Origin of the sequence: Paenibacillus sp. 7516 (assembly GCF_002272715.1) — a bacterium.
Taxonomy (GTDB): Bacteria; Bacillota; Bacilli; order Paenibacillales; family Paenibacillaceae; genus Paenibacillus; species Paenibacillus illinoisensis_A.
This window is the reverse complement of record NZ_NPBI01000012.1, coordinates 1-57,671: the sequence shown is the minus strand read 5'-3', so window position 1 is coordinate 57,671 and position 57,671 is coordinate 1. Positions and strand designations below refer to the sequence as shown.

Genomic DNA, 57,671 nt, shown 5'->3' with positions numbered 1-57,671 from the left:
AAACGAAGCTGACTTATGTCATGACTCCGGACAAATACGTGCGTGGCTATACCACGTTACCGGAAGGCCTTCCGTACAACTATAACAATGAGACTGCAGACGGCTTCCTAGCCAATCTGAAACAGGACGGCATTGATACCCTTGATCTGCGGGAGGGATTGCTGGAGAGCGGCATTCCGCCGGAGGATCTGTTCTTTACAACCGACCATCACTGGAAAATCAGGACGGCGTTCTGGGCCTTCATCCAGCTCGTGAATCATATGGACGGCATGTACTCGAAGTCGCTGGACCCGGATCATTATTTCACGGATATCCGTAACTACAATGTGATTCCATATGAAGACATCTTTATTGGATCGCAGGGCCGCAAGGCTGGTAAATACTTCGCGGGTGCAGATGACTTCGACCTGATCTATCCGAAGTTCAAAACGAACTATTCCTTCTATTTCAAGACAGGCGAGACCGAAGCTGCACTTAATGGACGCTTCGAGGATGCGCTGCTCACCACGTATCCACTTAATGTGCAGGGAGCCACGTACGATCTGACTGCGGACAAGTATTTCACGTATCTGTACGGCAATCAGGGGATCGTTCATGTGGTGAACAAGGACAACCCGAAAGGGCTAAAAGTCATGTTCATCAAGGACTCCCTCGCCGTGCCGATGATCTCCTTCCTGTCCACGGTCGTGTCCGAAATCTACGTCATCGATCCGAGGTATTATACTGAGGACATTATGGATTTTGCCAGCAAGACCGAGCTGGATCATGTCTTTGTATCCATCTCGCCACAGGATCTGGTGGAAGAATTTTTCCCTTACGGGGCGAACAATTAAGTCAGTGAACGATCGTACGATCAAATAAAAAAGGGTAACCCACAGCCAATCATGATTTGGCAGACCGGGTACCCTTTTCTTTTTGTGATCCAGTAGAATCAGTTTCGTTCACGCACCATCTTCTGTTCCTTGTAATAGTGCAACACGTCAGGCGGGAAGCCTTGAAATGCACGTTCCTTGCCGTACTCATAGGCCTGATGCAGATAAGAATACGCCTCTTCATGCTGTTCCAGTCTCATGCAAACGGTCCCCAGCTCAATGAGCGGACCCGTATTAACATCCGACTCTCGCGTTTGCAGCGATAATTCCGCCCAAGGCTTCGCCAGCGCATACTGTCCCAAGTCCATATGTGCATTCGCATGACAGGATGCAATCCAGCTCGCGATTTCCCATTCGGTCTTCGGCTCAGGCAGCATCCCCCAGGCCTGATCATAATAGATCAGTGCCTGTTCATGCTGCTGCGTGTCGTCCAGCACATTGCCTGCTTCAACGGTTTCCATAATCTGTTTCTCCAGTTCGGGATGTTCCGATGTCAATTCCTTCATAGTGCCTTCTCCTCCTCCAGTTCGAAGTACCACTCCAGAAATGTATTAAAATCAGGCCACTCGGGGCGGCTCTCCCCGCTCAAGAAAAGTTCAATCGACTCACCAAGCTCTACCAGCACCACTTCACCGGTTTGCCGATTATAGAAAAATCCCCCCTCCCCTTCAAAGCTATCCAGCGGTATGTAAGCTTCAGGCAATCCGAGGGTGAGCTGGGCCACCGTCATGTCTTCCAAATACACGGTATTCTCCATGACCCAGCAGATCTGATAGATCTCCTGATGCCTGCTATAGAAGGTGGGGCCATCATCTGCATGCAGATAAAACTGCGCAAAATCCGACTGAAGATCAATATTCAGCTTCTGCAGTGCTTCCTCATACTCCTTCGGTACTTCTTCATGCCACCAGCCCTTACCTTGGCAAAACTCAATAACTTTACTAGATAACATATTCATCCTCCTAATCAACTGATGGCGCAATTATGATCGATTTAGTGCAGAACGGTAAGGTGCACAAGTACTCATTACCCATTCGTGAAATAATTGATGAGCACTGCTGGCATCCGGGGCATGGAAGAGATAGGTTCCTTCCACCTCCCGGCGGCTCATTTTGGAATCTACCAAATCTCTGTCTTCTTCTTCATTTAACACAATTCGGTACGTTCCATCCTCCTCGCGGAAGCCGAGAGCATGCACATTGGTTTCTTGTTTATAATAGCCCAGCTGCAATATCGCTGGTTGTTCGTTCGCCACCAAACCGGCGAAGGCCGGGTTCGGAAAGTCCTCATCGAAACGGGATTCATCCGGGACAACTCCCTGATAAAAACCGTTAACCACTTCGCCAAGAAGGCTCACTACGTGATGAGCATAAACGTAAGGGAAATTTTCAATTTCGTAGACATCGGAGTCCGAGTGATGCCACTGCAGGTACTCCATGATTTTGGAATAGGTGAAGCTGACAGCCCCCGCTGCTTCCCGATTCAGCGGGTGGTCCGCAGTGAGAAGGGTCAGTTCTATTATGCTATTCACATATTTCCAGAATAACGACTGATCAAAACGTGCTTCCTCGTGAAGCATGTACAAAAAGGTATTCTCTTCCGCTCGCGCGTTGCGCATAAGCTCCTGGAGCGAATGTTACATATGTTTTATAACTCCGAAACGTATATAAATAATGTATCAAAATTGAAGAACGTTTGGAAATATCACATCCTGTTCCTCCATATAAAAGAAGCCCACATGTCTGCGGACCCCAATTAAATATTCATCTCCCCTAGAAGGCTTCAATCAGGAAAACACTTCGCGGGTACGGAATGTACGATACATTCCAAATACAACTCCAATCGTAACTACACCCATGATGATCATATACAAATTTAAATAGGACAGCTCCATTCCAAATACGGAGTAACTCGCCGGTGATTGAAACAACCTCGTTACCCGCATCATGGTACTGAATGAAAACTCCTCAATCCACTTGGCCCATCCCGGGTTGAAGTTGAGCACATCGAATGCCAGATAAGGCACACCTACAATCGCAACATTAATGACCATGGCAACAAACGATGTTGAACTAAGCGCAGAGACACATAAGACGATACATCCAAAGATCATGCTGCCTGCCAAGTGAGTGACCAACTGGACTCCATAATATTGAAGCGCCGATAGGTGATAGGGAGAGAACTCATAATAAAAGCCCTGAAAATACATTCCAACACTCTGGAGAGGTGTATCTGCACCAGCCAAATTTCCAAACCTTAACCAGTAGATCAACAGGTTGATACCTGTAAACAATATGACGCATAGCACGACATAAAGCATGGAAGCCATCAATTTAGCCGATACAACTTGGCTTCTCCCCCGTTTGCTGCTGCGTAGCAATGCTGCGGTTCCCCGTGCATATTCCTCTGCAAATACAGGCGCCAGTCCGAGCAGAATGATGATCATCATGAAGAGCACTCCAAATTGATCAATGTATTCGAGCAGATAGCCCCATGGTTTATTGTAGTGAATCTCGGAGACGGTTACCGTCCGCTCCATGACATTCCCGCTATCATCATATCTGGCGTAGTTTTTGATGGATTCCGGCGAAAATATGGAAATGTCATAAAATACACCATATCGATTCTGATTCTTTTCTTCACTGTAACCCTCGCTTTGCTTCTGATCCTGCGCAGCCTGAACCTTCTCCTCCGTAATCGCTCCTTCGTAAGGCTTATAATATGCTGTACCGTTCAACGGCCCGGGATGCCCGAAACAGGCATATAAAGCAAGAAGCACGAGCAGTCCGGCGAGTGCCAGATAAACGCTTTTACGCGTGATGATTTTAGCAAATTCATATTGGGTTAAACGAATCACGATGTCGCCTCCTCGTCAAAATAGTGCATGTATACGTCTTCGAGACGGGGAGTCTCCGGTACAGCTTGCGGTACGGGCTGTTCTTTGGCCAAGATTCTGGCTACGATGCCTTCCGACTGATAGGACAAGCCACTTACCTTGAAATGCGAGGTCAGCTCAGCAAGCTGCTGCTGTGTTAACGTTGCCTTCCACACACTGCCCTGCATCCTGTTCATGATCTCCTCAGGTGTGTTCCGAGTGATCAGTTGACCATCATTCATCAGAATCATTTCCTTACAAGAGAACTCCAGGTCAGAAATAATATGGGTCGATAACAGAACAATCCGGTCTCTTCCCAGCTCGCCGATAATGTTACGGAACCGAATACGCTCCTTGGGATCCAGGCCAGCCGTCGGTTCGTCGAGAACCAGAATGTGCGGATCATTCAGCAAGGCTTGAGCAATACCCAGTCTCTGCCTCATGCCCCCAGAGAACGTACGGATTTTATGCTGGGCCTGCTGTTCCAGATCCACCATCCGTAATGTCTCCTGCACGCGCACAGCGGCCTGAGGCACACTCAGCCCTTTGAGCGAACACATGTACATGAGAAATCGATGAGCAGTGAAACGGTTATAAAATCCGAATCGCTGCGGCATATAGCCCAGTAGACTTCGATAGCGATCTCCCATCCGCTCAATCGGTTGTCCATCCAGCAAAATCTGGCCGGATGTTGGCTTGGCGATATCGACAAGCATGCGAAGCAGCGTTGTTTTGCCCGCTCCATTCGGTCCGAGCAGACCGTAAACACCACCGCTGGACAGCTCCAGCGAGAATGATTTCACGGCCCACTTGTTCCTGTATTTCTTGGATACGTTATCCATGGTCAATATCAAAGGAATAACCTCTTTCTGTTTGTGATGTATATTTACGCGACATCTGGCGTATTTGGCTGATCAACAGCAGGATTCCGCATATGGCAAGCACTATAAGCACTGGCGTTTGAATCGACTGCATTAGACTGATGAATCGTGGATCGCTCAATATTAGCCAGATGAGTCCGAACCATATGACCAAAAAAAGGCTAACGGCTGTACCACCCCGGACACGCATGGCCAGCCACAAACTAGCTCCTGCAGCAGCCATCAGTTGGGCGTACCAGAGAGCCATGGCGCTCCATGAAATGGAACCACCAGTCCCCCCGGAAATGGCCAGCATAAGCAGCAGTACAAACACCATATTTGCTGAGAGTACAACGATCAAGCGGGTGAGCATTAGCTGCTGCGATGTTATTTTGCAGGTGAGTTCCATTTCCATTAGTCCCTGATCACGACCTTTAAATACTTCCAGCAGCCCCAGAATAAAGGGTACAGGTACCATAACAATCCCGCTCATGTAGGGATCGATCGTGCTGTGCCCCCCTAACCAGAAGCCAATGATCAGGAGCAATGCACATATTACCCAGTAGGATCTGTGAAAAATCGCGACCTCTCCTCGAACGATCTGGAACAATTCTGTAAACGACCTCCCAGGTGATGACTGTAGATGTTCGTTCATTTGGTCCGCCTGTCCAGGCATATATGCCTCCAGTGTCCGGATCGTCTGATCAATCTCCATCTCGGATGGAAATTCAACCGCATATTGATCCAGATAAGGGGCAATCTCGCTGAATTCTTCGATTTCGAATTCATTTTTTTGCTTCTTTTTATCTTGGTTTTCGGTACGTTTCATCCCGCTCACCTCCCACAATGATCTCCTTCAACTTCGCTATCCCCAAGCGTATGCGTGATTTCACCGTCGATTCGTTGGTCCCCGTCAGTTCGGCGACTTCCCTGATCTTCAGCCCGTTGTAATAATTCAGAATGACCGCGTCCCGCTGCTGCTCTGGCAAACGTAACACTGCCTGCCTAACTTGGTCATTCTGAAGCCGTTTGTAGAAGATATTCCACACGTTCTGATGCTCACTGGCAGGGAGCGCCTCTTCCGTTAACTCGCTTTCCCTGTTTTGCTGTTTGTATTCGCGTCCGCGAAAATAATCCATGCAATGATTCACTGCAATTTTCAGCAGCCAGTGACTGAATTTTCCGTTATCACGGTAACTGCCGAGTGACTTCATCATTTTTACGAATACCTCTTGGGTCAGATCATAAGCGGTATGATAGTCTCCCGTTTTCCGGTACACATAAGTAAATATCGAATGATAATGCCGCTTCACCAATACTTCCATTGCAGCCCGGCTGCCTTTGCGAATCTCATGAATCAACTCTTCATCATCCAACGCTCCCTCACCCCCTCAATTCAATTAACGATAACTTGGCCATAAAAGATCAAAAATGTTTAATTCATTTATTTGGAAATGGACAAGTTGCCTACACACAACTAAATGCTGCTCCGTGCAGCTACTGTGTTATCAAAATGGTACTCATGTCGATTTGCTTATTCTGGTGAAACTTTCTCTACAGCCTTTCGTCTAATTACTGAACAACAACAAAGGAGATGACTATGCGAATAACCTGCAGCCCTGCATATGCTGGGAAAATGATTGGTTCTATTAATCTACAGCCATCAAAGTATATCAAAGGGATTTCAAGCAACAGCCAAATTACCGATCATGTTGATCCTGAGCGCATTGCAATCCCCTACATAGAAGACCCTGATTTTGGATCGCATTTGGATGCTATGAAAATCATGAAGGGAACCTATAAGGAAGAATTTCACGTAAGCTACGATGTAGAATTCACAATTGATGTGGATGAAAAAGGGTACATCACACAATTTGAACACACGTTTTCCTTGGAACGATATATTGATCTTGTGGCAACACAATCCTATAAAGTCATCAAAACCAATTGGCGTGGACAAGCTCATCACGTGATGACTTACAGCTACATGGAGGAGGTATGTAACCCGAATAACGTCATTTTCAAATGTAACGCTGCGGAAGACGTGTTCGTCGTTGCTGAACTTGCTCCCTATCGAATTGATGGTGTGGTCATACAGCCCAACCATGTTTATCTTCACCTTCGTGCATTAATTTCAGCCCGAGATGATCTCTATCCGATCGATTACATGTGTGAGCCTGATTTTGACCTGAGTCTGGATTAGATCTGACCATATATAAAGAGAAAGAGCACAACCATCTCTATTATAGGGAGTGGCTGTGCTTTTTGAGTTGTTTCTGTGCTGATTCTCCCATTCTCTCTAGTCCATCTAACCAAATTCGTACACTATGTCGATGATATACAAGAGTGTATTTTACTTCCTATTTGATATCAGAAGGAGTTTTAGAACATGGTTCACCGAAAAAAATGGATGCACACCTTATTTACCCTACCTTTAACGTGTCTGTTGTTTCTCATGTGGAATGCCCACGCGGCACATGCAGAACAGATCGACAGCTTGCTCCCGGAACGAAGTGAACAAGAGATCATTCAGAAGTGGAACGAGTGGATGAAGAATGATCCTAATTCAACGCTGTTCACGAAGGCCCCCTCGGTAAATGCACCCTACTCTGCCGGTGCGGTTAGTGATACGTATCTCGCACAAGGTCTGAATGCGGCCAACTTCTATCGCTTTATTGCGGGCATGCAGGGCGATCTAGTTCTCGATCCAGCCTTGAATCGCCAGGCCCAGCACGGTGCTGTCGTGGTTTCCACTGGAGGATCCCTGACACACTATCCCAAACAACCGGCAGATATGCCAACCGATTTTTATAAAATGGGTTATACCTCTGCCAGCAGTTCCAATCTGTATATGACCAGCAGTGCCGAAGGCAATATAATTACAAAGAGTATCCAGGCCTATATGAACGATTCCGATGTCTCCAATATCGATCGACTGGGTCACCGGCGCTGGATTTTGAGTCCACAACTACAGCGGGTCGGCTTCGGTATCGCCGCCAATCGCCAGGAAGAAAGTACATATGAGAAATACTTTAGTGCCATGCAGGTATTTGATCAGAGCAGAACCGGTGGGACCTCTTTCAATTACAGTCTGTTTCCGAATCAGGGTGCATTTCCAATTGAGGCTTTTGGCAGCACACAAGCCTGGTCGGTCCAGTTGAATCGGGATGTGTTCGCCAAACCCTCGCAGTCTGAAGTTCAGGTTGAGATGACCCGATTATCCGACCAGCGAACATGGACCTTTAATGAACAGAACCAAAATACCGGCTTCCCTTCCGGGTATTACAACGTCGATCCCACGAATAAGACCTGGTTTAACCAGGCTTACTTCAATGTAGAAACAAGCGGGTATGGCTATGGTTACGCCATCATTTTCCGGCCGGATGACGTACAGCTGTTAAAGGACGGCGATACCTTCAACATTCGGATTACCGGACTGAAAAAGCAAGATGGAACCACAGCTGAGATTTCATATCAAACGCGTTTTTTCCATATCGAAGCTGGACAGGAAGCTCAGCTCGTCCAAATTACATCGGAGCAAAAGGATCTTCATATCCGTACCGGGGAATGGATGGATCTCCCCTCCATCACCGCCATTTATGATAATGGAACATCCTTCGTTCCACAGTCGAACATTACATATTCGACCAATTCAGGCCATGTGGCCATAAAGGACGGGAAGATCCAGGGTGTTCAGGCAGGGAAAGACGAGATTCGCATCCGGTTTGAAGGCAAGGAAATCGTCGTTCCGATCACCGTGACCGGTATCCCCGAACTTAAGGATATCAGCTCACATTGGGCAAAGGATGCAATTCTATGGGCCGTTCAGCAGGACATGGTCAGCGGATATGATGATGGTACGTTTAAACCCAATCATCAGGTCACTGAAGCTGAATTCCTGTCCATGCTCTTCAAGCTGTATTCAGGCTCCAATATCATCAAGCAAATCGACGCAGCGAGAGGACAAGCTATCAAGGGAAGCCTCTGGAGTGATCGTTACTATGCCTATGCAGCTTCTTTTAACCTGGGTCTGGATGCAAGCCAGAACAATCCGAAGCTGCGAAATCATGTCCTGACCCGGTCTGAAGTTGCACAGATCGTAGCTGGTCTTGGCGGAAAGAACTATGCCAGCGACGATGAAGCCATTCAATATCTACTCAACATGGGCTACTCGTCCGGCAAAACAGCTCCTACCGTGGAAGGTTACGAAGGGGAAACATCTTTGACTCGTGCAGAAGCCGTTGTTTTCCTGCAAAATCTGAAAAATAAGGGCTTGGAGTTATGGTCCAGACCTCAGAAAATCACGGAAGCATCCGAGAATGAAAAGAACGGAGGTTTGCCTGATCGAACCATTCAGGCGGATTACTCCACGAATCAAACTCTGATACTCCGTGGGACATTTAAGGCCTATGCCAACCAAACCATCCCTATTCAGATTCACGGACCTTCGCCATCCGTCAATTTTATACAGACCGCTCAGGTCACGACAGATCGTAACGGCAATTTCACTCTGACTGTAAGTCAACTTGAAGCCAAGGCATTGAATCTGTACGTCGATGTGCGAGAGGACTATTCGTATTGGATCAGTGTCGAGTCTGGGCGTACTTCCGTTAGCAATTATAGTGAATAAGAACAAAAACAAAACCAGACGGGGTCCATATGTGAATCCCGGCTGGTTTTTTTAGCAATATAAGTAATCGTTATTCAGACTGGACAACACTCATCCGTTCCACTGTCTCTGTGTTCTCCTTATACCATGCCATGACGACATCTCCCTCTTTCAGATCAGATACCTGAATTGCCCCGTTGGCGTCTGAACTGGTGTTACCGCGTCCTCCCATCTCCATACCTTCAGTGATGCTAACATCCGCATTCAGCTTTAATTTCATTTCAACGCCAGTTTCATTCATCCCCCTGCTTCCGCTGCCAGGAGCACCGTCCTGCTGACCTTGGTTAGTGGAGTTCTGTGAAGAGAAGCCCTGAAACTCAAGTAATGCTAGAGTAACGGTATCTCCGTCTATGGAGACAATCCTGCCTGTAAGATCGGCATTCATTGCACCACGCATATCATCCGTTCCACCTGTTCGGTCATTCATGCCTCCGCCTCTCTGCATTCCTCCGTTCATACCTGGGCCACCATTCATCATTCCCCCACCATTCATGCCTTGCGCAGTACCGGTATTCGTAATGTTTTGGGCTGTAATGACATCACAGGCGGCAAGCAGAACAGCACAGCCTGCCAGTAGAATCAGAACGGATATGAAAACCATATTTTTTCGCATAAGATCACCTTTTTCCCAGGGATGTCCGTCCCCAGCCGAGTTTACTTTGAAACATCAATTCATACGTATCTTTGAATCCCATATAGGACAACACGATAAGCAGTGGATATACCGGATAGATATAGCGCGATTTGATCTCCCACAGGATATAGAATCCGATAAATCCGAGAACCACCAGAATCAGGGAGACTTCATCATATCGCTTAAGACGAATCCCCAGGACTAACCGAACGAAAATAAAACAGTACATCAGGAAGTTCATTACATATACGACCCAAAGCACACCCGTTCGATAGAGAGAGTCCCCCTGGAACAAGTCCGTTACCCCATTGGTGTAACTATAGGAGCCCGCAATTCCGCCAGCTCTTCCTCTTCCCATGCCTGAGGCACTTTCATTGCCGATTCCATATCGATCCATCTGGTACGTGCCTTCAGTCCAGGTCCATATGATCTTTTTGTAATACATCTGAATCAGTTCGCTGGCACTCGCTTCCGACAGCTTCGATTCAATCTCCTGTTTAAATAATGTAGTGCTTTCGGCCTTATTGTAATTGGCCTGTCTCTGATAGATTTGGTAGCTCTCCATATTGTCCCAGAATCCGAATCGTTCGAGGTTAATCCCCATGTTCAGCCACATATAGACGGGGGCCGAATTCTCGCCGACCGGTTCTTTTACCGTACCTGTGGACTTCAGCACGGCATTCTGGGCCCAACCTGGGACATTAAACAGAATAGCCAGTACGGCGATGGAGCCCAGCACCTTCTTGAACCCGATACTCCGCATGTTCAACAGGATGTACAAGATAGCGGCAATCAGCACAATGGCGCCGATACTGCGGAAGTAGTTTCCGATGGCGAGAAGAATCGCAGCACAGAGAATAGCCTTCCATGATTTTTCGCGTACAAACCGAAGCAAATAGTATAAACAGGATGTCAGAAATGCCGTCGCAATAACATCGTTATAAATCAGGTTGTTCAAGAATAAGGAAGGCAGGTACGTCGCTGCAAAAATCAAAACGCCGTAATCCCGTTCCGTAGATTTGGGGTTCAGCTGCTTATAAATGAGATAAATCATGAACGTGGTCAACGTTGAAAACAGAATATTAAACAGCTTGATCACCAGATAGTTATCCGGAAAGAGGTACAGCAGTGTTTTTAAATAGAGCACGATGGAAAAGTTAAACGGGAACATGTGAAGATATCCACCCGTTTCAAACGAGGAATAATCCTGATCGTAGAGCATGCTCATCGCGAGAGAAACGACCGTCTGGGAGTCATCCGTCGGTACTCTTGGAAACACAAAGATAATCGCGATCTGAATCGCCATGGAACATAGCAAAACCACGGGAATGACGACCTTTGGACTGTACTTGTTCAATCTCAGGCAGAGACGGTATAGCCCGATACCCGTTAACAGAAGCAGGATAATGACCGGAAAGAAAATGCTCCATTGCTGGGCTCCCAGGATCGGATTGTCTCCATAAAGGCCATAATTATACTGCGCCCGAACGAAGAGCGACGAAACAATAAACAAACCAACAAAGAAAATAAAAATGAGATAAAGCGTCTTATGGATCACTTTAGACATGCCAAAACTCCTTTTCGAGTACAGGATTCGAAAACAGTATAATGGCTCTAACTGAAAAATCGCTGAATTCGAACACAGTCGGCCATCGCTGATCCCACGAACATGATTTTAAACACAAAAAAGACCGCCCTCTTCACCAAAGATAGCGGTCTATCTATTTCTCTAATACAAGCTACTTCTTTCGTTTCTTCTCCGCGGCCTTCTCCACATTTTCCTTCACCCGAAATTTCACAATACGGCGGATAAGCTCTTCCGGCAAGGGTTGATTCAGGGGAAACTGCACCGAACCTTTAGCGCCTTTGTAGACGGAGAGTTCATCCCGGAATGCCTCGATTCCGCTGGGTGCAGGATAGAATCCGATATGGTTCTTATATGCGGCAAAATGGACCAGATTCCCATGCAGCGCATACGTTGGCATCTGGTAGCTGATCTTCTCCTCCGCATTCGGAGCCGCTTCGCGAATAATCTGTCTCAATGCCTGCAGTCTAACCTGTACATCCGGGGCGAACCCCGAAATATATTCATCGACCAATACAGAATAATGCTTACCCTCAGCCATTCTGACTCCTTCCACAACGATTCGTGGACTCGTGATATGGATTTATTTTTTCACAGCGTCATGGCCCGGCCATTGCGCATCAAATAATCTTCCTTCGTCTTATAGTCCGGCATGATACTGCCAACACGGCGCCAGAAGGAGCGATCATGGTTCATATGATGAATATGGCACAGCTCATGGATAATGACATAATCAATGACTTCCGGTGGTGCCATGGCCAGACGATAGTTAAATGTGAGTTTTTTGTCCCAGCTGCAGCTGCCCCACTTGGTCGGGGATTCCACAATGTCTATGGACTTTGGCTTGACCTTCAGCTGCTGTTGGTATGGACCAATGCGTTCACCAATGACTCTCTTACACTCGGCAAAATAAAATTTCTTCAGATTCGCCCGCAGCTCATCCTCGGACAACCCTTCAACCTTAATTAACTCATGCAGTGCATATTCCTTGCCCAGAAGCAAAAACTTCCCATTGCCTTCTTCCTCATAGGCTTTGGCTTGCGGTCCTTCCAGAGCCTGCTGCATTAGCACTGATTTCTTCAATATGATTTCACCACGCTGCTCTACAAGCTGCTGAATGATCTCATCGCTCGTGCCATTAGGTGCCTTAATCGTTACCATATAGGGCAGGTCCATCGTAATGGAAACCTTCTTGCCTTTGCCATATACCACATGGCATTGAATGACGTGTTCGTTTAATTTAATCGTTAGCATGCTGTGCTCCGCTTCTTTTTTTGTTATCCATTCATTACGATTGTATACCATCCCAAGGTGATCTGCACAAACAACAGATCGATATTTGTTAAATAACTCTGTATTATTATTCAATATTATGTATTATTATTTAAAACATACTAAATTCAGGCTCATATAAACGGAGGACACCGCATGAAGCAGATCACTGAGATGGACCACAAAATCATTGAGGAATTATCCCTCAACCACTGGCAGACCTTGTCTACCTTGTTCTATGATGGATGGATTTTACGTTTTGCCAACGGATACACGAAGCGCGCCAACTCCATACAACCCATCTATGATTCTACCCACGATGTGTTTGCCAAGATCGATGAGTGCGAGCGAATCTACGCTTCCAACCAGCTGAGTACCATTTTCAAAATCACACCGTTTAGCCGCCCGGATCACTTGGATCAGCTTCTGCAGGACAGAGGATATAGCCTTGTGGATCACACCAACATGCAGGTGCGCAGTCTGGAAGAGCTGAAGGAACCGGAGTACCCTTTTGTACAAATTGATGAGCAGTTGACCCAGGAGTGGCTGGATCACTTTTGCCGATTGAATCAGGTACAGGAAGGGAAGCGGGAAACAATGACACAGATGCTGTCCAACATCCGTTCAAGCACGGGTTTTATTTCCCTCTCGGTCGATGGACAAGTCGTTGCCTGTGGCCTGGGTGTTGTGGAGCGCGGCTATATCGGCTTGTACGATATCATTACGGATGCCGCATACCGGAATCGCGGGTTCGCTGAACAGATGATACTACATCTCTTGCATTGGGGGAGAAAACAAGGCGCCACATCCAGTTATCTGCTGGTTGTAGCCAATAACGCTCCCGCCTTAAAGCTCTACGCCAAACTGGGCTATTCGAAAATCTACTCGTATTGGTATAGAGTTAAGGCATTCCGCGAATCTTGACCCTCAATTCCAATGTTGATTTTTGAGCTAAGACAACCGCCTTGGTGAGTAAGGTGGTTGTCTTGGGAGGCGATACTTTGGTTATATTGTAATTTTAGACAAAGTGCAGAACTTTCGTATGTATAGAGGGTGATTTTATACATTTGCCATTCTCGTATATAGCTTTGATTACTGATATTTCAACGATAGTAGCACGTAGTCTCTCGATTCTTTTAGTACAGTAAGACATCGCTTCTTTTAAATTTTCATCGTTTAATCTGTTTGCTATTGTACAGTGAGGTATCCAACTATTGGGGAGATATTGAGACTCAGCATTTATTCGGTATTTCTCAAAGAAATGGTGATGATTAGCATGAAACGTTAAAAATTCTTGGGAAGGAACAGGGGCAAGGTAAACTATTCCTGTGTTCAAAAAAGTCCCTATTGAGTTCAGAGTGATCGAAAGTTGTTTTTTAGATTCATAAAAGCAGTCAAAATCGCTTATGAATTTGTCGATATCTACGTCAGAGTCATAACCTGCTATGGTAATATGAGGTCGTCTATCCTGTACTTCTTCTGCATACCTGGAAACTGCGTTATCACTCAATTCTTTCCAAACCTTCTTTATATAGAGCTCTGTATCCTGGTCAAAATGAGCCACTACTCCGTACAACTCCATAACCCCCTCCATAACTATAAACCCTTGCAATGGAGAGTATTCAACGGCACCATTGAGCAATCCTGCCCGCAAATCATCTCCGAATGGAATTGCCACCTTCGTTATAGAACATGGGTTCACAATTATCGAATATCGACATAAGGTTTAACCTAGCCTTTGAAATATTTTACTAAAAAAATGCCTTTCTTAAAGAACAAGAAAGGCATTTCATATTTTCTATTCCTTATGACATAGGAAGCTTGACCAGTACCTCATATGACTTGCCAGCCTGGATATCCTTAATCATGTCTCCCTCGATCAATTGACCGTTAACATAGACTTCGGGCTTTCGAACAGCCGCATCCCGTTTCATCTCCACCTGCAGCTCGGCACCACGGAACAACCTGGTCACTGAAGCCTTATCCCATTCCGCAGGTAGTTGCGGACGAACGAGCAGCCCTTCGGCGTGACCCTGCAATCCGAACAGCCCATCGATCAGGCAGCGATATACCCAAGGCACCGTACCTGTATTGAACAGATGGCTGGAACGTCCGGCTGTACGTGGAAATTGTCTGTAGGCTCCGCGATAATAGTTCGGAATGAATACAGGTAACTGCCCCCGCTGGAGGATATCTTCGGTATCGGGACCAGGAATCATTTTGCGAAGGAGTCGATAGGCGTTCTCCTTTTCCTCCACCAAATACAGTGCATAGATGTAGAACGCAGCCGCATGGTTGTAGACCGCCCCATTCTCGGCGCTGCCCGGATGTTTTTGCGTGACCCGGCCCACATCTTCCCGCATGGCTGTGAAGGACGGTGCCAGTTTCTCCACACCATATGGCGTCTCCAATTGCTCCTCCACTGCCCGGATCAGCTTCTTCCGCTTCTCCTCATCGGCCGCGCCGCTCATCAGCGCCCAACCCTGAGGATTAATATAGATGCGTCCTTCCTGATCCTTACTGATGCCAAAAACGACATTATCATCCGTTATTCCGCGTGCATACCATTCGCCATCCCACAGATACTCGTTCGCTACAGCATTGGTCCGGTCTGCTTCCTCACGGAATTGCTTCGCTGTTTCGGTATGCCCGGCCTGCTCGGAAATATCCGCCCATACCTTGAATGCATACGCCGTTGCAATGGTGAGCCAACCGGACACCCCTTTGCCCTTATAACCCACCATGTTCATGGGATCACACCAGTCGCCCTGGTTAATGAAGTTGAGGCCGCGGTGGTCGCGATCCTGAATCAGCCAGCGCATGGCCAGATTCATATGCTCCAGCACAGAGGCTTTCTCTTCACTGTCGGCAAATGCAACCTGCTCCTCCAAAATGCTATAATCATTCGTCTCATCCAGATACGTACGCATACAGACCGGAAGCCAGATACAGTGGTCCGTGTGAGGAACCTGGTTAATGTACTTGAGTTCAGCATCCGGGTGCAAAATGATCCCATCCGGCATCGCGCCGCTTGCATGCTGCTGAGCCAGCGCGGTCAGGAAGGCTTCACGCGCGATCCCGGGCTGAATGTAACTCATGCCCATGTTATCCTGCAGATAGTTCCGGGTCTGCGGATCGGTCGTCAGGCGGTTCGTTTTGCCGTGGTAATACATTTGGCGTGGCAGCCAGTGGTTTACAAAATTATTCAGTCCTTCATCCGGCGTCCGGATCTGGATATTTCCCTGTCCTTCTGCTACGTAAGCCGCATATTCCTGTTCGGCCAAGGCAAAACCATCCATTCCTTCATGATCCCGCTTGATAAAATACTGCTGCCGGATGCGTTCGATCTCTGCCTCATCATGAGCCGGGCCAAAGATAAACCGGTATTCCCGCTCAGCCCCAGCTTCGAGCTCCAACCTGTATTGCAGGACAGCGACAGGAGTCTCATACCTCGCATCCCCGCCCTCCAAGGTGTCCAGCTGCAATGCCGATGGGGCATGAAGGCCGCCCTCGCCCTCGAAACGCTCGTGATTCACTTCCCATGAAGCGGGCTTGCGATCGGCAAGCAGGTAGGTCTTGTCGCTGTAATTTTTGATTTTGGCATAATCCTGATACTTCTGATATGGCGTAATGGAAGAGCAGACGATTCCCTGCAACTCATCCACATATTCACCGGACTGATTCATCCATGACATATAACCAACCGTGAAATACGGATACATGCTCAGCTTGCGTTTATGAGAGGAGAGGTTTTTCACCTTCACTTGCCACAGCTCCATGGCATCCGCTTTGGGCAGACGCAGGCTCATCTCAATGGAAATGTCATCGCTTACAACATTCCAGCGAATATCGTGTTTACCCACGGCGAATGTATAGCTGTCCGCCTGTTTTCGCACCGGCTCATACGGAGCCGAGAAAATGTTTCCGCTTACTTCATCCTTGATGTAGACAAATCTCCCCGGATGATGCGCATAATACGGCTGCTCCGGCTGCATAAATGTCTTCGCTTCCAGATTGGGCGCATGCGAGTACTTGGCAGGCTCCGGCTGCATGAATTGCGCCACAGCATATCCGCGGCAATTCATATGGATCATCATCTTTTCGTTCCATAGGAATCCGGATGCCTTGGGCATACTTGTCGGACTGGTCAGCTCATAATATTCATTATCGTTCGTTGCTCTGATCATCACTGAACCTCTCTTTCGGGTTATAAAATTGGAATGACAGAAAACGTTTTAGTAACTTGTATACAACTTCATTCATTATAACACGGGAACGCTTACAGTCACGGATAAATGTTCAAAAATTCATGTAAATTAACCTGCTCAGCGCGTAAAGCTCGAAAACATACTATTAAAAATATAACTTCTGTAAGAAGGATTGATATAACAAAAAAAGAGCTGAATTCTCAGCTCTTATTGCGCTCCAATTGTTTTTCGATGCCCAGCCTGTCAATCTGAATCCAATATTCTGCAATCCGCTCATTTTCCACGCGATATACAGCACTGGCAATTTCAATCACGGGCAGAAGGGTTGGTGCATATCCGTCTACTTCCCCAACATGCGTACCCGCTTGTCTCCAGCGCACATACACTTTATCTCCCTGTACGATCAGTTCCTGAATCTCAAGTGAGAATTCACCGTAAGCCTGAATCATCTCTCTTACATGATCTGCATATTGGGAAGGTGTCCTGTTTACGGTCACTTCCTCTTCGGATACCACCTGATGGGCCAGTACCTGCTCTGCCATCAATGTATCTGCATAATCAGGGTTACGACCTGATCGTACCTCCTCGAAAAAAGCCCTGACAATCTGTTCTGGGGACATTGCACGCCACTCCATTTACATTGGATTTTCTGTCACATCTGAGTCGCAGCCTTTTGTATCTTCCCTTATTCTATCATCTATTCCATAGTTGGAGATTAATCTGTTCTACTGTTCTACGGGACTATTATCCCTATTATTCTAATGAACTCGAAGTTGCTTCGGTAAATGAATATAAAACACAAAGAACTCCATCACCCCTATCGGGGATGGAGTTCTTTGCTTAACAAGCTAATCCATTGGGCGCCCATTTACGGTCTCCTATTATGGACTAACCGTACCACCATTGGCATTCAGGGTCTCACCGCTCACGTAACTGGATTCCTGACTCGCCAGGAATACGAAGGCAGGTGCCATCTCGGCAGGTTGTCCTGCCCGGCCAAGTGGCGTGTTGGAGCCGAACTCAGCCAGCTTCTCGACGGGCTGTCCGCCGACTACCTGAAGCGGTGTCCATACCGGACCTGGGGCAACAACATTCACACGAATGCCTTTACTGCCGACCTGCTGGGCCAGTGCCTTGCTGAATGTGTTGATGGCCGCCTTCGTCGTTGCATAATCCAGCAGAATTGGCGAAGGACTGTACGCCTGAATGGACGACGTATTGATGATAGAGCTGCCTGGTTTCATATGTTTTACAGCCGCTTTGCAGAGCCAGAACATGGAGTACACATTCGTTTTGAATGTCGCATCGAATTGTTCTGTAGTCAGATCCGCAATCTGTTCCACAAACTGCTGTTTACCTGCCACGTTGGCAAGGATATCAATCCCGCCAAGCTCCTTAACGGCAGACTCAATGAGCTGCTCGCAATAGTTCTCATCCTTCAGGTCACCGGGAATCGCCACAGCCTTACGGCCTGCTTCTTCAATCAGCTGTACCACTTCTTTGGCATCCGCTTCTTCTTCAGGAAGATAAGACAGCACAACATCCGCCCCTTCACGGGCAAAAGCAATGGCCGCCGCGCGGCCAATCCCGCTGTCTGCCCCAGTCACTACGGCTTTGCGTCCAGTCAGACGTCCGCTGCCTTTGTAACTCTTTTCGCCTGCATCAGGTACGGGTGTCATCTCGCGCTGAAGTCCCGGCTCTTCCTGCTGCTGTTTCCATTCTGATGTCGCCTTCGGATATTGTGTCGTCGGATCTTGTACAGTATGCTGGTCTTGATTAGCCATGTTCAATTCCTCCTCGGGTAAATTTACACTCTCTAAAAATAGAACCAATGAATTCTACACGAATCACTATGCGGTCAGAGCAACCTTCCGATCGCTGTTATCCCCCATTTTTTTTCTATTCCTTTAGAAGGAGAAAATTCGGTGATAAAGGCGAACATTTCATTTCTCTAGGTTTTCTCTGCCCTCTACGTTAATGTGTAGATGTGAAGTTCGATTTAGATAGAATGTGTAAATTTCAATTTATTTATAGTTGGATTTTATAAAAGTTGCACTCTTTTCTTTGTAACCGAGATGGGTGGAATTTAAACTGGGCTTGATCATTTCCTTATGGCAACTGCTGTACAATTGAATCTCCAGTAACAGGAGGTTGTATAATGGATCATGAGGTGATCTTATTGGATTCAAACCAGGGTTCTAATCAACATACCTATTCGATCGGTGAAGCCGCCAAAATGATTGGTTCCACCGTTAAAACGATCCGTTATTATGACGAAATCGGACTGGTTCACCCCTCCCTGCATACAGAAGGCGGCCACCGTCTCTACACCCCCCAAGACCTGTGGCGGCTGGAGCTAATCACAACGCTTCGCTATCTGAATTTCGGCATACCGGATATTCGCAAGCTCATGTCTGGCGAACTGGGTGTCTCGCAGGCGCTGGACCTGCAGATTGAAGCGCTGGAGACCCAGATCGGCACTCTGAGTTCCATGCTTTCCATTTTGCAGCAAGCCAAGCAGCATGAAGCCGAAGCTCCGTTGCATGCTGGTCACTCTCTCAGCTATGTATCGAGCCTGGTGGATTCGCTTACGGCTCATGCCAAGAAGCGCAAACAGTTCGTGTCTGCCAAAATGGAAGAATCCCATCTCCTGGACGGAATACCGCAGGAATGGAGAGTTTCATTCTTGCATTTCTTTGATAAATACTTGATGAAAGATACCAAAATGTCTGCCGAGCAAACGATGGCCTGGAACGAAATTAAGGAAATCATTAATGATCCGGGCTATTTTGCCGATCTGGCGCGACTCGAACTCCCCTTCTTCACGATGGCGAACCATCCACAGGTTGAGGCGGAAGTCTGGGTGAAGAAAATGGAGGAAATCCGCGTCCGGGCCACCGAGGCATTGTCCAAGCAATGGCCGCCGGATAGTCCTGCGGTTCAGGCGATCGTGCAGGATTTTGTCATGTTGTACGCGAGTAATGAACATACCGGAGACCCGGAGGCTTTTTTCCGAACTCAGGCTCAGTACATGCTGGACTCTGTTACGGAGCGCATCCTTCGCTTTAACAGGCTGTGTATGGTGGTGAACCCCGCGTGGAGTGAGATCGTTGACGGGATTAACCTACTTCAGGAAGGCATGCGGCTGCGGTTACAACAAACGGAAGAAGACTGAAGTCCAGTCTCCTTCCATTTACCCGTTTAGCCCTTTTTCAACGAATAGGATTCATGTTCCCCCACGTTACTATCCATCTGCAGCGGTTGTCCTTTCAGGTAGTGATTAAAAAAGTCGATGGTTGTATCATTTATCAACTGTTGTGCCTTATGCGCATCTACACCCTGGGACCATTCCAGAATAGGAGATATCAAATAGAGGTCAGAGAAACTCAGATGTTTGGTGTTATTCAGCTCCATCCAGTAGTTCCCTCCTGCCGTTACCGGCTCATAGCGTGCGTATACTTCCTCATAGTATTTTTCGGCTTCCGGACGGGTGGTGCCCATGGCAGCGATCTCTTCGTCACTCATGACGCTTGTCCCTGCAACCGTTGTGTCTGCACTCATCATCAGGAACGGTTTGCCGACTCCTTCAGCAGGAATGCGTTTCTCGCCAAAAAGTACCCCATCCATATTCATGCCTGCCTTGAGACGCGGATCATCCATCAACATCTGTACCGTCGTTGCCCCGCCAAATGAATGCCCAAACATACCCATGTTGTCCAGATCCATGTGACCGTTAAAACGTCCACTCGGATCATTCGCAGCCAATTTCTCCACCTCATCCAGTACGAATTGTGCATCCTTGACCCAGGTTTCATTAAGCTTGTCCATATAACTGAATTGCAGCTGTTCGAAGCCCTCTTTGCCCTCCGATTCAAACTGTGCCACACGTCCATCCGAAAATACGGATACCAAACTGCTGTAGGTGTGATTAATGCCAACCACAATGTAACCTTGACTAGCGAGCTGCTCCACCTGGAACGTATTCTGATTTTCATAGCCATGCAAACCATGAGAGAAAAGGATTACCGGATACTTGGCTTCCGCATCCGATAACGATGCTTCCTGTATTGCATGAGTTTGGACCTGGCCCAAGCTTGAGAATAACAGCTTCGGCAGCTGCAGCACTTCATTGAAGGCTGTTGCATAAACCGCTGGATTGTTTACATACGGAGCTGTTTTCCCCATGGCATTGGGATCTGTTGGATACCAGATCTGTACCATCAGCTCCCTTTGGTCTCCGGCGGTACTCGTCATCAATTCCTCCCGGCTATGATCCGTCCAATCATAGGAGACTGTGCCGATTCCATAAGGACCTGTTGGTTTTTCAAATGATAATACCGGAAATAGAAGCGGCAGACCTATCGTAACCGCTGCATACACCAGTACCAGCAACGATGCTGCAATGGCCCGAACACGACCAGACTTTCGCGCCGCAGACGCAGTTGAACCGACAGCACGTTTACCTTTTTCCGAGATCACACCTACACGCTGTTGCCGTCTTGCTTCTGTGATTACAACAACGACAGGAACCAGTGTCAGCAGGTATGCCGGAATCATCGGCCAGCGCATTCCTTCGACGAGACTATGGATCACCAGCAGGGCAGCTGATATGACCAACCCTCCCCATACCCATTTCCGCGGTTTATTCCGACCCCCAATCAACCACACCAGCATCATTACGTTGAAAATAAGATAAATCCATTCGATTGTTCTCATCTTGCTTATGCCCCCTTGTCTGCCGCAATGTAATTGATATGGATCGCACAGCAGCTCTTCTAGTTCATATCCTAAAACCTCCAGTAACAGGAGATTCAAGAGATATTTTTCAGAGGGTGACACTGCTCAAAAGATAATAAAAAAAGAGAGGGAGCTCCCTCTCTTTCTACATATTCAAATTCGTAAACCACGTAAACTTATTCTTACCAGGATGTACGTGGTTTTTGAATAGCATCCGTTTCTTTTTCTATATCTGTCATCATGTCTTTAATCCGGTCCAAAGCCAGTTGGAGCTGCTTTTGATGTGCATCCAGGCGATGAGCCATCGATCTAATCTGCTCTTGTGTAGGAGGCTGCGGCGCATGGGAGATCTCGATCAATTCTTTTTCAATAGCATCTATTCCATCCAATCCTGTACCCAGCATCTCAATGCCAAACTTGGCCTTATCAGCAATATGATCTATCTTTAAAGCCGTTTCTTTTGCTTGTTTGTTGCCCCAGCCACCCGATATGTAATTGGGCTGACCTACAGGTGGTGTATAATCGCTCATAGAGACCTTCCTCCCTATTTCTGGTACTTATCGGTAATTTCATCAATCTTATCTGTCAACTTGTCAATCTCGTCCGTGAGACTATCGATTTCGTTGGTTAACTTATCTACATCTTTAATATTCTTCTGCACTTCGTCAATGTTGCCGCTAGTAGCTATAACTTTGGACATTACTTCTTGTGCAATCGATGTCACAAGTACTTGCACATGATCAGGAGCATCTTGTCCAACTTGTGCGACCAATCTGTCAATCAGAGGCTTGATCTGAGATAATGTCGTTGCAGCGTTTGAAAGCTCACGACCACAAGAGTTCAATTCGGAGTCAATTTTATCCGATACCCGGTCAATTTTGGATTGGGTGATCTGGTCGATTTCCCTGATGACTTTGTCGATATCATTAGACATCTCACGCACTGCGCCTTTTCCTACTAACATTAGCAAACTCCCCCAGTATGTTTACAAATTCTTCGATCCTCTTGATTATAAGGTAAGCCTTAATACTGATCAATAAATTAAGTTGTTATTTCAACTCTTTTTTACAAAAAAAAACAAAAAATGCACCCTTGAATGACACCGAATCTCTAAAGATTCTTCGATGTATTCAAGAAATGCATTTTGGGCACCCGCTGAACAATTCACACCACAATTTTATAACATAAGTCTACCGATCTTCTCCGCCCTCTACACGCTGCTTTTTCCCAATACCGAATATGAAATATCCGATTACTACGATGGCCATAAAGGTCGCACCCACAATCAGGGGCAAGCGTGTATCCGGGTTAAACGCCATCCCGATGATAACCAGGATCAGATACACAATAATAATGTAGTTGCTGATAGGGAACCATTTGGACTTGAAGTTGTGTTCCCCCATCTCATTACCCCAACGCTTTCTGAATCGGAACTGGCTGAAGGCCAGTGCAAACCATGGCACCATCCCCGGAAGAACACTTGCACTGTAGATATACAGGAACAACTTGGAATCCGGCATCAGGTAGTTCAATATTACACCGATCAGCAATAGGGAGATCGTAATAATAATGCTGTTGCGCGGAACCCCGCCTTTGGACAGCTTTTTGAAGAAGGCAGGTGCCTGTCCATTCTCAGCAAGCGTGTATAACATACGTCCTGCACTGTAAATTCCGCTGTTACACCCCGACATCGCCGCCGTGAGCACCACGAAGTTGATAATGCCCGCAGCAGCCACGATACCGACCTTGGCAAATGTGAGTACAAACGGGCTTCCCGTCTGCCCCACTTCATTCCAGGGATAGAGTGTCACGATGACGAAGATAGCCCCTACATAAAAGATAAGGATACGCCACACGATATTTTTAATCGCTTTGCGCAGCGTATGCTTCGGATTCTCCGCTTCCCCTGCCGTAATGCCGACCATCTCCACGCCCTGATAGGCTGCCGTTACGATACATAGAGCAAACAGGAATCCTTTGATTCCTCCCGGGAAGAAGCCCCCATGACTCACCAGGTTCGATAATCCGATCGGCTCTCCGCCGTTACCCAGACCGAAGAAGATTAAGCCGGTTCCGATCACAATCATGAACACAATGGCGGTTACCTTAATCATGGCGAACCAGAATTCAAACTCCCCGTAGTACTTAACCGCAGCCAGATTCGCCGCCGCAATAATGAGCACACCAGCCAGTGCCGGCAGCCATTGTGGAATATCCGGGAACCAGTATCCGACATAAATACCGATCGCCGTTACTTCCGCCATCCCCACCGTTACCCAGAGGAACCAGTAACTCCAGGCGGTCAGGAACCCGGCAAGCGGGCTGATATATTTATGAGCAAATGTGGCAAAGGATCCGGTGACAGGCTCCTGAATCAACATCTCACCCATAATACGCATGACAAAAAAGATAATGATCCCGGCCAGCAGATAGGCCAGCAGCACCGAAGGACCTGCCCATTTGATCGTACTCGCCGATCCCATGAACAATCCAACGCCGATTGTACCCCCGAGTGCAATCAGCTCAACGTGACGGGGCTTAAGCCCTCTAGATAGTTGCTTCGATTCCAAACGATTCTCCCCTTTTCTTGTGTGCAGCTTCGTGTTGTCAGAATTACATGTTTATGTTCACATTAACGCAATGCAGAATTGCTTCACCAAATTGTACGAGATGTGCCGCAGAAATACAACAAGGAATGTAAGGAAGCGTTTTTATTAAGAATGTTTATCATTTATAACGGTTTCTGGATCATTCCCCAAGAGTATCAGCTTGATATGAGCAAGACCAAGAGTGAAACCACACGCGGCTACCGCTTATGGCGGCTCTATCCGTGATCTGGGAGGTTATTCTTGTATTTTGGATATAGCCACATCGGAAAGACGTAACAGGCAATAGACTGGAACAATCTCGGGGCCCATCCGTATCTTCTATAAATACATAAGGGGAGGCACGACATGCCTGACTTGCTGCTGATCTTATTTTTGTTCAACCTGTCACTATTTCTTCTGCACGAAATGGATGCGATTAGGCGGTCCGAGTGGAGATTGTTTATCGTGTTGAAAGAGATGGAAGACGAGAAAGCTTATAGGTATTTTACATGGGTGCACCTGCCCTTATACACCGTTATCCTCTCCCTGCTCTTCAGTTCGTATCAGACGATTACGTTCTGGGTACTGGATATCTTTTTCATCATACATACGGTATTGCATTTCTTATTTGAGAAGCACCCTCGCAACCAATTTAAAAATTCGTTCTCAAGGTCATTCATCTACCCCATGGGAATTTTTGCTTTAATCCATTTGATATTCCTAATAAACTAGGGGTAACAACTACTCATTTCGGGAGGTGTGCATATGGAACAGCAGCACGCAGCACGAGTCGAATTATTCGTTTCCAATACACAGATCATCAAGAAGTCGTTCAAGTGGCAAAATCCGATGATGCATCGCCTCGCGGCACTTCTCTATGCAGGAGAAAATAAAACGGCGGATGGCGAGGCCATTCGCCAGAGTCATGATCTGATGAAGCAAAATACAAACCTCTTTTCCGTATTCAGGGGCAATTCGGCCATTAGTATTGCCGCCATGCTCTCCCTTACCACGGATCAGGAGTCGAAGCTGGCGGATACCCTACATGTCTACGATTTGATGAAACAGATCAAGTTTCGCACTTCCGATTTCCTGGCCGTGGCTGCCTATCAGATTGCTGCCCAGGCAGCGCCTGACCAGTTTCAGTACACGGTGGAGCGTGCCAAGGGCTTTTATGATCAGATGAAAGCAAAACACCGCTTCCTCACCGGACAGGATGACTATATTTTCTCAGCCATGCTGGCTCTCTCCGATCTGGATGTGGAATCCGGTGTGGCCCGCATGGAGCAGCTCTATCGTGAACTGAAACCAGAATTCTCCCCTGGCAACAGCGTGCAGGCATTGACTCAAGTACTGGTTCTTGGAGACGACAATCCTGAATCAAGCGCGCGCGTATTGGCATTACAGGAGGCGTTCCGTAAACGCAGCATCCGCTTGGATAAAACGTATACCCTATCCTCCCTCGGAGTGCTCTCCCTGCTGCCTGTTCACCAAGACACACTGGTGGATCAGGTCCAAGAAACGTTTGACTGGCTGCGCGGTCAAAAGGGCTTCGGGTCATGGTCGATCACCAAACAGGAGCTGCTTCTATTCTCATCTGCCCTAGTGGCTGTTCAGCATGTTGAAAATCTGCGAAGCGGTGTGCTGACCACGACACTCTCTACCAGCATCACCAACATTATCATCGCACAGCAGGCCGCCATGGCCTCCGCTGCCGCGGCATCGGCTGCTGCTGCCGCTTCTTCATCTTCAAGCTAACGTTCATTAAGGAAGCTTATTATGGAAAAGCCCCCTCTGATTGATTCAGAGGGGGCATAAATGATTCCAAATAAATGTAGAACGGTGACTCATCTTCCGAAACTATATGATTCCCGTTTCTCGAAACTCCTCAATGAAACTATTCAGCCAATCGTCACCATAATCCAGTGCACCCATATCATTTTCGATAAAAGCAACATCCAGACCCATGACCCAGAATCTGCGAGCGATAATGAACAGGTCCACCGCCTTCTCGTCCTCTGGAGAGAAGCTTCGTATCGAACGATAACCTGCCATCAGCGCATTCCATAATGCTGCTTTTTGCTCACCGGATTGTCTCTTTCTAGCCTTTACCTGAGCCAGATCGTAGGCTCGCCAGCCTTTGGCTGCCCACTCCAGGTCATAATGCGTAAATGAGCCTCCCTGCTGAAAGGCATTATTGTTGCCATGCATATCGCCATGACACAGCCCCCATTCCAGACTATCGGCAGATGCTGTAATACGCTCCTTCAGCTCCTGAGTGAACGCATACAAAAATGGTGCTGCTTCATGCGACTCTCCGATATACGCCAGAATGCGCGCGAGAGGCTGATCAATCAGAAATCGTGTATCCAGCTCATATCTGGGCTGCTCCACTACAACCTGATCCATAGCCTTGTGCAGCTCAGCCGCAGATTGACCAAAAGCATAACAGGACGCCTCATCCTCCAGGTTGTTCTCGGTCCCCTCAATATAGCGGAACATCACGGCCACCCGTTTGCCTTCCGGCGCATCCAGAACGGTGTAATCCCTCTTACCCTTCTTCTTCATGTGATCTCCAACATCTGCATGTACCGAAGAATTCAATATTGCTTTCAATTGAGATAGCACGGACAACTCCGTGATGACTTCTTCCTCTCCGATCTCCGCACGGTATACCCGAAGGATGTGCAAGCCAGTGGACGTTTTAACCCGGTATGTATCATTCAATCCTCGCAGCCAAAACAAACATTCTTCCCATTGACCCATATCATATTGATCTCTTAGAGCAAATTCCAAATATTTCGGGCTTAGAATAGAGCGTAATGCCATGGGTTGGTTAAAATTATGCATCTTGATGCTCCTTTGGTTTAATCATTTCTGTTACTCCTATCATTCAATATATAAACTACAGGTAAACACTGGAAGTAAAATGAAGAAGTGTACCTTAGCAAGCTCGTCCATCATCAACCCCGACAAGATGCTTACTGACCAAGCCAGTAATCACCGCGACGATCCAAGATTGGTTCTATAATCAGGCAGCTGCCTGTCCTGCGTTATACGATTCAACAGGCTCGCTATACGCTCCCGGTCAAAAGAAGCCAGATATACGGCTAATACATCATCCTCGCTTTCACCAACAGCCAGTTCGAATAGAAGAATGACATTATCCCTACAAAATATCCGCCAAGCCTGAAGAGATGACGTTTCTGGAATTTCATATGCTCCATCGCTTAATCCCCAGTAGGATCGGTAATCCGATAACCCCCACATGTTCTCATCAAAAATCACCCAATAAGGCAGCCTATCCTCCACCCCCATTTGAATAAATGCTTTGCTTACCAGAAAATTGGTGAGCGATTCATTCTCCAGCGACCAATCCGGGTGGTTCCAGGCACATAGATACACAGGCGGGTCTTCCTTCGTCAGATCACTGAAACGTATGCCGCAATAGATCACTGATTCTTCGCATTGATAAAAGATCAAAAACGCCTTGTCCGTTGTAAAGAAATCCGAATCCGGTACAAAGATATCCTCCAGAAGCATCGGCTCATACTGATTATTACAGTGCTGTGTAATATATAGTGACCGCCCAAACCTCTTATAATATTCACGCAGAGCGGCCGGAAAAGGCTTGCCAAGACGACGCTCTTGCTCCTGAATGTCTTCCTCTAAAATGGAACCCCCTGCTTCATCATGACCTTGGAGGAACTCGGTCAACACTTTAAAATCTGCAATCAAGTCAGTCTCCTCCTTTCACCAGAACGTATCTTTCAAGGAACACACGGGCCTCCGGAAATAACAATGGAGCGACATGGTCTATGGGGAACCACCGAATATCATCAATCTCATCATCCTGAGGTTTCAGGTCAGTCCCGTCTCCAGCATATTCCACCAGAAACATCGTCGTTTCCTGCCCCTGAAATCCCAATTTCTTCTGCGTTATGGCATCAAAACGAAAGACAATTCGGTCCTTGAACGGTTTGGTAATTGTAAAGTTTGTTGATCCGGTTTCTTCTTCTAATTCCCTGAGCAGTGCCGCCTCTATGCTCTCGTCCTGCGGCTCTACCCCACCTTTTGGGAAATCCCACGTTCCTTTGATTTTCCCCTGTGCTCCTTTTACCTTATGAACTAACAGCAGTTCATCATCCTTTTGAATGACCGCACCGACAGCCATACGAATCATTGATTACACCCCCAACATCTTAAGTCTGGAACAAGATATCCGGTTTGCTCGCTTGTATGATTTACATTATAAAATATTCATGAGCAGAATTCCTTTTCAGCCCAAATAGACCGCTCCCCTGGCCAGGGAAACGGTCTATGAGACGATATTCTATGAAGAAATTCGATGAAGAAGATATCCTATGACGATACCGAGTTGGTTGCGCCAATCTTGGTGATGACCGTATCATACGGAGCCAGTTCCAGCGTTTGTTTTCCAAAATCGGTATCCATCGTTGTTGTTTGAACCTGGTCGCTATTGTTGATCACAACCAATATATTACTTTCAGGGTAATACGCACACTCAGTGTACAAGTTATCCGGGATATACTTCGTTTCTTCGTACTCCTCGCCTGCATAGCGAATCAGATTCAGCAGCAATCTGGTATTCTCCCAGTTGAATTCGAATGCGGGGAGATAGATCCCTTTTCCTTTGCCGAATGCATGGGTAGACAACGTAATATGACCATCTGTTTCATGCACCACCTCAGCTGTGCCATCCGTAAGATAAATGCCTTTCTTCGGCGTTATGCTGGCTTTATCCGGTACCAAACCATGCTCATCTCGTACCTCATACGACCATTTTCCGTGAACGACTCTGGCTCCTGTATCTTCATCCACGCCAAGAATATGTGCCATTCGGAAAAAGCTGTCGTATCCCTCAATCGCCGACGGCTGATGAATGCCGATAAATGTACCACCTTCGTATACCCACTTCGTCAATAGGTCCACACATGTATGGTCATTCCAGTGTTCCCCACCGCTCCATGCAGAACCCGCAGAACCGGCATTGATCACGACATCGCAGTCTTGCAGTACGCCCTGACGGATGTCTTCAAAATCGATGAACCGCACCTCAACCGGTAATCCCGACAATGCTTCATTGACATGGATGAGATCATGCATGTACGTTTCATGGAAATGCCCGGACAAGGTCCATGATCTCAGTTTGCCCCAGCTGTGCAGCACGGCTACCTTGGTCTTAATCTGATAAGGCTTGCCAGCCTGATGCAGCTCCTTTATTTCTCTGAATTCATTGGCAATCTTCTCGATGTATTCCACAAAATCCGGATAAGGCTCCACCAGATGCAGATACCCGCCCAGTCCGATTCGATCGATCGGTTCTCTGAGCAGAGCACGCCGGATATGAATCCAATACTTCTTGGCATCCAGCGTAGGGTCGCCGCCCTCCTTGAAGGTAGGAAGCCCGCCTAAACCAACCGGGAACAGGTAGGGATGCAGCCGAATTTCATGCGTATCCACGTTGATACCCGAACACATTCTTGCCTCATACCCGGAGAAAACACATTTGATCATGCCGTCGAATCCAAATTCTTCGAAGCGGTCATTGTAAGGCTCCATGCCGACCCAGCTATCATCGTAGAAAACATAGGCCAGCTTGTCATGTTTGTGTACAATATCAATCAGCTTTTTGCCGAATTCAATCACAAAATCATTGATGAATGCCATCCAATCCAGCTTGCGCTGATTCGCAGGGATATGACTGACCTGATATTTACCGCCATTCACAAAATCCTCAGCCGTGAGGGAATAGCCCGCCTTTTTGGCAAACAGATCAAGCGCTCTTGAACTTACCGTAAAATCATATGAACCCCAGTCCGAGAACAGATGACGATTTCGCTCACTGCTGCCCCAGATCCAGGCGAAATTATAGAACAGGGAAGTAAACCGAACAACGGTCGTTTCCTTGTGCTCCTGACACCAATTTTCCATCCAATTCAGCAAATATGTTTGGGTCTCCGGATAGATCGGATCGATCTGCATCAGATGCTCTTTGTCCCAGTCATTCGTCGTGTGGTTGTACATCGAAATCTCTTCCCATATTCGGTAAACCATGAAGCTGACGGTGTATTTATGCCACGGAACGATGCCGGTAATAACCACATTCCCGGATTCCCGTTCATAATTCCACTGTTCTCTCGGTACCTCTTCCCCCGTCGTCCGGTCATAGACCTGCCAGTACCTGGACGCTTCCCGGGAATCGTTCACCTTGAATTGTTCAGCGAAGAAATCCTCCATCAGATAGATGGACAGGTAATCCTGCACGGCCACCTTGGGGTTCGTTATAAGAAAACATTGCTGCAGCTTATCCGTATTGCGGGACGCCCACTCATTATGATCCCGGATGATACAGATCGTTGAATAAATACCGTATCCTGCGTTAATAATCTCATCCGACAATTTCGTCCCGTCGCTGTCACGAATGACATCAGCACCCCACCGTTCAGCGAGTTCCAGTGTCAGCGCCTCATAACCCGATTCTCCGGGCAGGGTGAAGGCTCCCGTTGTTTTTTTGGACAAATTGCATCTCCTCCTATCTCAACATGTCGGACAGAAAAGCGAGTGCCAGGCCTTGACCCCAGCCCTGAATCCAGTCTTTGGGGATCTTGCGGTACCCTTCCCGATCCTTCATGACAGCCGTGCCGCCGGATACGCCCAGTACACGTCCATCTTCGGTGATATTTTTCAGTACACCGTCCAGTGCCTTCTGTACATACTTGGTATGCAGCGGATTGCCGTTATTGATCATGGCTGCCGCTATACCGCAAGACGCCGATACTTCTTCATAGGACTCCTCATCGTCCAGCACCGTTCGCCACAAGCCATTGTCCGTCTGAACCAGCTTCAATGCTGCCAGTTGGTCCCGGAGCGAGCACTCGACGTCCATGCACTGCGGATATAAATACCAGTCCTTCAATTGAGGTTTCACCTGCGACATCGTGTAGGCACCCCAGGCATTCGCTCTTCCCCAGTAAAATCCGGACATATGGTCCTTATTGACGTTGTTATACCCGTGATACCAGAAGCCCGTACTTGGGTCCTGAAGGTATTTGATATGCCAGTAATACTGATTCAGGGCATCCTGAATCATGGCTTCATCCTTCAACTTGCTGCCTACGCGCAGCAGGAAAAATGCAGCCATAAACAAGGTATCCGCCCACGCCTGTTCCGGAAAGTCATTGGCAACAGATACGGTATGCTGCAGCACGTTGTCTCCGAAGCGGAGCGCATGATTCTGGAGATAATCCACTTTGCTTAGCGCGATATCCCAATACTTCTGATCTCCTGTCTCTTCATACAACGTAATCAGCATATGTCCCATGGCACAGGTATTTACCGTCCAGCTCGGCAGGCCCAGCTCAATATATTCATCCGCCCACTGAACCAGCCTGTCCAAAATCTCCTTGTTGCCTGTCGTCTGGTAGGCTCTGGTTACACCGTAATAGGCTACACCGCAAGGCCAGTCCCATGTCAGATCCATGGATAGTGTTTTTTGGGTGACATTATCGATGACCTTTAAAATCTCTTCCCTGTCATATTTCACTTGAAGCATCGGTATTCCCCTCTCCTGGACACACGCCCCAAGTGCGCCCTGAGAGGTGTCCGTTCGTATTGTAAACGCTTTACTAATTCCATTCTACGCAGTAAAATAGTGTCAATCTAAGCATATTCGTAACAAAACTGCGCAATTTCAACCATTTATGAATGGAGGATCGCATATGGTCAAAACAAGGAAGCCTGTTATTGAATACCGTCATTACAGTCTGCCCATCCATTTTCCCGTCCTGCTATTAAACGGTGAACGCTGGAAAATATCCGATATCAAGAGCGAGCATCTTCATTTTCATAACCACCTGGAGATTGGCATCTGCTACTCCGATAGCGGCATTATGGAGATCAAGGGAGAATCCGTCCCCTTTCAGGCCGGCGATGTGACCTTCATTCCCCGATATCTTCCTCATACAACGTACAGCACGCCTGGTACGGCCAGTTTGTGGGCTTATATTTTCTTTTCGCCAGAGGACCTGTTTCAGCATTCATTAAAAAGTACATACCGAGACTTTGAGCCGAATCTGTGGGCAATCCAGGGAATGAACTGTGTGCTCAGCAAGGAGCAGCATCCCAAAGTGTACACGCTTGCCACATCGATCGTAGAGGAGTTAAGACAGCAGAATCCCTATTACCAGGAAAGTGCCTACGGCTTGATGCTGTCCCTGTATATCGAGCTCCTTCGAATTCATTCCCGGAATCGCCCCCTGTCAGAACAGGGAACAGATCATGGTTTGAAAGGGGACCTTGTGATCTCCCCCGTACTCGAGCACATCACCAAGAACTACATGACCCCCATGACCATCGACTTTTTGGCCGATCTGTGCCACTTGAGCACAACGCATTTCCGCAGAAAATTTTATGAGATTATGAGAACGACCCCTCTCGAATTCATCAACAGCACACGAATCGAAGAGGCCTGCAAACAGCTGAAGAGCACCGACCATTCCATTCTGTCGATCTCCGAGCAGGTCGGTTTTCATTCCATTTCCAGCTTCAATCGCTGCTTCTCCAAACTGATGGGACAGTCCCCCAAAGCGTGGCGTAAAGGCGCACAAACCGAAGTACAGTCCGCAAAAGCATCCATACTGGAGTTTACGGGATGGGTCTAGGTTTAGTGGAAGCGCTGTTCACTGTTCCAATCCATAAAAAAAAGACGCTTCAGGAACACCATTCCTGAGCGTCTTAGTCTATGATCCACGTTGTTGCTTCCTTTAACACCTTACATATTTGCGTTTGAAACCAATCCGATTTTTATCTACGGCATTTTGAATATTATCGGAAGCATTCAGGAGTTTGCTCTTGGGCTTGTCCTTCTGAACCTCGACGGGACCGATCGCCTTCGCTGTTTCGACAGCCTTATCATGCAGCGGAACGTAGGACACGGCCACGGTATATACGAAGTAGTTCATGGAATACTGGGTGCGCTCGGGAGATTGATGGATCTTGGCCTGCACGTTCTCCAGCATCCCGCTCAGCTTATCCTCGGAGAACTCAGCGTCCGGACGATTGCCCAGCAGCCAGCAATAACAGCTCCAGCCTGCCGACATCTTCAGCTCTTCCCCGCTGGCAATCCACCGATCTGCAACTTGCTGTGCAATATCTGTCTCCGATAACGTAACGGCAACGATGAAATCGGAGATCATGTAAAAATAGGCGTCCTCAATCCAGCGGTCAAAATCCGCTTCCGTCATTGCTAAAGGATCAGCAATGACCCCTGCAAAATACATCGCATCGTAATTCCCGGTTGCGTACAGCTGCTCGGCCAATGCCTGATCCTTTTTGATTTTGCGGGCGATCGGCTTCATCGCTCCTGTAGCCACACCGAAGAGCGGCTCGTGTGCACCATTCGACATATATATCTTTTTCGTGCGCTCCTTGCCAAGTGCCTCAAGCTCCTGCATCACTTCTTCCAAATTCATGACCGCAACACTCCTTGATTCATAGTGGGAATGGCATATTTCGTCTGCCCCAGGTCTCAGCTACCTTCCAAAACATCATTGAAGAGCTGTCCGCCTCCATCAACATCAATAATTTTAAGGCGACTTGTGTTTTTGATAAAAATGGTCTTGTATTTCTCCTCACCGTCTTGATTCGCGAGTAAAAGAATGCGTTCATTATCATTGTCCGTTACCGTACGAAACATATAATCCTGGGAATCAACTTCCCGAACAATCGTGTCATATTCGGGAAGCGAAGACCACTCGCTCTGGCTTGTACTTTCTTCGGTTGGTTCGTTGTTTGGCTGCGCCGTTTCGGTCTGTGCGGATGGTTCATTGCTGCCCGAGGGATTCCCGGTATCCGTCTGGTTCGATTGGCAAGCCGTCAACATCGTTGCGGCCGCAATCAGGATCATAAGCAGTCTGTTCATCGTAAGTCATCTCCTGCCTGCGTTAATGCTTTTTTTATTGAATAAGGGTCTCTGACGCCAGCGTAAAGCCTTCAATCGCGACATCTTCGTCCACTTCAATCATGATGCAGCGTTTCCCTTGGAAATTCACCTGCTTGACGTATCTCAAATCCTGCGGGCTAACCGAAATTGTAGCGACCTTCGTTTCGATCTTGATGGACTTGGAAGTAAACTTCGGCATAACGCTGGTTGCTTTCATCTCATAGTTTTTATTGTCTACGATCGTTTCGAATGCCCGTTCCACCTTCTCGGTGGTCACATCCTCCACGCCGCTGGCGTTCAGTACACGCTCCAGATCTTTGTAATCCAGCTTCGGAGGCTCTTCCTCCTTCGTCTCTTCGTTGATTTCAATCACCCGGTTAATCTCTTCGTACACCTGAGCAATGGTAGCTGAATCGAGTTCTTCCCCAGCCACTTCCTTGACGATATCTTCAAAGATCGCTCGCTCTTCCAGTGCCGTCACAGATCTTTCTCCGTTCAATACCTGTTCGACAAAGTGCGGATCCGGGAAATTCGATTTTCCCGTACAGTATAGAATCCGATTCACATCGGAATAGTTGTCCGTCACGCTAGGGTACAGGAATCCTTGCTCCGGCGTGCTTAACTTGATAATCGGATCGACAATGATATTGTACTTAAACTCCCGCTCCACATAATCGAACAAGAGTGTCTTCCTCTGTTTCTCCGTGGAGTTCACGCTGCATAAGATGAACGGATGGGCAAACACCTCGTTCTTCTCACTCTCTTCCGCATCATCGTTTCTCGCCTTGGTCGGCAAATAATACTGTCCCCGAACAAACGTGACCACCATGTCCCGCTCATACTTGGCATCCGCCAGCATTCGGTCCACGAGCAGCAGCATCATGTCCTGCCATTCTTCCGGATCACCCGTTACGAGTGCTTGATGAAGCAGTACCTGCGCTGGCTCTTCCGCTTCTTCCTGAAACTTCAGTTCGAACAATTTTTGATCCAGTTCGCCAGTCAGCAGTTTTTTGAAATTCCCCATGTATAACTCCTGCTTCTCCCGGTCCACCAGTTCAAACGGATGGCGCTCCCAGTGGTAGACTTCATTTGTTTCCTTCGTAATATAGACATTGAGGATATCGTAAATATTCAGTAGATCATGATCCATCTTAAATTGCTTGCGGATGTTGGCAACTTCTTTTTTGTTCATAGCGGACTTGGCAGCTCCTTCGATATATTCTGGCTTATTTAGTATAAATTATTGAGCGTTATTTTGTTAGCGATTTGCGGCTTACATTGCTGTACCTGCGGGTCCATTCTCCCGTGCACCTGATCCTCTATTGTGGCATATTTGAATACTCCAGTCGAGGGCATTTCCTTGAAATAAACATCTTACTTCATTGTGCTTATTTTCCTATTCCCGAACCTGCAGCATTACGGTGATATCAAAAAAAAAAGGCTATCGACTTGAGTATGATATGGCAGTTTGCCAGCATTTCTTAATCCTATCTCATCAGTAAAACTATCCTCTCAAATAAAAAGGTGATACGGAATTTGATCCGTACCACCAACTCATATTCATATTATTCTGTTTATGCATCATTCCGCGCCAGGAAGCGTTAGATGAATGCCTGACTAGTTATGGCACTCTTCTCATGTAGCAGATAATGCTGTCGAGCATAGAGAGCATATCGTTTATGGTATTACAGCTTGCCCGCAGCTTTCACTTTCACGAGCAGTGCGTTGCCTGGCAAATAGGCAATCGGAATGTCCTCGACGGACACAATCTGAACCGTCTCCGGGTTCGCTCCAGCTGCCGTTGCCTCGTTCACGGCGCTCTCCTTGGCATCCCGCATGACGTCGTCATATTTCCAGTCGTCCAGCGAATAGATGCGCTCCGACTCGCCGCTAACCTCTCCGAGTGCTGCGCCGATTGCATTCGCCGCATCATAGTTGTCTGGCCGGATGATTCGGCTCGCCCCGGCGAGCGTCTCCGGCACCAGCAGGCTGCCGCCGCCAACCAGAATGACATCGACCGGATCGGCACTCGTTTTCATCCGGTCAATGGCGTCCTCCAGGCTCTGCTGCATAACTGCATCCACCTTAAGACATACGGCTTCGTCCACCGCATCCGCGTTGGTACCCGGCCATACCGCCCGGCCCAGCTTCACCGCCACGTCCGTCGTTGTCAGCGTATCACCGCCGAAGATGCGGGCCCGTGTCGTCAGCTCATAGCCAACACTGTCGGGGCCAACCGTTACGGCGCCAGCATCATCAATCCGGACAATGGTTCCGCCGCCGAGGCCAATGGACAAAATGTCCGGCATCCGGAAATTCGTGCGAATACCGCCGATATCTACCGCTGCCGACGATTGGCGCGGGAAGCCTTGTACAAGCACGCCGATATCCGTTGTTGTACCGCCAATATCAACGACCAGCGCATCCGTCAGCCCGGACAGGTGCGCAGCGCCCCGAATGGAATTCGTCGGTCCGCAGGCAATCGTCAGAATCGGGTAACGGAGCGCATATTCGCTCTTCATCAACGTGCCGTCATTCTGGCAAATGTACAGCTGCGCATGGATGCCGAAGCCGTTCAGCGCTTCTTCAAAACCGCGAACGACACCTGCAATGACTTGCAGCAGCGCCGCGTTCAGCACAGATGCATTCTCCCGCTCAAGGAGTCCAATGCTGCCAATCTCACTGGAATAGGTAACCGGCATGTCAGCACCCAGCACCTCGCGGATGATCTCGCCAACCCGCTTCTCTTGGTCACGGTTCACCGGAGCAAAGACCCCGCACACTGCTACTGCGTCAACTTCACCCTTCATCCGGTTGGCCAGTTCAGCAATCTCAGCTTCATCCAGACTTGCAATCTTGCGGCCATCATACTCATAACCGCCAGAGGCGATATAGCTATGCGGTCCAACCGCCGCGCGCAGCGATTCGTCCCAGCCAGCAAGCGGCGGAACGGCTGTCGTTGCCGGAGCGCCGATACGAATCAGGCCAACCCGCCCGAGATGCTTGCGTTCCACGATAGCATTCGTGCAGTGCGTGGTGCCAAGCATCGCGTAGCGAATGTCTGCTCCGTTCACGCCGCTCTCCTGCAGCAAGCGGCGAACAGCCTCTACAATGCCTTCGTTCACGTCAGCAGTCGTATGGACCTTGACCTTGTGCACGCAGTGCAAGTTGGAATCCAGCAGGGCGGCGTCCGTATTCGTGCCCCCTACATCGATGCCGATCCGGTACACCTGGTTTGTGTTTGCTTCAGTCATCGCACCCTTGGTCATTGCGCCGCACCTCCTTTCAAAACCAACGTCTCAATCGGCACATAGTCGAAATCATATCCGAAGTATCTTGGCCCAGCCGTCTCGATGCCTTTTGGTGTGCGCCATTTGTCATCACATGGCAAGCCTGCTACCGTCACCCGGGCACCATACTTCAGATTTTCCGTCGTTACCGGCATACCTGTATCTTGATCCAACAGCGTGATCAGGTCTGGGGTAATGGCGAGTGGTTGGTCATCAACGGTGGCGAGCAGGAACTCATTCTGGAAAAACAGCCGCATCGTTTTTCCCTTGCTCTCCCCGGTCCCTTCAAATACCGCTTCGCCGCGTGTAAAACCGCCATCCATACGGCGGCGGATATCCACGGCCTTGCCATGAAACAGGGCATGTCCATGCAGCTTCGTGAGCAGTTCATGCACAGGATTCAGCTTCTCCTGCTTCGCTTCGAACAGCGTCCGCCCGATCTCATAAGCGAGCGTCAGCGTACCGCCGATGGCGCTCTGCTTCGCCTGCGCACCGGATACCGGATAATCACAGATGGAAGCAGAACCCCCCATCTCTACTGTCAGCGCACGTGCCATGCGCTCTTCCCATACACCATCAATCGTGTGCATCAACGCGCTGTTGCCGCGTTCATCCGCCATCGCCACTGGACTGCACGGGATGCCCTCCAGATGGAACGTGACCATCTGTGATTCGGGAAACGCACGCCCCATCGCATCGGCGTCCACAAGCGGAATTCCGCGCTGCGCCGCCGCAATGACCGGAACGAGTGAGTTGCCGCCACCGACCTCGATCGGCATGACGGCATCCACTTTGCGGCCCAGTTCTCTTTCCATCAGATCCAGCGGCTTGGTCAGCTGTTCTGCCGAAGGAATTTTCTCCAGCATCACCGTAGGTGCACCAATCATCGATACCGGTACGACAAGTCCCTCATCATCCAGTTCTTCAAGCTGTACGATACGGACCGGCCCATGCTTGCGGATGGCCTCCATGGCAATCAGTTTACCTACATGAGGGTCACCCCCACCGCCTGTGCCCAGCACCGCTGCGCCAATTGCAATATATTCAATAGCCTGTTCATCAAGTGTAGTTAATCTTGCTGCCTTGTTCATGCTTTCATCCCTTCTTTGCTACCCATTTGCCTATGATGGCTTGTACGATAAATGCCATCAAGAAGCTGTCCAGCGCAGGAACCTGCGTTACCTGGAACCAACCAAGCCCATCCGGAGCCATCGTTGTCATGAATCCGAAGAATGTGGCAAGGACCCATACCACGATGGAGCGAGGAATCCAGCTCCGGTTGCTGTCCAGCCCTTCAAACGAGAATCTGTTTTTGTTCACCAGCAAATACTCTGCCGTATATATACCGCCCAGCGGTGCAACAAGCATCGTGATATATGTGAGGAACGTCATGAAACGGTCATAAATGCCGAAGCAAGCGAGTGCTGTCGCAATCAAACCTGCAATGATCGTAATGACGGATTTGGGCACTCGTTTGAATACGACGGAGAAACCCAATCCTGCGGAATACAAATTGTTCGTGTTGGTTGTCCACTGTGCCAGTGTCAGCACGATAATGGCCGGAATACCGAGTCCGAGCGTTAGGAAAATACCCGTCAGATCGTCGGAATCCATCGACCGTGACAAGAAGATGGCAATGATCGTCATGAAGCTGTTGCCGACAAAGAAACCTACAAACGCTGCCGTAATCGCATGCTTGGGCGTCTTAGCCCAGCGGGCAATGTCAGGGGACAGTGCTGTCCCCAGGATAAAGATTCCGATGACCAGCGAGATCGCCGTTCCCATCGGCACTGCCTCACCCTCGAACGGTGACCAGACCGTGCTTCCGCCTTCGCCGTTCAGCGCCAGGACCAGCGCGAAAATAATAAACACGACGAGCAGCGGTACCGACCAAACACTTAATTTTTCAATGGCCCGATAGCCCCAGATCGCCGTAGACATCATGAGCAGTCCACCAATCATCGACAGTACCCAGAGCGACCAGTGCCAGCCCCACAGCTCGCTTAACGCCGTCTGGAAGTTGGAAGCGAAGAAGCCGACCTGTACACCGAACCAGCCAAGCGATGAAATTCCGAGAATGACGGAGACAATGAGTGCTCCTTTGTTCCCGAACAGAAACCGGCTAATCATGGCCGTGGACAAACCTGTTTTGGCCCCAACATAGGCGCACAATGCCCCGATAATACCCAAAATGACCGAACCAACGATGACCGCAGTAAGTGAATCACCAATGCTCATGCCTGCGCCGAGCTGCGCTCCCAGAAACATGGCAGATAGATCAATCCCGATGGCAATCCAGACAAATGCCATCGAAAGCCATGATTTTCGTAAATGCTGAGGTACGGGTTCCCGTTCGTAATCTTCTATTTTCGTATCGTTGCTCATGTTCCACCCTCTGCTTTCTGTACAATCTTGTTGATTGCCTAAGCTGCGACGGATCTCCAGAACATCTCAAAGGCATGTTTCAGTTTCCGATCGAACAGCTCCGGCGATTTATAGTAGTAATATTGCATGCCCAGCCCGTCCATCAAGGTGAGGAACGAATCCACCAGCGTCTCCATCGGAACGGCAGCCAATTCGCCGCGATCCAGACCTTCCTGCATGATCTCGCCGATAATGCTGCTCAGCAATGTATCGAAACGCCCGAATGCCTCCTGCATTCTTTCCAATAGGAAATCCGGCGGGAAAATCAAATACCGGAAGGCAAAAACAGCAAGCTCTGTTTTGTTTCGGTGAAAATCGTATTGGCGAAGCAGCAGCGCATGCAGTTTTTTCTCCGTATTCATTCCTTTGCTGGTTTCCGCCATCGCTTGGATATATTCGTTATAGGCGCTCATCGATTCTTCGAAGACCGTCATGAACAGATCTTCCTTGCTCTCAAAAAAGGCGTAGATTGCCGGTGTTTTGACCCCGACCTCCTTCGCAATTTCTGATAATGCCGTCCCATCGTAGCCCTTCTGCCCAAATAATCTCAGCGCGGCTTCCTTCAGCTTCAATCTGGTGGTCATAGTCATCCCCTTTTCTCCATTCTAATTAACGTTAATTAAGTAGATTATACAATTATCTGCATAAAAATCAATGCAATTAATTGCTATGTCAGCTTTTTATTTCAATGTTATACGTTCGAAATTCAGTTAGGACAATATTCTCGCAGATTTGGAATGGAATGAATTAGTAGATTGCAGAGGAGTGCATAAGAGATCCATATGGCTCTAATCTTGATAAAAGGTATAGCAAAAGAGGTACCCTGCATCAGGATACCTCTTACTAGAGTGTTAAACCCACTTCATTCAAACAGCCGCTGATGCTTATGAAAAAACTCGTAAAAGAATCGTACATTATCCAGTTCATACCACTCTGCCGTCTGCAGCATGCTGGCATCAAGATTGTAGATCTTCGCATGAAGCGTGCCCAGAACAAAGGGAGAGTGCGTGGCAATAATGAATTGACTGTCGAAGTAACGCGCCAGATCATTCATTTGTTCAGCCAGCTTGATTTGATTCGCGGGAGACAGCGACGTTTCCGGTTCATCCAATAAATACAGCTGCCCAGGAAGCAGATGCTCCTCAAAGAACTGCATCGAGCTTTCCCCGTTCGAATACTTCTCCTGCGAGAATCGAATGATATCCATCTTTTTCTCAAAAGCATACGACTGCTCGAGCTCTTCGACCTCGGCCTTGCTCTTTCCTTGTACGAATTGCTCATGGAGCAGCCCTTCGCGAAGCACGCTTTCCTGCTGTATTTTCTTGATTTCATATAGCAGATCCTCTGACTTGATGTACCGGCTCCCCTCGGGCAGCTTATATACGGGACGCTCCTGTTCATCCTGCCCGAGTTGATAGCTGCTTTCCTCAATAAACCGCTGAACATAGATGCTGTGTCCATAAGTGGACATTCGCTCAGCGCCCGTCAATCCCAATTTGTTCGCGATCAGATTCAGCAAGGTGGATTTGCCAGAGCCATTACTGCCGTAGAGTACTGTGATTCGGTCAAACAGCAGCACCTCCCCTGCCATGTGTCTGAACACATGATCCGGGTAGATATTCGGGTTGCTGGAAATGACAGAAGAGAGTTTGAAGTTACTTATATGCAGCATCGTCTCGCTCCCCTCCCGGATAAAATAAAATGACTTCATGTAGAAGATTCATAACGAACAATCTATCCATGTAACCATCCGAACCAGACAAATCTTCTATTCAAGCACCGTCCAAATATCCAATGCCGACATACGAATGGCCTCATGCTCATGATTCCGGTATGCTCGCAAGCGTTCGGTACAAGCATGATTCCACAGTAATGCGGTTCCCGCAATCTTCAGCAGAGAAAGCCCAAGATACTGAGCCGCAATACGCTGCTGGCCTCTCAGTTGGTCCACCAGATCCAGGATCGCCTCCGGTTTCCAATATGCCTGACTGGCATTAGCTGCACGATTGATCTGCCTGTAGGCCACATCCAATAGATACGAATGCTTGTCCACCATTTGAATCACAGGGTCCAATTGCAGGGCAGCCTGATCCACCTCGTTCCATTCCACAAATGCCAAATGTAGCTTGATCACAGCAGGTTTCAAGGTTTCTTGGGATTGAAGAGCAGCAATCATGCCTGTATATAAAGGAACGAGTCCCCGCTTCGCATGTGGAGGCAATGAGATAAGCTTGTCTATTAATGCGACCAAACGCTGCCGCTCTGGAAGGTCTCTCTCCGAGCTGGCATTCCATTCGGCTCTTGTCTCCGTGCCTGCCAATTGTGTGCAAACGTTAATGACCTGGTCATTCACCTTACCTTCACGACAAGCCGCAATGAGCGTATCCATCGCTGCCTTCCACCTGGCGTTGTCCTCCAGATCCAGAATCGTTTTGCTCGCCGAAGCTGCCACCTTCTCTTCACTTCCATCCACCCATAGGCTCATCGCCTGGAAAGCCTCTCTCGCCACAACCGGATCGGCATGTCCAGCGATCTTGATAATTAATTGCAAATATCTTGGCCGGGCTTCTACGGGAATGCCGCCAGAATACTGGTTAAGCAGGCTTCGTGCGATGTCACGCTGCGGGGAAACAGCCATGGCACTCAGCATGGCCCAGCTGCGTTCATCATCCAGCCATTGTCTGGCGGCATGGCCTATGGCGATCATCACGTCCTTGTGTACATTCGGTTTCTCGTATTCACGGATGAGAAGCCCCATGCTCTCTTCACTTTTATAAGCTCCAAGCAGCCGGATGGCCTCTTTTCTGACCGTGATCTTCAATTTCTCCCGATGGAGCAGTTCGGACAGCATGGACGCCAACATCACTGGACTGACCCTGCGCATGCATCTTGGAATCGAGTACATGGCAACCCGGGCCCGGTCTCCATCCAAATTATTTAGCAATACAGGCAGTGCCTTCTCGGGCTCTTCCCATAACGAGTACGCATACAGAGCGGCCTCCACAACATGCACTTCCTCATTCTGCAATAGAACTTCCAGTTGATCAGAGCAATAATCAGGCATGCTGGCCAAGCTGCGCATCGCGGATGCACGTTCATGGAAGCTTCGTTTGGCGTCGAGTGCTACCCGTTCCAGCAGGGAAGCGAATGCCTTTTGCTGACGCGGCAGCCACCGATGGAACCCGTTATGCGCAGGCACAACATAAATTGTTTTTCCCGATAAGTGCTTGCCTGTGATGATTGTCCCCGAGATAAACGGGTCCAGCCACTCCTGACGCTTCAGATGCAGATGCATGAATACGTCATGGAATGAGATGAAGGATGGGTCTCTGTCCAGCAATTCTCTAACCCTTGCATCCCGGGTTTTATAGGGTGCCAGCCAGTAATGGACCGCCTGCGGGGACACCGTTTTGGCCTGCAGCAGTTCTTCCAGCAGAAGCTGGAGCTTCGGCAACCGATCCACGGCTTTTCCGAACAAATCTGCCATGCGCAGAATTACGCTCTTGTTTTCGCGCTTGTTCGCTTCTACACCAAAGGCATAGACCTCATCAAATAACGCCTCCAGTGCAGAACTCGGTATGCTATCCCAATCCATCGAGTACAATGCAAACTGTCCGTCACGCATCGTCAATCTTCCGAACGTTCTCAGAGCAAACTTAAACAGGTCGCCCTTCGGCTCTAGTGCATGTTCACGCAGTATGGCAAAAGCCAGTCTCTCCACTGCGGACCTTGTCCCATAAGACGTGTCTCTGGCTTCAATCACGCTATCCACCAGCACCGTCAGATCGTCAATATGCTCTTCCTTGTACATGGGAGCCGGGCAGTTGGAGAGCTGAGCCATCACCATGAAGCGTACCGGATCCTGATCGTTCTTGATTCGGGTCAGAAAACGAAGCGTCTCATCCATACCACGCCGGGAAAGTGCTGTGCTTCGAACGAGGTGGGCATAGGCTGCAGCACGCTCGTCGCTATTAGATACCTGAACGGCTTGCTCCAGCTTCTCCCGTGCATGATCAATGGCAAGGCGTGCCGTCGTTTCGAGCATGGCGTCCCGATCATCACGAATGTTACGCAGTTTCAGCATGCGGGCAGCTTCCTTGTCACGCAGCTGGTGTGGCAGTACATCCAGCAGCAGCGTGGGGAAATTGCGCGTCTTCCGCTCTTCTTCCTGATAAGCCGCATCAAAGATCGCTTCGCGATGTGACGGCGCAAGGGCATCCAGCACCCTGGCCAAGTGTACTGGCTGATCTGCGAGCAATACAGCCAGTGTCGTCCACTGCGCTGTGGTGAACCATTTTCTTTTTTTCAAAACACCTGCCGGTACGCCATGATTCAGAAGATACCCCCGTGTCTCCTCACGTGTCAGCAGTTCGAATACATCCTCCGGGCTGGCCTGAATCAGAATCCCCAGCTGCTGCTTAAGTACAGGGTGAATTGTATCTGCCGGCCCAAGCGTAAGCGCACATTCCAGCACGATCGCTGGTCTTGAAAAACTCAGTATTTCAATCGCGGAAGAGAGCGTCCACCATACATGGGTCTTCTCCCGGTGCGTTGCATGCTGCAAAGCATTCTTAAAGTAAGCTGCAACCAGATCGGGGTGGTACTTCGTTAAGAGCCTCCAATTCTGTAAAGCATATCCCAGCTCTGGCAGCCTGCTGCGTACCGTCTCTTCGCTGCACACAGCCAGTAGCAAGGCCGCTTCTTGTGCTCCCCAGCGGTTAAGCACGATCGGCAGCAGCCGCTCCGCCCAATCCTGACGATATGTATTCAAGATGCTCCGGAGCAATTGGCGGCGGCAGTGGTATGACATCAGGGCGATTTCGGTTTCAATCGAAAAGTCCAGGTTAGTCACCACTTCTGGCAACAGCCGAGCCGCCCGGCCCCTAACTCCTGCCTTGGGATGCTGCAGAGCAAGTATAACTGCACGGGCATCATTCACTACACCCGCACCCGTCAAGGCCAGGTGTGCCTCATAGGCAGTGCCGCTTTCGAGCAAGGATACAAGCAGTGCGGAATAATTCGCATCTCCTGCATGCTGGCGCCCTAGAAGTGCCATCCGCTTCATTCTGTCCGAATACCCCAGCGAGTCCAGCGCTGTAAGCAATTGTTCTCTATTTATCAGATCATGGTTATCTGTCATCATTTTCTCTCCCCTCATGCTTTTAATAAACGCTAATGAACACTTATAAGCGATCAAACCATCTCCACAACCATACTTCACAGGCTATTCCTGGAATAATATAACTTCTTGATTAGCATCGGATTTTCCTGTTTAATTCCACACTTCAGACGAAGTTAGCGTACGGAGTCTATCCTCTTAGCCTAAACTGATATATTGCGGCAGCTGGACAAAAACCACATTCAATGTACTTCGTCGTGGGTTGTGCGTTTGACCGGGGCAGCAGGCTACACACAAAAAGGGATGCCTCACCTGGTCCGTAAACGGCCCTTGGAGTCATCCCTTTTATCTAAAATAGTGCTTCTATTAAATTAGTTATTCCAGTATTGCTTCGCAATGCGTTGACCTTGGTCGATCTTCGCCCATTGCTGAGCTTCGCTCAGCTCATTACCGCCATCGCAGGAAGCAAAACCGCATTGATGGGAGAGCAGCAGACGATCCTTATCAATGATTTTGGATGCTTCGTCAAGCAAACGGATGACGCGTGCTTCATCATCGAGTGTACTTGTTTTGGAAGACAGCAGGCCGAGAACAATTTCCGTTTCCGGTCTGTCCTTGAACACTTCCAGCGCTTCGATTGAACCTGCACGGTCATCATCCCATTCCAGGAAGAAACGGTCATATTTCAACTGTTTCAGGAACAGGTTGGCGATCTTCGCATAAGACCCACCACCCATATTGCGGGAATCGTAGTTACCGCGGCAGTTATGTGTCCACATTTTCAAGCCCAGGCTGTGACCGAAGTCAATTACGTTATTGTTAATCTCAATAAATTCAGCAGCGAGACCCTTTACTTCCTCTTGATCAATGTGCTCGCCGGTAAATGGAGAGTTCGGGTTATCGTCTGCAAACAGCTCCCAGAGGCAGTCATCGAATTGCAGAATTTTGCCGCCAGCCGCAGCGAATTCCGCTACGAATTCTTTATAGGCCTTCTCAAGACCCGCTTTGAGCTCCTGTTTGTTCTGGTACACAGCACCCGTGCCGCCGATGTTATCCGACCAGGACAGCTCCCCGAAGATATGGGAAGGTGACGGTACGCAAAGTTTTGTTTGCTGATCTCCCGCTGTATCCTGCAGCTGTTTGAACAGTGTAATGAAGTGATGATTCTTACCGCTCAGTTCACCCGTAATGCGCAATCCGATATCTTTACGAGTTTCATATTTGGATGTTCCATCCACATCCCGGAAAAAGTATCCATGGTCCGCAATATAGCGTTCAATTCCGTCAAAGCCCCAGACAAAGTCCAGATGCCACATCGACTTGGTGAACTCGCCATCCGTAACAACCGACAGGTTGTGCTCAATTTCCTTTTGTACGACCTCTTTCACCGCTGCAGTCTCGCACTCGGCATATCCCTCAAAATTCTCATAGAAAGGATACTGGATATCATCACGATGCTCAATTTGCGTTTTATATGTCAGCAGCTCTTCGGGCCGCAACAAACTTCCTACGATCTGGAACTTATCAGTCATGTAAATAACCCCCTCGTTGTATAGGAGTATCATAGCACGCGGAAAGGAGTTAGAAGAATAACCAAAAGAAGATAACTAGTTATAGCTAAAAGCTATAGCAAAACCAATTATCATTTGCTAACTGTTTACTTTGACTGCCTATCGAGAGAAATGAAGATTATGGTATTATCGGATAGCAATAGAAAGGCGATATGGGCTGTCGGCTAATCTCCCGGAAGGGAGGTGATGCCTTGTGACAGTGTTTGAAGCGATTATGCTGATGCTTACCTTCGGTTCGCTGATTGTAGCGCTGCTGTCCAATAAAAACAAGTAGACCGCCCCCCGAGCAAAGGTTGCGGTCTACTTGACGTATATCCTCTTGTTAAGCCCACCGCCCTTAAAAGCGGCTATTGCGCGGAGAGTCGTGTTGTCGCACGGCTCTCTTTGCATTATAAGCTGTTCATGCCCTTAGTATAACATGACGAATGAGGAATTCAATTCAAGACTTAACAAGCGTAGAATAAAAACGATAAACATCTAACTCTCAACTAATTCACAACGTTCTACGCCGAATTTCATAAAAGTACTGCACGGCTGGATGCTTTAACTTGATCTTCTCGGACATATTCAAAATTCGCTTTTTGCCAACGCGTCTGTCTACCAAAGCCAGAATGTTCAGCAAGATATCCTGACTCTCCAGGCTTTCCTCTATAGGTCTTGATAAAAACGTAGTTGCTGCAGCCGTAAAATTGGATTTGCTTAATGATGACTGAGCTGACAAAAGCTCTTTGGCCAGGACAGAGATTTTTCTGTTTCTTGCAATGACGTGCAGGCGATCCTCCGGAATGGCTCCTTTGCTCTCTTTTCGAATCGCTTCAATCTCTTCGTTATCTACAGGAATTTCAATATTCGGATCGTTCTTGATCTCCTGCTCCATCTGGTACCACCGAATCGGGGTTGTTGAGTCACTCATATTGAGTATGTTCTTCTTATCTACGGCAAGGTAACAGTTTCCTGGTCGATCAGATGAATAGCGATAGCTAGTTGATCGGTATTCCACCCTTCCTACTAACGCTGGACAGAGGAAACTCTCTAGATTTTGCTTTAATTTACTCCAGGACATTGATTTCTCCCTTGTTCAATATTCATAATCACCATTTGGGGCGGCTTCTCTGCTTCTCTACAATCCATCATACAATAACTTGTGCTTATCCTCTATGATGTGGTCTTCAAAAGAAAAAACACAGCCAAGTCGGCTATGTTTTCCCGAAAGGTTAGTCTGTTGTTATGCCAACCTACTGCATCTTAATTTCCTTGTACCTCAACCTCATCATGATTCTTGCTTCCAAACTCATCTAGCAGCGTGCGCACTTCCTTTGTGGATTTGGCGTTCATCAAGCTGTTTCTGAGTTCACTTGCCCCGCGGAATCCACGTACATAGATTTTGAAGAAGCGCGCAAGTGGGCTAAACGAACGCGGCTCCTGTGCCGAATATTGATCATAGAGATCCAGATGAAGCCGCAGCAGACCAAGCAGTTCTTCGCTGGTGTGTTCCTTCGGCTCTTTCTCAAAAGCAAACGGATTCTGGAAAATGCCACGCCCAATCATAATGCCATCCACGCCATATTGCTCAGCGAGCTTCAAGCCAGTCTGACGATCAGGGATATCCCCATTAATGGTCAGCAGCGTATTGGGTGCTACCTCATCACGAAGTTTTTTAATCTCCGGAATCAGTTCCCAGTGAGCGTCTACCTTGCTCATTTCTTCTCTTGTGCGCAGATGAATCGAGAGATTCACGATGTCTTGTTTCAAGATATGGGTCAACCAGTCGCGCCATTCGTCTACTTCAGTGAAGCCAAGTCTTGTTTTTACACTTACGGGCAGTCCCCCGGCTTTCGCAGCCTGGATAATTTCCGCTGCCGTTTCGGGACGACAGATCAGCCCGCTGCCCTTCCCGTTCTCCGCCACATTGGCTACAGGACAACCCATGTTGATGTCGATGCCTTTAAAGCCTTCTTTCGCCATACCGATACTCATTTCCCGGAAGAATTCCGGCTTATCTCCCCAGATATGAGCTACCATGGGCTGTTCATCCTCTGTAAACGTCAAACGCCCACGTACACTTTTATTCCCCTCCGGGTGACAGTAACTCTCCGTATTCGCAAACTCCGTAAAAAATACATCCGGTCTGGCCGCTGCACTCACAACATGGCGAAACACAACATCTGTTACATCTTCCATCGGTGCCAATATAAAAAATGGTCGTGGCAATTCACGCCAAAAATTGTCTTTCATCTTAAAAACTCCTCTATATATACCAGGACCAACATGGTCCCGAGAATAGTAAATATCTGTTCTTTCCCTAGTTCATCCATTTAGTACGAATGTAACTGCTGTTTCTTCAATTACACCATCTTCACTTATACCATGTTACCGCAGCGTAGTTCAAACAGCATTATATGTTAATGCTACGTCCAAACGCATACATTTTAACCTGAACAGAAGTCTGCTTTCTATGGATTCGCATAAAAAAGAGGGGCGATGCCCCTCTTGGCTATTTACCCAATGGAACTTGGATCCGGGTTTCCCCTTTCTCCACTTGTCCTTTCTCTAATTTTATCACGTCTCAAGCTGATTTTCAGCACGAGTTTATTTGTCTTGTCTCAAAGCCTAAGTCAACTCCCGCTTTGTCTTCCCAGCATAGAAATCAAACCGTCTCCATCGTTCTGATTATCTTGCTGTACGCTCTTGCCGAACCGAACAAGCTCCTCTACAATTAAAGCTCGGCAGGCTTTTGTACCTGCAAATCGTTACATGAAGGTGGCCTGAATCAAACATGGAAATTTCATTGGATATGATCAAAGACAAAGTCGAATGCCTGCAGGCTTATGACTTCAAAGAACTGGAACGTACGATTGAAGACCGAATCGGAATCAACAAAGCGCTGATGCTGCGAGTGAAGCAGATTCAGCATCAAGTGACGTACCACCCCATTCACAACAAGATGTTATATAGTGCCGTTGTGCATTTTGCCGTTGATTGATGGAGTACAGGTAAATAAATGGGAACAGCGAAAACCGGATTGATTTATATTCAATCCGGTTTTTGCTTTGTTTTGTGATCATACTTTTTTCAAACTTGTGCTTTCACACCGACTCTTACATAAGGATTCCCAAGACTTTTAACTGCTCATTAATCTTAAGCAAACAAGCGGCTGCCTGATCGGCAACCGCTGTATCTGACATGCTTATTAAATGTCGTAGTTATTCGAAGGACTGTGATCGATAACGGATTGCACGACTCTTTTAACCACGGATTTTGCGGCATCCTGGATGGAAATTCCGCCGATCTCATCCGCGTTAACTTCGATAAATCCTTTGCCCCCAATGATCTCTCGGGCTGTCTCAAGTTCACCCGCACTGATAGAATCATGGGATACCAGTGAGATCAGGCCGGCGTCGTTCAACACCTTTGCCATCTCCGCCGTGCCGCGGAGCGTTTCTCCACTGACACTCTCAAGCAGCATCGTATGGTAACCGGATGACACGAGTCGCTTCTCCACTTCCTTGGCGAGAGCTACCGTATCCGAGCCAGCAAACCAGACCGTGAGCGGAGATTGTCCTTTCTGCTGGGCACGAACTTCTCTCGTGATCCCCGTATCCAGCGTGGCAAATCGGCTGTCTCCCTTCAGCGCTTGATCGATGACTCCGCAAGCAGACGTCATGTTGGTGACACGATCAATGAGGATAAAACCTCCGATGCCTTTATTGTGCTCAAAGGAATCGAAGACGATCTGATCCGACAGCGTGAATTCACACTTGGCCAATTCGTTCTTAACAATCTGATCCGCCGGAACGGTCTGGCCCGTGTTAATGTCAATTTTATGAGTAATTGCCGTTACAGTGCCTGGAAGAGTCTTCGTTCCGACCTTGACCCAATAATGCTTGCCCGGAGTCAGAACAGAATCGTCCATCCACAGGATCGTAGAAGCGAAGCTGTCTGCTTCTTGGACTTGATTGTCCGTCGTGAGCACGCAGCCCCGCGAGACATCAACTTCGCGGTCCAGTTGTATCGTAACTGGTTGGCCAGCATAGGCCGAATCCTGAGCTTGGTCCGTCACCAAAATCCGCTTAACCTTTGCTTTTTCCCGACTTGGCAGCGTCATGAGTTCGTCTCCGACCGAAACCTTTCCAGCCTCGATCTGGCCCTGGAACCCACGGAACGTATGGTCCGGTCTGCTTACACGCTGAACCGGCATCATGAAAGGCTTCGTATCATCGGTAGTATGAACATCTATATTTTCCAAATACGGCAATAAAGCTAACCCTTCGTACCATGGGCTATTTGGCGACTTAGTTGTGATGTTGTCCCCTTCCGTAGCGGACACGGGAATGACCTGAATGCTCTTGATTTGGAATTCGGCCGTCGTTTGGATGAACTCTTCCTTGATCGCCTCGAATGTCCCCTGATCGAAGCCAACCAGATCCATCTTGTTCACAGCCAATACGAGATGCTTGATCCCCATCAGGGCGCAGATCCGGGCATGGCGCTTGGTTTGGGTAATGATGCCTTTGGTAGCGTCCACCAGAATGATGGCTAGATCGGCAAAGGAAGCACCTACAGCCATGTTGCGCGTATACTCTTCGTGTCCCGGTGTGTCCGCCACGATGAAGGAACGATGAGACGTCGTAAAATAACGATATGCCACATCAATGGTAATCCCTTGTTCGCGTTCGGCCAGCAAACCATCGAGCAGCAACGAGTAGTCGATCTTGCCGCCTCGGCTTCCCAATCGACTATCGAGCTCAAGCGCGCGCTCTTGATCGGCGAACAGCAGCTTGGCGTCATAGAGCATATGTCCGATCAGCGTGGACTTGCCGTCATCCACACTTCCGCAGGTAATGAATTTAAGTAGACTCTTCATGTTAGAAATAGCCCTCCCGTTTGCGTCGTTCCATGCTTCCAGCTGCTTCTTGATCGATAACCCGACTGGTCCGTTCGGAGGATAACGCACCCAATGTCTCCTCAATGATCTCGTCCAGCGTAACAGCATCGGACTCGACTCCGCCCGTGAGCGGGTAACAACCCAACGTGCGGAAGCGAATCTTCTTCATCTCTATCTTCTCGCCAGGCTCAAGCTTCATCCGCTCGTCATCCACCATGATGATATGCCCATCACGATTAACAATCGGTCTTACGTCCGCGGAGTACAGCGGAACAATATCGATGTTCTCCCGACGAATGTATTGCCAGATATCCTTCTCAGTCCAGTTAGACAGCGGAAAGACTCGAATGCTCTCTCCCTTGTTGATTCGCGTGTTGAACAGCTTCCACATCTCTGGACGTTGGTTCTTCGGGTCCCACGAGTGGTTCTTGTTCCGGAACGAGAAAATCCGCTCCTTCGCACGCGACTTCTCCTCATCACGTCTTCCGCCACCGAACGCAACCGTGAATCCGTATTTATCCAATCCCTGCTTCAGGGCTGTGGTTTTCATAATGTCGGTATATGCGGAACCATGGTCGAAGGGGTTGATTCCTTGTTGAATAGCCTCTTCATTAGAGTGCACGATCATCTCGATACCAAATTCCTTCGCCTTTCGGTCGCGGAACTCTATCATTTCCTTAAATTTCCAGGTTGTATCGATATGCATGAATGGGAACGGCGGCTTCTCGGGGTAAAAAGCCTTTAGGGCCAAGTGCAGCATGACCGAGCTGTCCTTGCCGATGGAATATAACATGACCGGTTTCTCGCACTCCGCTGCTACTTCTCTGATAATGTATATCGCTTCAGCCTCAAGTTGATCCAGATGTGTTAGTTCTTGCATGGCAAGGCGGCCTCCTTTTAATCCTCACTAAAACCATCGTATTTATAAACTTATCCTATCAGATTCCATCTTTATTGCAAAGTGGAAAAAAGTAAAATTTATGATGTCTATGTGTTGGATCGACAATATTCAGCATGGAGTAGCGGCTCCCTCCTATCATAAAATCGCCTAAACGAATGATTTTTGCTGAACTGCAACTGGAATTGGTTGGTTAACGATCTATATTACAATCATGATCGAGGGCCATGGAATTTTGAAAAAGCTGCCGCCTGTAAAGTACAGACAGCAGCTTCCATGAGTTGCCTCGTTTTTTCAAAATGTCCTTTAAAATCACTTACATGTTCCAGATGCGGGACAGAATCACCGCTGCTTCAGCACGGGTCAATGATTCAGTTGGTGCGATTTTGCCACCTTTTCCATTGACGATTCCGCTTTCTACGAGGGAAGTTACACTATCCACCGCATAAGTGGAAATACTCGCAGCATCGGAATACGAAGCCAGATTTCCGCTGCCGACAGATGGCTTACCTGCTGCTTTCAGGGCTTTCGCTGTAAGAACCATCATGTCTTGACGGGAAATGCTGCTGCCTGGTTTGAACGTGTTGTCTTCAAATCCAGAGGCGATCCCCAGCTCCTTGGCAATGGCCACGGCCTGTGCATAGTAAGCAGTAGGCTGTACATCGCTGAAGGCTGCTGTGTTCGTGCCCGGGCCCTTCAATTCAAGGGCTCTCACCAGCAAGGTGATAAAGTCAGCTCTCGTGATGGAAGCTGCAGGAGCGAAGCTCTTATCCGATATGCCTTTAATAATATCGCGAGCTGCCATTGCTTCGACGGCTTCTTTTGCCCACAGGACATGCTGTACATCGGCAAAAGACTTCGTTACGTAGGCTACGGCATACGTGCTGAATTCCGTTGTCTTGAACACAACCGAGCCGGATTTAGCATCGTATCGTCCGTTCGGTACAACTGCTGCCTTTCCTTGACTGTCAATATTCAAGATCACCAATTGATGTGCATTGACAAGCTCTTGGCCAGCAGGTGTGTACGGTACAGATACCGTTACAGGCGCCGCTGGATTATTCCAAGCCAGTACACGGTCCCCAGCTTTGATACTAAGGTCGATCACCGGACGGCTGCCCACTTTGGCGCGGACTTCTGCGTCCAAGCGATCTGCCAAGACTTTGCTAATCTGAATAGAGACCTGGTCCGCTTGTTCCGTAATGTTAGACAGCATGTTGGATGGAATTTGAAGTGCTGCATGGTCTGTCTTAAGTACAAACTCAACATTATTATTGCTCTGCAGGTTTGAAGTTGGCAGCTGCACCACATAGGATTGGGCATTCGCCTGCTTCGGCACTTCGATGGTAACCTGCTTCTTGCCATTTGCACCTGGAGAAGCCTGTTCAATCGCTTTATTCAGGCTGTCGCTTGAAATGGTTGCTGTGGCTGTTCCATTTTCGACTTTCACTACTGGCACAATTGCCGAGTCGCTGCCTGGAAGCTGTGGTTGCGGCTGCGGAGTAGTACCGGAGTTCGATCCGCCACTGCTGCCACCATTATTCCCGCCACTGTTGTTGCCTCCACCGTTGTTGCCGCCACCGTCGTTTCCTCCTGGAGAAGGTTTGCCCGTGAGCGTCAATTCACCAAATACGGACGTATCCTGGTAACCTTGACCGGATGCATCATTCCATGCGTTTACGCTGATTCTGTTGCCGTCTTTGGCATCATTAATCTGCGCATCGAAGCCGATCTTGGCATTATTCGCAGGCTTCACCTTTTTGAATGGAATTTTCATCTCGACCGTGTAGTTGGTACCGGAAACAGAGACTTTGGAATCGAAACCTGCTGCGATTTCCGCAGGATTAAAGGTAGCAAGGTTCTCGAAATTCACTCGGTATTGTCCATCATCATCCTGGAAGCTGGACGTTTTGCCGTTATTTTCATCGACGAATACTTCGACGGAATCCTGCTCCCATACATTTGGATTGGTCTTGTTCAGTTGATCGTCTTTGACTTGAACGAGAACATAGAGGTTGTCGTCATCCCACAGTACTCTTGCTGTTCCTGTTGCACCGGACCAAGCCATTTGCTTCGTATCCAGTTTCAATTCAGGAGCTTTGCTCCATAAGCTGTCTACAGAACCATCAATGGATGGTGTCCCATAGTGCGCACTTGATTTCTTGTAATCAAGCTCTTCGGGTGGATGTTCTGCCAGGTACTTCTCCGGATCAACGACCCCGTAGAAGGCCTCTTTGGCTTGAAAATCCTTGTCGAACAAGGTTGGATTCTGCTCGGCTCTCCAGCTCGTGCTGTCATTCAATCCCCAGAAGGTCACACGCGGAATATGCTCGCTGTTCTTCTTATAGAGATCCATCAATGAGGCATACAGATAAGCCTGCTGCATCGCTTCCTTTTCAGTGATTGCAGAGTTGGTGCCTGCCATAATGTCCAATTCGGTGACACTGACTTCCACACCCAAGGAAATGAAACGTTCGAGTGACATCTTCACATTGTCCAATCTCGTGCCCAGATTGTAGTGGGCTTGCATGCCGATGCCATCAATCAGTTTCTCGCCAGGGTGATCTTTGGCGTAATTCTCATTGATCTCTTTCACCATGCTGTAGATCGCTGTAGATTTATTCTGGTTGTCATCGTTGTAGTCATTGTAGTAAAGCTTGATATCCCAGCCATTCTCATCAATGACTTCTTTGGCTGCAAGGAATGCCTGCTCAAGATAGTCAGGGCCGATAGCCTGTAACCAGCCAGAGTTACGCAATGCATTTTCCCAATCTTGCGGATTAGCCGGGTTGTCGTTCATGGCTTCGTTGACAACGTCCCAGGAAATGACTTGGTCACCAAAGTGTTCAACGACCGTTTGAACATGTGTTCTCAGGTTCGTCAGAGCTTCTTCACGGCTCAAAGGTTGGCCGTTTGCTGCCGTATGCAGCCATGTAGGAGACTGAGCATGCCATACGAGCACGTGACCGTGCAGATCAAGGCCTGCATCCTGCACTCTTTGGACAAGGGTATCTTCTGCAGTGAAATCAAATTGTCTGTCCGTGTTGTATGCATAATCCGGCTTCATATCATTCTCAAACGTGACGACATTGTGATGCTTCGTCAGCAGCTTGAGCCGGGTCTCGTCAAAGGTCGCCGGATTAACAATGTTACCGATCAGGAAATGATCCTTGTAAACCTCCTTCAGATCAGGAAGGTCTTCTTGAATCGGAGGCGCAGCAGTTACAGGACCTACATATTTTAGAGCAAAATCATCCAGGAAGAAGGTACGGTTCCCACCATCGTCATTTGCCGTTTCAATATACGCATTGAGTACGCTTGGAGTCGTCGTGAGTGTATACTTCCCTGTTAGGTGTACCCACTCTTGATCTGTAACGGTTGCATTTTGTGAAACGTTCGCATAGCCACTCTCCGCATATTGAACACTAATGCGAAGTGTCGTAGGCGCTTGGCCAGGTGCCATTTTCACCCATGCAGACAGCTCATATTCGTGATTCTTCGCCATTTTGCCTGCAGCATCAACCAAGGCTGCATCATATTGCGCCGTAGTCGTTACAAGCAAGCTTTGCTTGCCGTCAGATGTATGATTATCTTCTTGAGAGAGGGCTACCGTTTCGCGGCCGTTGCGTGCTTTGAATCCATCCAGCCCGTTCTCAAAGTCTGCAGTGATTCCTGTTTTATCCACAATCTCTGGTCCGGTTTCACCAGGGGTCACATCAGTGATGATGACTTCATCAATGTAAATATCGGAGGTTAACGTATTGTTTGATGGTTCAACATAGATGATGACCTCATTCGTTTTAGAAGGCACTTCATAGCCTTTGGTTTCAAATAAAGTCCAGTCGGAATCGGTTACAAGTTTGTTCCCTATAATCCAAGGATACTTCTGATCATCTGCTAGGATTTCAGAATCGATCTTGGAAGCCAGATGGAACTGGCCTTCACCAGAACCGAGTCTAACCTTGAGGGAAATATCATACTTACGGTCGGATTTCATCTTGTCTGTAAGTACGAGGGCAGGAACGGCTTTCTCATCGGCGCGATTGTAGAACTTCAGAGATTTCGTACCTTCGGAGGCTACGTCGTCAACGACCGCAGTATCGCCGCTCGATCCCCAACCCAGCTTGCCCCAACCACCGGTACTGCCGTCTTCAAAACTTTGGTTAAGGACTACCGTGGGTTCGACAGGTGCTGCTGCCTGGGTAATTGTGATATCACCAATATAGAAAGAGACACCCTTACCTGCTTCATCAGACTTGATTCGCAGAGCTGTCTTGTCCACACTGTCAACGGGGAGATCAGCGGTTAGCGTAATGCCTTGGCCGGCAATAAAATCAGAAGAGCTAACTTCGGCGTACCCTTCTGAGCCAGACACGCCCTTATTGGTTACAACCTCCAGGACGGCTTTCCCGGCTGCAGGTGGATTAATATCCGTATCGACATAAACGGAAGCGGTTACAGAATACTCTTGGCCATCGGTCAAACCAAGATCGGTGAATGCAAGATCCACGCCATCATAGTTTTTGGATCGGTTACTGACTTTTAGCGCTGCTCCATCATCATTGCCCTCAAATGACTTGCCTGTGACAGCTTCCAGCTTGGCATCACCGGATTGAGTTGCTTTGCCCTTACCATTCTGGAATGTTTCCTGATAGACAATCTGTGAATTAGATGCTGCTGGATCTGCTGCACTAACTTTCGAAGCCGTCAAGCCGCCCGGAAGAAGCAGAGCCACTGCGAGTAACCCGGAAACGACCTGCTTAAATGATTTCCTCATTCGAAGCCTTCCCCCCATACCAAATTTTTTATAAACCATGTAAAGCGTTTACATAATTTACTGTAACCAGCCTCCTTTCTCACCAGATAATACCACTTCATGGAAGAGAATTCTTACTCTAAATTAAAGGTGAATCCTAGATTATTTCAGGACTATATCAAGTCTGATAAGGGTATGGACATACTTTTCGTCCGATGATAGTGGTAGATAATTCGGAGAATCTCTTTAGTGTAGATAGGAAATAAATGGACAAAAAAGACGCTGGGTGAATTCCCTCACCAGCGTCTTAAATTTCTTTATCATGTGTTAGTCTTCTTTGGCACAGAGCCCTACGGCAAATTTACGGCAGCTCTCTTTCTAGTGCTTTGTTCTATAGTACTCCAGATGTTTGTATCACACGATAATTCCTCAGATATCAGTTGTTCTTAGCATCTGTATCATCC

General features: G+C 48.2%; 49 protein-coding genes (1 of these 49 running past the window's edge). 10 read left to right on the top strand and 39 right to left on the bottom strand.

The window, feature by feature from the left end:
- Nucleotides 1–833: the 3' portion of an alginate O-acetyltransferase AlgX-related protein gene (locus CHI14_RS11540; RefSeq protein ID WP_095288590.1), read on the top strand. The gene continues 379 nt to the left of window position 1, outside the view; only the last 833 of its 1,212 coding nucleotides appear in the window; its start codon lies beyond the left edge, outside the window; its stop codon occupies nucleotides 831–833.
- 98 nt (nucleotides 834–931) lie between these two features.
- Here CHI14_RS11540 and CHI14_RS11535 read toward each other — a convergent pair whose 3' ends face one another.
- The 7 genes from CHI14_RS11535 to CHI14_RS11505 all read right to left on the bottom strand — a co-directional run bounded on the left by CHI14_RS11535 (nucleotide 932) and on the right by CHI14_RS11505 (nucleotide 5,983).
- Nucleotides 932–1,378, bottom strand: coding sequence for a hypothetical protein (locus CHI14_RS11535; RefSeq protein WP_095288589.1), 447 nt, complete (start codon nucleotides 1,376–1,378; stop codon nucleotides 932–934).
- On the bottom strand, nucleotides 1,375–1,824 hold the full coding sequence (locus CHI14_RS11530; protein ID WP_095288588.1) for an SMI1/KNR4 family protein: 450 nt from the start codon (nucleotides 1,822–1,824) through the stop codon (nucleotides 1,375–1,377). The genes CHI14_RS11535 and CHI14_RS11530 overlap by 4 nt, the downstream gene beginning before the upstream one ends.
- 30 nt (nucleotides 1,825–1,854) lie before the next feature.
- Nucleotides 1,855–2,490 (bottom strand): Imm41 family immunity protein, encoded by a 636-nt coding sequence (locus CHI14_RS11525; protein WP_095288587.1) that lies wholly within the window; start codon nucleotides 2,488–2,490, stop codon nucleotides 1,855–1,857.
- Nucleotides 2,491–2,658: 168 nt separating this feature from the next.
- Entirely contained in the window at nucleotides 2,659–3,729 is a 1,071-nt protein-coding gene (locus CHI14_RS11520) for an ABC transporter permease (protein WP_170948102.1), read from the bottom strand.
- Nucleotides 3,726–4,601, bottom strand: a complete 876-nt coding sequence (locus tag CHI14_RS11515; RefSeq protein ID WP_095288585.1) for an ABC transporter ATP-binding protein — start codon at nucleotides 4,599–4,601, stop codon at nucleotides 3,726–3,728. Before CHI14_RS11515 ends, CHI14_RS11520 begins: the two co-directional genes overlap by 4 nt.
- Nucleotides 4,582–5,436: a hypothetical protein gene (locus CHI14_RS11510; RefSeq protein ID WP_095288584.1), complete on the bottom strand. Its 855-nt coding sequence runs from the start codon at nucleotides 5,434–5,436 to the stop codon at nucleotides 4,582–4,584. The genes CHI14_RS11515 and CHI14_RS11510 overlap by 20 nt, the downstream gene beginning before the upstream one ends.
- On the bottom strand, nucleotides 5,411–5,983 hold the full coding sequence (locus CHI14_RS11505; RefSeq protein WP_249281072.1) for an RNA polymerase sigma factor: 573 nt from the start codon (nucleotides 5,981–5,983) through the stop codon (nucleotides 5,411–5,413). Before CHI14_RS11505 ends, CHI14_RS11510 begins: the two co-directional genes overlap by 26 nt.
- Before the next feature lie 410 nt (nucleotides 5,984–6,393).
- Here CHI14_RS11505 and CHI14_RS11500 point away from each other — a divergent pair, with 410 nt between their 5' ends.
- Nucleotides 6,394–6,810 carry a hypothetical protein gene (locus CHI14_RS11500; protein ID WP_141236664.1) on the top strand — a complete coding sequence of 139 codons (417 nt, stop codon included), beginning with the start codon at nucleotides 6,394–6,396 and terminating at the stop codon, nucleotides 6,808–6,810.
- A gap of 186 nt (nucleotides 6,811–6,996) precedes the next feature.
- A complete protein-coding gene (locus tag CHI14_RS11495) occupies nucleotides 6,997–9,237 on the top strand; it encodes an S-layer homology domain-containing protein (protein WP_095288582.1) in 2,241 nt (746 codons plus the stop codon).
- A gap of 70 nt (nucleotides 9,238–9,307) precedes the next feature.
- Here CHI14_RS11495 and CHI14_RS11490 read toward each other — a convergent pair whose 3' ends face one another.
- From CHI14_RS11490 to CHI14_RS11475, 4 genes are all read right to left on the bottom strand, one after another.
- The gene (locus tag CHI14_RS11490) at nucleotides 9,308–9,889 is read right to left on the bottom strand and encodes a hypothetical protein (protein WP_095288581.1); all 582 of its coding nucleotides are present in this window, start codon (nucleotides 9,887–9,889) and stop codon (nucleotides 9,308–9,310) included.
- Between the two features lie 4 nt (nucleotides 9,890–9,893).
- Complete coding sequence (locus tag CHI14_RS11485; RefSeq protein WP_095288580.1) at nucleotides 9,894–11,477, bottom strand: glycosyltransferase family 39 protein; 1,584 nt, start codon at nucleotides 11,475–11,477, stop codon at nucleotides 9,894–9,896.
- Nucleotides 11,478–11,649: 172 nt separating this feature from the next.
- Nucleotides 11,650–12,036 (bottom strand): iron chaperone, encoded by a 387-nt coding sequence (locus CHI14_RS11480; protein ID WP_095288579.1) that lies wholly within the window; start codon nucleotides 12,034–12,036, stop codon nucleotides 11,650–11,652.
- 50 nt (nucleotides 12,037–12,086) lie between these two features.
- Nucleotides 12,087–12,749, bottom strand: a complete 663-nt coding sequence (locus CHI14_RS11475) for a M48 family metallopeptidase (protein WP_095289076.1) — start codon at nucleotides 12,747–12,749, stop codon at nucleotides 12,087–12,089.
- Nucleotides 12,750–12,923: 174 nt separating this feature from the next.
- Here CHI14_RS11475 and CHI14_RS11470 point away from each other — a divergent pair, with 174 nt between their 5' ends.
- Complete coding sequence (locus CHI14_RS11470) at nucleotides 12,924–13,691, top strand: GNAT family N-acetyltransferase (protein ID WP_095288578.1); 768 nt, start codon at nucleotides 12,924–12,926, stop codon at nucleotides 13,689–13,691.
- 94 nt (nucleotides 13,692–13,785) lie between these two features.
- Here CHI14_RS11470 and CHI14_RS11465 read toward each other — a convergent pair whose 3' ends face one another.
- The 4 genes from CHI14_RS11465 to CHI14_RS11450 all read right to left on the bottom strand — a co-directional run bounded on the left by CHI14_RS11465 (nucleotide 13,786) and on the right by CHI14_RS11450 (nucleotide 18,759).
- A complete protein-coding gene (locus CHI14_RS11465) occupies nucleotides 13,786–14,445 on the bottom strand; it encodes a 2'-5' RNA ligase family protein (protein ID WP_141236663.1) in 660 nt (219 codons plus the stop codon).
- A gap of 127 nt (nucleotides 14,446–14,572) precedes the next feature.
- Nucleotides 14,573–16,954, bottom strand: a complete 2,382-nt coding sequence (locus tag CHI14_RS11460; protein ID WP_095288576.1) for a GH36-type glycosyl hydrolase domain-containing protein — start codon at nucleotides 16,952–16,954, stop codon at nucleotides 14,573–14,575.
- A 221-nt stretch (nucleotides 16,955–17,175) separates the two neighbouring features.
- Nucleotides 17,176–17,595, bottom strand: coding sequence for an ester cyclase (locus CHI14_RS11455; RefSeq protein ID WP_095288575.1), 420 nt, complete (start codon nucleotides 17,593–17,595; stop codon nucleotides 17,176–17,178).
- Between the two features lie 261 nt (nucleotides 17,596–17,856).
- Complete coding sequence (locus CHI14_RS11450) at nucleotides 17,857–18,759, bottom strand: SDR family oxidoreductase (RefSeq protein ID WP_095288574.1); 903 nt, start codon at nucleotides 18,757–18,759, stop codon at nucleotides 17,857–17,859.
- 374 nt (nucleotides 18,760–19,133) lie between these two features.
- Here CHI14_RS11450 and CHI14_RS11445 point away from each other — a divergent pair, with 374 nt between their 5' ends.
- Nucleotides 19,134–20,150, top strand: a complete 1,017-nt coding sequence (locus CHI14_RS11445) for a MerR family transcriptional regulator (RefSeq protein WP_095288573.1) — start codon at nucleotides 19,134–19,136, stop codon at nucleotides 20,148–20,150.
- A gap of 26 nt (nucleotides 20,151–20,176) precedes the next feature.
- On the opposite strand, the gene CHI14_RS11440 is transcribed toward CHI14_RS11445, so the two are convergent.
- From CHI14_RS11440 to CHI14_RS11425, 4 genes are all read right to left on the bottom strand, one after another.
- Complete coding sequence (locus tag CHI14_RS11440) at nucleotides 20,177–21,691, bottom strand: alpha/beta hydrolase family protein (RefSeq protein WP_095288572.1); 1,515 nt, start codon at nucleotides 21,689–21,691, stop codon at nucleotides 20,177–20,179.
- A 203-nt stretch (nucleotides 21,692–21,894) separates the two neighbouring features.
- A complete protein-coding gene (locus CHI14_RS11435; protein ID WP_095288571.1) occupies nucleotides 21,895–22,242 on the bottom strand; it encodes a hypothetical protein in 348 nt (115 codons plus the stop codon).
- 14 nt (nucleotides 22,243–22,256) lie between these two features.
- A complete protein-coding gene (locus CHI14_RS11430) occupies nucleotides 22,257–22,676 on the bottom strand; it encodes a hypothetical protein (protein WP_095288570.1) in 420 nt (139 codons plus the stop codon).
- A gap of 226 nt (nucleotides 22,677–22,902) precedes the next feature.
- A complete protein-coding gene (locus CHI14_RS11425; RefSeq protein WP_095288569.1) occupies nucleotides 22,903–24,282 on the bottom strand; it encodes an amino acid permease in 1,380 nt (459 codons plus the stop codon).
- Nucleotides 24,283–24,666: 384 nt separating this feature from the next.
- Here CHI14_RS11425 and CHI14_RS11420 point away from each other — a divergent pair, with 384 nt between their 5' ends.
- Nucleotides 24,667–25,032 (top strand): DUF6713 family protein, encoded by a 366-nt coding sequence (locus CHI14_RS11420; protein WP_095288568.1) that lies wholly within the window; start codon nucleotides 24,667–24,669, stop codon nucleotides 25,030–25,032.
- Nucleotides 25,033–25,065: 33 nt separating this feature from the next.
- A complete protein-coding gene (locus CHI14_RS11415; protein WP_095288567.1) occupies nucleotides 25,066–26,058 on the top strand; it encodes a DUF4003 family protein in 993 nt (330 codons plus the stop codon).
- Nucleotides 26,059–26,160: 102 nt separating this feature from the next.
- Here CHI14_RS11415 and CHI14_RS11410 read toward each other — a convergent pair whose 3' ends face one another.
- The 5 genes from CHI14_RS11410 to CHI14_RS11390 form a co-directional block, all read right to left on the bottom strand.
- Nucleotides 26,161–27,150, bottom strand: coding sequence for a phosphotransferase (locus CHI14_RS11410; RefSeq protein ID WP_095288566.1), 990 nt, complete (start codon nucleotides 27,148–27,150; stop codon nucleotides 26,161–26,163).
- A 150-nt stretch (nucleotides 27,151–27,300) separates the two neighbouring features.
- Nucleotides 27,301–28,038 (bottom strand): SMI1/KNR4 family protein, encoded by a 738-nt coding sequence (locus CHI14_RS11405; protein WP_095288565.1) that lies wholly within the window; start codon nucleotides 28,036–28,038, stop codon nucleotides 27,301–27,303.
- A gap of 1 nt (nucleotide 28,039) precedes the next feature.
- Nucleotides 28,040–28,483, bottom strand: a complete 444-nt coding sequence (locus CHI14_RS11400) for an NUDIX hydrolase (protein ID WP_095288564.1) — start codon at nucleotides 28,481–28,483, stop codon at nucleotides 28,040–28,042.
- A gap of 179 nt (nucleotides 28,484–28,662) precedes the next feature.
- Nucleotides 28,663–30,843, bottom strand: a complete 2,181-nt coding sequence (gnpA, locus tag CHI14_RS11395) for a 1,3-beta-galactosyl-N-acetylhexosamine phosphorylase (RefSeq protein WP_095288563.1) — start codon at nucleotides 30,841–30,843, stop codon at nucleotides 28,663–28,665.
- A 13-nt stretch (nucleotides 30,844–30,856) separates the two neighbouring features.
- Nucleotides 30,857–31,876: a glycoside hydrolase family 88/105 protein gene (locus CHI14_RS11390; protein ID WP_095288562.1), complete on the bottom strand. Its 1,020-nt coding sequence runs from the start codon at nucleotides 31,874–31,876 to the stop codon at nucleotides 30,857–30,859.
- Between the two features lie 166 nt (nucleotides 31,877–32,042).
- On the opposite strand from CHI14_RS11390, the gene CHI14_RS11385 reads away from it, so the two are divergent.
- Nucleotides 32,043–32,984 (top strand): AraC family transcriptional regulator, encoded by a 942-nt coding sequence (locus CHI14_RS11385; protein ID WP_095288561.1) that lies wholly within the window; start codon nucleotides 32,043–32,045, stop codon nucleotides 32,982–32,984.
- Between the two features lie 102 nt (nucleotides 32,985–33,086).
- Here the strand turns inward: CHI14_RS11385 and CHI14_RS11380 are convergent, their stop codons facing one another.
- The 10 genes from CHI14_RS11380 to CHI14_RS11335 all read right to left on the bottom strand — a co-directional run bounded on the left by CHI14_RS11380 (nucleotide 33,087) and on the right by CHI14_RS11335 (nucleotide 46,629).
- Nucleotides 33,087–33,794, bottom strand: a complete 708-nt coding sequence (locus CHI14_RS11380) for a DNA alkylation repair protein (RefSeq protein ID WP_095288560.1) — start codon at nucleotides 33,792–33,794, stop codon at nucleotides 33,087–33,089.
- A gap of 56 nt (nucleotides 33,795–33,850) precedes the next feature.
- On the bottom strand, nucleotides 33,851–34,243 hold the full coding sequence (locus CHI14_RS11375; protein ID WP_095288559.1) for a hypothetical protein: 393 nt from the start codon (nucleotides 34,241–34,243) through the stop codon (nucleotides 33,851–33,853).
- A gap of 34 nt (nucleotides 34,244–34,277) precedes the next feature.
- Nucleotides 34,278–35,456, bottom strand: a complete 1,179-nt coding sequence (locus CHI14_RS11370) for a DUF4317 domain-containing protein (RefSeq protein ID WP_095288558.1) — start codon at nucleotides 35,454–35,456, stop codon at nucleotides 34,278–34,280.
- Nucleotides 35,457–35,949: 493 nt separating this feature from the next.
- Nucleotides 35,950–37,533, bottom strand: a complete 1,584-nt coding sequence (locus CHI14_RS11365; protein WP_095288557.1) for an ROK family protein — start codon at nucleotides 37,531–37,533, stop codon at nucleotides 35,950–35,952.
- A complete protein-coding gene (locus CHI14_RS11360) occupies nucleotides 37,530–38,645 on the bottom strand; it encodes a DUF917 domain-containing protein (protein WP_095288556.1) in 1,116 nt (371 codons plus the stop codon). Before CHI14_RS11360 ends, CHI14_RS11365 begins: the two co-directional genes overlap by 4 nt.
- Nucleotides 38,646–38,649: 4 nt before the next feature.
- Entirely contained in the window at nucleotides 38,650–39,939 is a 1,290-nt protein-coding gene (locus tag CHI14_RS11355) for a cytosine permease (protein WP_095288555.1), read from the bottom strand.
- A 38-nt stretch (nucleotides 39,940–39,977) separates the two neighbouring features.
- Nucleotides 39,978–40,568 carry a TetR/AcrR family transcriptional regulator gene (locus CHI14_RS11350; RefSeq protein WP_095288554.1) on the bottom strand — a complete coding sequence of 197 codons (591 nt, stop codon included), beginning with the start codon at nucleotides 40,566–40,568 and terminating at the stop codon, nucleotides 39,978–39,980.
- Between the two features lie 272 nt (nucleotides 40,569–40,840).
- The gene (locus tag CHI14_RS11345; protein ID WP_095288553.1) at nucleotides 40,841–41,650 is read right to left on the bottom strand and encodes an AAA family ATPase; all 810 of its coding nucleotides are present in this window, start codon (nucleotides 41,648–41,650) and stop codon (nucleotides 40,841–40,843) included.
- Between the two features lie 96 nt (nucleotides 41,651–41,746).
- Nucleotides 41,747–45,118, bottom strand: coding sequence for a HEAT repeat domain-containing protein (locus CHI14_RS11340; RefSeq protein ID WP_170948100.1), 3,372 nt, complete (start codon nucleotides 45,116–45,118; stop codon nucleotides 41,747–41,749).
- 350 nt (nucleotides 45,119–45,468) lie between these two features.
- Complete coding sequence (locus tag CHI14_RS11335; protein ID WP_095288552.1) at nucleotides 45,469–46,629, bottom strand: cobalamin-independent methionine synthase II family protein; 1,161 nt, start codon at nucleotides 46,627–46,629, stop codon at nucleotides 45,469–45,471.
- A gap of 232 nt (nucleotides 46,630–46,861) precedes the next feature.
- On the opposite strand from CHI14_RS11335, the gene CHI14_RS30820 reads away from it, so the two are divergent.
- Nucleotides 46,862–46,942 (top strand): putative holin-like toxin, encoded by an 81-nt coding sequence (locus CHI14_RS30820; protein ID WP_481856410.1) that lies wholly within the window; start codon nucleotides 46,862–46,864, stop codon nucleotides 46,940–46,942.
- A gap of 219 nt (nucleotides 46,943–47,161) precedes the next feature.
- Here the strand turns inward: CHI14_RS30820 and CHI14_RS11330 are convergent, their stop codons facing one another.
- The gene (locus CHI14_RS11330) at nucleotides 47,162–47,731 is read right to left on the bottom strand and encodes an SF0329 family protein (RefSeq protein WP_095288551.1); all 570 of its coding nucleotides are present in this window, start codon (nucleotides 47,729–47,731) and stop codon (nucleotides 47,162–47,164) included.
- 182 nt (nucleotides 47,732–47,913) lie between these two features.
- The gene (locus CHI14_RS11325; protein ID WP_095288550.1) at nucleotides 47,914–48,903 is read right to left on the bottom strand and encodes a tRNA dihydrouridine synthase; all 990 of its coding nucleotides are present in this window, start codon (nucleotides 48,901–48,903) and stop codon (nucleotides 47,914–47,916) included.
- 541 nt (nucleotides 48,904–49,444) lie between these two features.
- Between CHI14_RS11325 and CHI14_RS11320 the strand changes: the two genes are divergently transcribed.
- The gene (locus tag CHI14_RS11320; RefSeq protein WP_095288549.1) at nucleotides 49,445–49,651 is read left to right on the top strand and encodes a DUF2536 family protein; all 207 of its coding nucleotides are present in this window, start codon (nucleotides 49,445–49,447) and stop codon (nucleotides 49,649–49,651) included.
- 207 nt (nucleotides 49,652–49,858) lie between these two features.
- On the opposite strand, the gene CHI14_RS11315 is transcribed toward CHI14_RS11320, so the two are convergent.
- From CHI14_RS11315 to CHI14_RS11305, 3 genes are all read right to left on the bottom strand, one after another.
- Nucleotides 49,859–51,532, bottom strand: a complete 1,674-nt coding sequence (locus CHI14_RS11315; RefSeq protein WP_095288548.1) for a GTP-binding protein — start codon at nucleotides 51,530–51,532, stop codon at nucleotides 49,859–49,861.
- Between the two features lies 1 nt (nucleotide 51,533).
- Entirely contained in the window at nucleotides 51,534–52,433 is a 900-nt protein-coding gene (cysD, locus tag CHI14_RS11310) for a sulfate adenylyltransferase subunit CysD (protein WP_095288547.1), read from the bottom strand.
- A gap of 334 nt (nucleotides 52,434–52,767) precedes the next feature.
- On the bottom strand, nucleotides 52,768–57,228 hold the full coding sequence (locus CHI14_RS11305) for an endo-1,4-beta-xylanase (protein ID WP_095288546.1): 4,461 nt from the start codon (nucleotides 57,226–57,228) through the stop codon (nucleotides 52,768–52,770).
- Between the last annotated feature and the right edge of the window lie 443 nt (nucleotides 57,229–57,671).

Coding starts and splice junctions, on each gene's coding strand:
- CHI14_RS11385 (WP_095288561.1), top strand. CDS start 32,043: ATGGTCAAAACAAGGAAGCCTGTTATTGAATACCGTCATTACAGTCTG.
- CHI14_RS11365 (WP_095288557.1), bottom strand. CDS start 37,533: ATGACCAAGGGTGCGATGACTGAAGCAAACACAAACCAGGTGTACCGG.
- CHI14_RS11430 (WP_095288570.1), bottom strand. CDS start 22,676: ATGTTAGTAGGAAAAGGCGCAGTGCGTGAGATGTCTAATGATATCGAC.
- CHI14_RS11525 (WP_095288587.1), bottom strand. CDS start 2,490: ATGCGCAACGCGCGAGCGGAAGAGAATACCTTTTTGTACATGCTTCAC.
- CHI14_RS11485 (WP_095288580.1), bottom strand. CDS start 11,477: ATGTCTAAAGTGATCCATAAGACGCTTTATCTCATTTTTATTTTCTTT.
- CHI14_RS11340 (WP_170948100.1), bottom strand. CDS start 45,118: ATGACAGATAACCATGATCTGATAAATAGAGAACAATTGCTTACAGCG.
- CHI14_RS11325 (WP_095288550.1), bottom strand. CDS start 48,903: ATGAAAGACAATTTTTGGCGTGAATTGCCACGACCATTTTTTATATTG.
- cysD (WP_095288547.1), bottom strand. CDS start 52,433: ATGCAAGAACTAACACATCTGGATCAACTTGAGGCTGAAGCGATATAC.
- CHI14_RS11315 (WP_095288548.1), bottom strand. CDS start 51,532: ATGAAGAGTCTACTTAAATTCATTACCTGCGGAAGTGTGGATGACGGC.
- CHI14_RS11305 (WP_095288546.1), bottom strand. CDS start 57,228: ATGAGGAAATCATTTAAGCAGGTCGTTTCCGGGTTACTCGCAGTGGCT.
- CHI14_RS11370 (WP_095288558.1), bottom strand. CDS start 35,456: ATGAACAAAAAAGAAGTTGCCAACATCCGCAAGCAATTTAAGATGGAT.
- CHI14_RS11500 (WP_141236664.1), top strand. CDS start 6,394: ATGAAGGGAACCTATAAGGAAGAATTTCACGTAAGCTACGATGTAGAA.
- CHI14_RS11360 (WP_095288556.1), bottom strand. CDS start 38,645: ATGAACAAGGCAGCAAGATTAACTACACTTGATGAACAGGCTATTGAA.
- CHI14_RS11420 (WP_095288568.1), top strand. CDS start 24,667: ATGCCTGACTTGCTGCTGATCTTATTTTTGTTCAACCTGTCACTATTT.
- CHI14_RS11490 (WP_095288581.1), bottom strand. CDS start 9,889: ATGCGAAAAAATATGGTTTTCATATCCGTTCTGATTCTACTGGCAGGC.
- CHI14_RS11355 (WP_095288555.1), bottom strand. CDS start 39,939: ATGAGCAACGATACGAAAATAGAAGATTACGAACGGGAACCCGTACCT.
- CHI14_RS11435 (WP_095288571.1), bottom strand. CDS start 22,242: ATGAGCGATTATACACCACCTGTAGGTCAGCCCAATTACATATCGGGT.
- CHI14_RS11440 (WP_095288572.1), bottom strand. CDS start 21,691: ATGAGAACAATCGAATGGATTTATCTTATTTTCAACGTAATGATGCTG.
- CHI14_RS11330 (WP_095288551.1), bottom strand. CDS start 47,731: ATGTCCTGGAGTAAATTAAAGCAAAATCTAGAGAGTTTCCTCTGTCCA.
- CHI14_RS11350 (WP_095288554.1), bottom strand. CDS start 40,568: ATGACTATGACCACCAGATTGAAGCTGAAGGAAGCCGCGCTGAGATTA.
- CHI14_RS11460 (WP_095288576.1), bottom strand. CDS start 16,954: ATGATCAGAGCAACGAACGATAATGAATATTATGAGCTGACCAGTCCG.
- CHI14_RS11410 (WP_095288566.1), bottom strand. CDS start 27,150: ATGCATAATTTTAACCAACCCATGGCATTACGCTCTATTCTAAGCCCG.
- CHI14_RS11375 (WP_095288559.1), bottom strand. CDS start 34,243: ATGAACAGACTGCTTATGATCCTGATTGCGGCCGCAACGATGTTGACG.
- CHI14_RS11535 (WP_095288589.1), bottom strand. CDS start 1,378: ATGAAGGAATTGACATCGGAACATCCCGAACTGGAGAAACAGATTATG.
- CHI14_RS11320 (WP_095288549.1), top strand. CDS start 49,445: ATGGAAATTTCATTGGATATGATCAAAGACAAAGTCGAATGCCTGCAG.
- CHI14_RS11495 (WP_095288582.1), top strand. CDS start 6,997: ATGGTTCACCGAAAAAAATGGATGCACACCTTATTTACCCTACCTTTA.
- CHI14_RS11390 (WP_095288562.1), bottom strand. CDS start 31,876: ATGCTTCAAGTGAAATATGACAGGGAAGAGATTTTAAAGGTCATCGAT.
- CHI14_RS11455 (WP_095288575.1), bottom strand. CDS start 17,595: ATGTCCCCAGAACAGATTGTCAGGGCTTTTTTCGAGGAGGTACGATCA.
- CHI14_RS11335 (WP_095288552.1), bottom strand. CDS start 46,629: ATGACTGATAAGTTCCAGATCGTAGGAAGTTTGTTGCGGCCCGAAGAG.
- CHI14_RS11345 (WP_095288553.1), bottom strand. CDS start 41,650: ATGCTGCATATAAGTAACTTCAAACTCTCTTCTGTCATTTCCAGCAAC.
- CHI14_RS11400 (WP_095288564.1), bottom strand. CDS start 28,483: ATGATTCGTATGGCTGTCGGTGCGGTCATTCAAAAGGATGATGAACTG.
- CHI14_RS11510 (WP_095288584.1), bottom strand. CDS start 5,436: ATGAAACGTACCGAAAACCAAGATAAAAAGAAGCAAAAAAATGAATTC.
- CHI14_RS11445 (WP_095288573.1), top strand. CDS start 19,134: ATGGATCATGAGGTGATCTTATTGGATTCAAACCAGGGTTCTAATCAA.
- CHI14_RS11450 (WP_095288574.1), bottom strand. CDS start 18,759: ATGGCTAATCAAGACCAGCATACTGTACAAGATCCGACGACACAATAT.
- CHI14_RS11415 (WP_095288567.1), top strand. CDS start 25,066: ATGGAACAGCAGCACGCAGCACGAGTCGAATTATTCGTTTCCAATACA.
- CHI14_RS11530 (WP_095288588.1), bottom strand. CDS start 1,824: ATGTTATCTAGTAAAGTTATTGAGTTTTGCCAAGGTAAGGGCTGGTGG.
- CHI14_RS11470 (WP_095288578.1), top strand. CDS start 12,924: ATGAAGCAGATCACTGAGATGGACCACAAAATCATTGAGGAATTATCC.
- CHI14_RS11475 (WP_095289076.1), bottom strand. CDS start 12,749: ATGCTAACGATTAAATTAAACGAACACGTCATTCAATGCCATGTGGTA.
- CHI14_RS11480 (WP_095288579.1), bottom strand. CDS start 12,036: ATGGCTGAGGGTAAGCATTATTCTGTATTGGTCGATGAATATATTTCG.
- CHI14_RS11380 (WP_095288560.1), bottom strand. CDS start 33,794: ATGAATTTGGAAGAAGTGATGCAGGAGCTTGAGGCACTTGGCAAGGAG.